The sequence below is a fragment of the Streptomyces sp. NPDC057424 genome (genome assembly GCF_042803315.1).
GTDB lineage: Bacteria > Actinomycetota > Actinomycetes > Streptomycetales > Streptomycetaceae > Streptomyces.
Window position 1 is genome coordinate 1 of record NZ_JBHVCP010000002.1, and the last position, 56,971, is coordinate 56,971.

Here is a 56,971-nt window from a genome sequence, read left to right on the forward strand (position 1 = left end):
GGGGCCTCGCTCGTTGCGCTTCACGGACCGTCACCCGATCGGTGGCCCGCTCGAAAAAGCTCATTCAGCCTTATACGATCCCGAGCCGGTCCCGGGCCCCCTCGAACACCGCCGTGCCCTCCGCCTCTTCGGCTGTGCCCCTGGGCATGTCGACGCACAGTTCGTACATGCGGGCGTCCTTGGTGCGGACGACCAGCCGCATGAGCCGCCTGGGGGTCTCGCCCCGGCGGTACGTGGTGTCGGCGAGGACGGCTTCATGGCCCTGGACGCTGGTGCGGGTGTACCGGGTTTCTCCCCCGGCGACCGGCGCCTTCCGGGCCTGGTCCGTCGGGGAGGCCGGGGCCGTGTCCCAGGAGAGGAGACGGACCTGGATGGTGCTGGTCCGCTCGTCGCCGTAGAGCACCGTCCGGGGCTGGCCGGTCGCGCTGCCGGTCCGGTCGAGCACGCGGTAGTGAGGCGGCAGGTGGAGAACGGCCGCCATGTCCGGCTCGGGGTGCGGGCTCCAGGCGTCGGTCACACCGGCGGCCTGTCCCGCGCTCTCCGCGCTGCTGGTGTCGGCGAGTTGGGTGACGGCCCCGATGCCACCGGCGAGCAGCGCGGAGAGGAGAGCGAGGGGGCCGGGGCGGAGGAGGCTTCGGCGTTTGGGGGGTGTGGGGTCTTCCACGGAGCCGCGCGGTGCGCCGGACGCAGCGCCGGACTGGGCGGCGGGAACGGGGCCGGGCGAGGCGACGGGCGTCGGGCCGGACTGGGCGCCGGACGCAGGGCCGGGCCCTGCGGCGGGCACGGGAGCGGACGCGGGGCCGGACGGTGCGGCAGGCACGGGAGCGGACCCGGCGGCGGCTACGGGAACGGACGCAGGGCCGGACGGTGCGGCAGGCACAGGGACCGACGCGGGGCCGGACGGTGCGGCAGGCACGGGGACCGACGCGAGGCCGGACGGTGCGGCGGGAGCGGACGCGGCGGCGGGCACCGGGGCGGGCTGTGGTGCGGTCCGGGCGGCGGGCCCGCGTGGGTGCCCGGTCGCCTGCGCCGCCGCCTCGGCCGGTGTCGCTCCCGCCACCGCCTCCAGCTCCTTCGCGACCTCCTCCGCGTCCGGCCGCTGTTCGGGGTCCGGCATCAGCAGCCGTGCGATCAGCGGCCCGAGGGGGCCGGCCCGCGTCGGTACGGGCGGCTCGGCAGCGAGGACCGCGGCGAGCGTGGCCTCCGGCGTGGTCCGCAGGAACGGGGGCGAGCCCTCGACGGCCGCGTACAGCAGGGCGCCCAGGGACCACAGGTCGGAGGCGGGCCCGGCGATGCGCCCGGACATCCGCTCGGGGGCGACGAACTCCAGCGAGCCGGCGGCCGACTCCCCACTCGCGGTGAGCAGGTCCTCGCCCTGCGCCTGGGCGATACCGAAGTCGGTGACGACGACGCGCCGGTGCGGGCCGAGCAGCACATGGGCGGGCTTCACGTCCCGGTGCACGATGCCCACGGAGTGCGCGGCACGCAGCGCACCGAGCACGGCGAGGCCGATCCGGGCGGCTTCGGGCACGTCGACCGGGCCGCGCAGCAGCGTCTCGCCCAGGGACTCGCCGGGCACCAGCTCCATGACGATCCACGGAAGTCCGTCCAGCGCCTCGGCCGCGTCGAGCTCGTCGGGACCTACGGGGCCCGGCCGTTCGTCCCGCGGCTCCGCCTCGACGACCACGTCGTGGATGGTGACGGCGGCAGGATGGTCGACGCGGGCGGCGGCCCGGGCCTCGCGGTGGAGCCGGTGGGCGGCCCGCCGGTAGCTCTCGTCGTCCGGGTCGCCCGGCAACCGGGGCTGTCTGACGGCGACTTCACGCTGCGCGAGCTCGTCGTGGGCCCGCCAGACGGTGCCCGTCCCGCCGGAGCCGATGCGCTCGATCAGCCGGTACCGCCCGCCGACCAGCCGGTCCTGGGCGTCGGTCGTCCCGCCCCCGTCGTTGCTCATGCCTCATCAGTACCCCGCGGGGCGCCGCCTTGTCGACGCGGGTCGTGTTCCGGGGTGGTGGACCGGCGGGATCAGGTCTTGGCGATGTCCAGGTTCGCGATCGCCGCGCTCGCCACCTCGCGTCCGCGGTCGGTGAAGTCGCCCTTGCCCGGGTAGCTGACGGTGAGTTTGTACATGTCGCCGCCGGGAGTCCGGTAGTAGAAGATCCGGATCTCACGAGGGAGCGGATTCTCTCGGTCGTCGGTCTCGTACTCGACCCTGTTCTCGGCGGCCTTCCCGTCCCTGTAGGAGGTCACCTTGGGATCCGTCTCCTTCGGCCCGTCCGACATGTCCAGTTGGTAGTTGCCGCGCTCCTTGAACCGGGTGTCGTCGTCGTACATCTCGGCGGCCGCGGAGCCCGCGATGCTGCCGCCGGTGTCCTCCGCCTTCTTCTCCAGGGCCAGGTTGATCCAGATACCGCCGCTCCAGTCGGTGTACGTGACCCAGTGCCCCTCGTCGGACGTCCGGTCGGGCACGGTCCGCTGGTAGTCGGCGGGGACGGCGAGCGACGCGGCGAGGTCCTTCTCCTGCTTGATCTTCCAGCCCTCGGGCAGCGGCCCGGCGAACGGGTCCGCGATCACCAGGTACGCCGCCACCGCCGCCGTGACGACCGCCGCCCCGAGTCCGATCCACGCTGTGCGGCCGGGCCGGAGACCCCGGCCGCCGGCGCCCTGGCCGGTGACCTGCCCGACCTGCGTGGGCTGGGCAGCGGGCGGGTGCGCGGCCGCCTCCAGCAGGGCCCGCACCTGCGCGGCGCTCGGGCGGCGGGCAGGGTCCTTGTCCAGCAGGCCGTTGATGGCCTCGGCGAGCGGGCCCCGGGCGGATGCGGGCGGCGCGGGCGTGGCGTTGAGGACGGACTGGAGCGTGGCGGGGGTGTTGCTGCGGCGGAACGGCGAGACGCCCTCCGTTGCCGCGTACAGCACCACGCCGAGGGACCACAGGTCGCTGGCCGGGCCCGGGCGCTGCCCCAGCACGCGCTCGGGCGCGATGTACTCGGGCGAGCCGACGAAGCCGCCGGTGTCGGTCAGGTTCGTCTCGCCCTCGATCTGGGCGATGCCGAAGTCCGTGAGGACGACCCGGTCGTACCGGCCGAGCAGCACGTTGTCCGGTTTCACATCACGGTGCAGGATGCCCGCCGCGTGCGCCGCCTCCAGTGCTCCGAGGATCTCCAGGCCGATCCGGGCGGCCTCGCGCGCGGACAGGGTGCCCTCCTGCAGGGCGTCGCCCAGCGAGCGGCCCCGCACCAGCTCCATGACGATCCAGGGCTGGTCCTCCACGACCGCGACGTCGTGCACGTCGACCACCGCCGGATGGTCGAGCCGGGCCGCCGCACGGGCCTCGCGGCGCATCCGCTCGAAGGCGTTGGCGCGTTCGCGTTCGGGAAGATGCTCCGGGACGCGGGGTTCCTTGACGGCGACCTCCCGGTCCACCGTCTCGTCCTTGGCCCGCCAGACCGTGCCCATGCCACCGTGTCCGAGCTTGGCCAGAAGCCGGTAACGCCCGGCTATGAGCCGCCCGGCACCGGGATCCTCGGACGCCTGGGCCGACTGGGACGGCACGACCCGGGTGGGTGACGCGGCCGGCGTCGCGTACGGGTTGCCCGGTATCGGCGCCTGCCGGTTCGGTGGTTGCAGTGCAAAACTCGTCGGCTCGTCGGCCCCGGATCGGGCTCCCCCGTTGCTGCTCATGGGTTCATCCATATCGCGCCAACCGCTCGCGGATCCACACAGGACGCGAGCCGGTCACAGACCCGTGACTTCAGGCCGGTGGTGTTCTCCTGCTTTGTGACGGTACGGGCTCCGGCCGTCAGGGGGCGGGCGCGGGTGCGCTCGGGGGGACCTGCCGGGTCGTCGGCGTCTTCGGCGGCGTCGTCGTCGCGGAGCTCGCCGGCGTGGGACCGCCGTCCCTGGTGCTCTCCTCCCTGAGCAGCGCCGCCGCGGACACTCCCGCCCCCGCCATCGCGGCGACCAGCAGCACCGCGATGAGCACGCGCCGCGCGGGCTGCCGGAGGAAGGGTTCCCCCGGTCGATCCCGGCCGGGCGGGTCCGCCGGCGGCACGGGCGATCGCGGATCGGCGGAGTCCTGCGGCCGTCGCCGCGGTACGTCCCCCACGGTCGGCGCGTAACCGGGCGGCGGCGACGGCGGTGTACGGCCCGTGTCGCGGAAGGCCCTGAGCATCTGCGCCGCCCGGTCCGCGTCCAGCCGCCGGTCCGGATCGCGTTCCAGCAGGCCGCGTACGACGGGCAGGAGCGGCCCGGCCTGCGCGGGTGGCTGGATATCGCCCACGACGACGGCGTGCAGGATGCCGCCCAGCGAGTCGCGATGGAACGGCGACTCCCCGCTGAGGGCCGCACACAGCAGCACGCCCAGCGACCACAGGTCGGATTCGGGCCCGGTCCTCACCCCGGACATCCGCTCGGGCGCGGTGTACTCGGGCGAGCCGACGAAGGAGCCGTTCTCGGTGAGCGTGGGGGCGCCCGCGACCTGGGCGATGCCGAAGTCGCTGAGGACGACCCGGTCGGTGCCGTTCTCCAGCAGCACGTTGTCCGGCTTGAGGTCACGGTGCAGCACACCGGCCGCGTGCGCGGCACCGAGGGCGCTGAGCAGGGCGATGCCGATGCGGGCCGCTTCGGCGGCGTCTACCGGGCCCCGGTGGGCGAGGCGGTCGGCGAGCGAGCCGCCCTCGATCAACTCCAGTACGATGTAGGGGCGTTCGCCGTCCTCGATGACATCGTGGACGACGATGATGTGCGGGTGGCTCAGCTGGGCCACGGCACGGGCCTCGCGCAGCGTACGGTCCCGCTGCCGACGCGCCTGAGCCGCGGAGAGCGTCTCGTCGTAGGGGAGCTCCTTGACGGCGACGCTCCGGCCGAGCAGCTGGTCCGTCGCCCGCCAGACCACGCTCATGCCACCGCGACCGAGTTTCTCCTCGAGCCGGTAACGGCCCGCGATGACACGCCTGTTGTGCCCCTCGGTCCCCATACGGCAATCATGCCCCAACGGACGGAACCACTCCGGGACGGCGAGGTGCGGGTGGCTGAAACAGACAGCCCCGTCAGCAGTGCCTCCGCCTCAGGAGGTCTTCTCCTGCCAGCCCTGCAGCAGCGAGGTGAACTGCTTGCGAGCCGTCGCCCAGTCCGCGGCGGGGGCCGACATGTAGAGCGCGTACTCGGTGCCGTCGCGGGCGACGTAGGTCTCCTCGATGGCCCGGCGCGGGCCGGGGAACTCCGTGTCCTTGGCCTGGGCGGTCCAGGTGTACTCCCACAGGGCGCCGTCCCGGTCACGGTAGACGTTGCGCTTCAGGGCGAGCCGCTTGTACGCGACCAGCCGCTGAAGCTGCTGCTCCAGGTCGAGCTGGTGCGCGTAGGGGTCGGCGAAGTCCGGTGACGTGTCGATGGCGATGCGCACGAAGTGCCGTCCGCCGTCCGGTGAGTAGTCGATCTGCTTGAGTTCGCCCTGGGGGCCGTAGGGCTTGCGTTTCCACCCCTTCGGCAGGTGGAGGCTGAACCCCGCGGGGTCGTCGTAACGGGTCCAGCTGGCCGGAACCGATCCCCCGGGCCGCTCCGTGCCCGTGGACGTCGAGGAGCCGGATCCGCCGGCCTGCGACGCCCGGCTCTCGTTCCACTGCTGGAGCGCCACGGCCGTGCCCCCGCCGATGATGGCCGCGAGCGCGACGACCAGGGCGAGGGTGCGCAGCCGGCGGCGCTTGCCCGAACCGGCCGGCTGCGGGCCCGTCGGCATCGGGCCGGCCGCGGTGGGGCCGTAGGGCGGCATGCCTGCTGTGGGCGTCCTGGAGGCCGCCGGGCTGCCGGCCAGCGGCGGGAGCGGTGTCCCGGTGTGCGACCCCGAGCCGGTGCCCATCGAACCGGTGCCGTACGCACCCCGCGTGGCCGTCCCCGTGCCCGTACCGCTGTGGGCGTCCCGGTACGGCGTCGTCCCCCCGTACCGCGTCGGCACATACGCCTGCGCCCCGTCCGGCCGCCGTCCCTCCGCGGCCTCGGCGAGCATCTGCTCGGCCTCGGACGCGTCGGGCCGGGTGCCCGGGTCCTTGCGCAGCAGGGCGGTGATGACGGGCGCGAGCGGACCGGCGTGCCGGAACTCGGCGGCCTCCTCCTCGACCACGGCCTGCATGGTGGTCAGCGGTGTGGTGCGGCGGAACGGCGACCGGCCCTCCACCGCCGTGTAGAGCGTCGCGCCGAGCGCCCACAGGTCGGAGGACGGGCCCGGGTCGTGGCCGCGCACGCGCTCGGGCGCCAGGTAGTCGACCGAGCCGACGACCTCTCCGGTGCGCGTGATGGTCGTGTCGCCCTCGATCTGCGCGATGCCGAAGTCCGTGAGCAGCACGCGTCCGTCCCGGGCGAGGAGGACGTTGCCCGGCTTGATGTCGCGGTGCAGGACCCCGGCGGTGTGCGCGGCGCGCAGGGCGCGCAGCACCCAGAGGCCGATGCGCGCCGCCTCGCGCGGCTCGACGCGCCCCTCCTCCTTGACCGCGTCGGCCAGGGAGCGGCCCTCGACCAGCTCCATCACGATCCACGGGCGGCCGTCGTGCTCCAGCACGTCGTGCACCGTGACGACCGCCGAGTGGTTGATCCGCGCGGCAGCCCTGGCCTCCGCCCGGGTGCGCGCCAGCAGGATCGCCTGCTCGCTCTCGGAGACGTAGAGGGCGGCCGTCAGCTCCTTGATGGCGACCGACCGGTGCAGTACCTCGTCATGTGCACGCCAGACCCGGCCCATGCCGCCACTGCCGATGGATTCGGCCAGCCGGTAGCGGCCCGCGACGAACAGGCCCTGCATCTGATTCACGTTGCCCCGCAATGGTCTTGACAGGGTCAGCGTAAGGAACCGCCCTCACCCAGGGAACAAGCGGGGTGGCACGGTGACCGCACTGTGACGGTTGGGGCCTGCCGGGACGGGAGGCGACCAGAGTGTGAACTGCGGCGTACAGGCGGCGCGCTATTCGTTCACCCCGTCACCTTGTACGTCGCCGCCGCCTGCTCGTACAGCCGCGTCACCTCGTCCCGTTCGGACTCCGGGCCGCGCACCTGGACCACGTGGTAGCGCCCGTCGACCAGCATCGCGAGGTTGCGGACGTACAGTTCGCCCCCGTCGCCGCCGGTCCAGGTGAACTGCCCCTCGGCCATGGTCCGACCGCCCACCTCGATCGTCTTCAGCCCGGTGGAGGTGGCCCAGCTGGAGTCGCGGTACGGCTGCAACTCGCGTTCCCTCTCCCGCTGGTAGGCCATCGGGTCGCTGCCGTACTCCGACGCGCTGTCCCGGCCCGCCACGACGATGAGCTCGAAGCCGCCCTTGGAGTAGACGACCTGGCCGCTGCCGCTTCGCGGGGTGCGCTCCCAGCCCTTGGCGACGGCGACCTGAAAGCCCGCCGAATCCTTGCGCAGGGTGAAGCCGTCGGCGACGTCCGGGCCGGTGGTCTGCGTCTCGGCGCCACCTGCCGACGACGAGGGGCTCCTGTCCGGCCCGGGCGACGTCTGGTCGGGCCGGGGCGCGCTGCTGGCGTCCGGCTCGGGCGCCTGGCTGACCTCACGGGCGGCGCCGGTGCGGTCCGAGCCGTCCGCGCCCTCGGCCCCCGACTTGGGCATGAAGAGCATGGCGTAGGCGATCGCCGCGGCCATGGCGAGCAGGACCAGCACGAGCAGGGTGCGGCCCAGGCGGTGCGGCGAACCGGTCTCCTTCTTGGCCCGCTTGTGCCGCCCGTGGTGCGCGGGCAGCCCGGCCCTCCGCCTGCGCACGAGCTCGCCCCGGCGCCGTACGACGGGCAGCCTGCGGGCGTCCACGGGCGGCGCCGCGACGACGTGTACCCCCGCCTCCGGCTCGGGCGCCGAGCGCACCAGCGAGCGCAGCCAGCCGCGCACTTCCTCGAAGTCGAGGCGCTCGGTGGGGTCCTGCCGGAGCAGCGACTCCACCACCGGCCGCAGCGGACCGCACTCCTCGGCGTACGCGGGCGGCTCCGCGCACACCATCTGCACCAGCTCGGCCGTCGACTCCTCCGGGTAGGGCGCATGCCCCTGCACGGCCCTGAAGAGGAGGGCGCCGAGCGCCCAGAGGTCGGTCGCGGGACCGATCGGCGCGGCCAACTGCCAGTTCTCGTGCACGGGTCCGGCCTGCTCCGGCGCCCAGCGCTCGGTCACGGGCCCGACCACGGCCATCCGCGCCTGCCGCGCCCGCTCGGCGGCCAGCGCCGTGGCCGGCCCGCGCCGGGGGGCGGGCGTGTCGGCGACCAGGTCGCCCCAGCGGGTGGGCTGGCCGTGGGCCGTGGTGTCCGGGGCCGGGGGAAGCGCCGCCTGTTCCTGGCGCGCCTCTCCGGTCGTGCCGCGGGGCGTCGCACCATGCCATGCCGTCGTCCGTGGACTGCCGCCCACACCATAGGGGTCGGCGATCCGCCCGGGCGGCACGGCGCCGGGGGCGGTGCCCTGCCCGGGGATGTACGGCGACTGTGCGGACCCGTTGCCGTAGGGCGCCGTCCCGCCGTCCGGGGCGGGGCGGGCTCCGGGCAGTGCCGCCCGCCCACCCTGCTGTGCCTCCTGCACCCGTGCGGCCGCCCGGGCGCCGGCCCGGTAGGCCGCGATCGCCCCGGCACGCGCCGCCCGCGGGTCCCCGCTCTCCTCCACCGGCCCGCGCGCCGGTACGACCGGGCCACCGCCCGCGGTCTCGCCCCCTGCGGAGGGCAGTCCCCTGGCTTCCCGGGCGTCTATGGCAGCGCGCCGCGCGGCCTCGGGATCACCCGCGCCGCCGGTGCCACCGGCCGGCCGGGTCCCCCCGGGACCGCCGGCGCCCTTGACCGGCCCTGCTCCGCCGCCCTCCGGCCCCGGCCGCTGCCCGGACTCCTCGAAGGCCGGTTCCGGCACCGGGTCGTACCCGCACAGCGCCTCCTCCGCCGCGCCCACCGCCAGCCCGGTCAGCATCACCCGGCCGTCGTCGCAGACGAGCACCGTCCGCGCGGTGACGTTCCGGTGCACCCAGCCGTGCGCATGCAGCACCCGGAGGGCCATCAGGACGTCGGAGGCCACCTCGGCCGCCCGGTACGGCGTCAGCGGCTTCTCGGCGAGCAGCGCCGCCAACGGGCGCGCGGCCACCAGCTCGCTGACGATCCACAGCGAACCGCCCTCGGCGAACACGTCGAAGACCTGGTCGAGTCGGGGGTGGTCGGGAATGGCCGCCGCGGCCTGCGCCGCCTCGACGGCGCGTCGCACGACCGGATCCGTGGGCCGCCGGGTGCCCCCGCGCGCGCCGGACCGCCGCGCACCACCGTCACGTGCCGTGAAACCGTCGGGCAGTCCCTCGGCGTCGAGGACCTCGGCCTCGACCACCTCGGGCAACGGCACCTGCCGGACCAGGACTTCCTGCCCGCTGTAGGTGTCGAAGGCCCGGGTCTCGGTGAGTTCGTACTCGTCGGACGGCGGCAGCGGCAGGCGGTAGCGGTCGGCGAGCACCCGGCCCGCGTAGTCGTCCACGTTGCCTCCCCCGGCAGCCCGGTCGGTCACATCCGTTCGCCCCACGGTCCGTTTCGGCTGCGCACGGTCCGCAAATATTTACGATACGTGCCGCGGGCAACCCGCAAGGCGGGGATGCCCAGATCTGACTCCCCAAAGCCGGGGCGCCTCATGCTCAGGACTTGGGTTCGAAGGTCTTCGTCAGCGTCCGCCACGTCGCCTTGCGCGACTCGCCGTCCCAGTCGGCCGCCTTCGCCGTGTACATCAGCGCGTACCCCTGCCGGTCGTCGACCACGAAACCCCGGTCGATGGTCCGGTACTCGGTGCCGCCGTCCGTGTAGGTGAACTCCCAGTCGGCCGTGTTCCAGCCGCGGTAGTCCACCTTCTCTATACGGATCTTCTTGTACTGCGCGCGCACCATGTAGCGCTCCTGGCTCTTCCAGTCCGCCACCGGGTCACCCTTGGGCGTGGACGTCCAGGCGACGAGCAGTTTCTGCCCGTCGGGCCCGGTGAAGCGGTCGCCCGCCGCACCCGTGGACCGGTACTTCCACCCCTTCGGCAGACCGATCGAGTACCCCTGGTTCCCCTGGTGAGTCGACTCCGCGGCGGTGCCCTTCCCGTCGGAGCCGCCCTCGTCCGTCGAACCGCTCGACTGGTCGTCCGGCGTGCTGTTCGCGTCGGGCCCGGACGACCCGGGCTGCTTCTCCGCGCCATCCGTGCGCGTGCCGTCGCTCTTGTCGCCCTTGGTGTCGGGGCTGCTCGGCGCGGTGGCGACGCTCTTCCCGCCGCCCTCGCCGGAGGCCCCCTCAGAGCCCTCGCCGTCACCGCTGAGCGCGATGGCGAGCACGGCGCCGATCACGGCGAGCACCACGACCACCGCGATGATCATCAGGGTCCGCCGCGGCACCACGTCGGTGAGCGGCGCCCGGGGCGCGGGCCTCGGCGGCAGGTCCGGCGGCGGCACGACGGGCCAGCCCGAACTCCGCCCCCCGGACGCCGTCTTCGCCTCCGGCCCGCTCCGCTCGCCGGCGTCGGCAGCCACCGCCGGGCCCGACTGGGCCCCGGACGCGTCCGCGGCCCCGGCCCGGCCCGCGCCGCTGTCCGGCTCCGGCCGGGCCGTGTCCGCCGACCCGGAAGAGCCCTTGCCGGCGCCGGACTTGGCAGCGGCGGCGGATCCCGCGGCAGCCGTTCCCGCAGCGGCCTTGCGCACGGAACGCAGCGCCCCGCGCAACCGCTCCCCGGCCTCCTCGCCGCGCTTGCTCCCGGACCCCGGTGAACTGCCCTTGTCCGAGGACCTGTCCGGCTGCGCCGGCAGCGGCACGGCCTTCGTCGCGTCCATCGGCTCCGGCTCGGCCGTCGCGGGCGCGTGCAGAACCGAGTCGAGCATCGCCCGGGCACCCGCGTCGTCGAGCCGCTGGGCCGGGTCCTTGGTGAGCAGCCCGTGGATGACGTCCTTCAGCGGGCCCGCGTTCTTCGGCTCCTCCAGCGGTTCGGTCATCACGGCCGTGAGGGTGGCTATGGCCGACCCCTTGTCGTACGGCGGGGCGCCCTCCACCGCCGCGTACAGCAGTCCGCCGAGCGACCACAGGTCGGCGGCCGGGCCCGGCTTGTGCCCGCGCGCCCGCTCCGGGGAGATGTAGGAGGGCGCGCCGACGAGCATGCCGGTCGAGGTGATGGACGGGTCGCCCTCGACCTGGGCGATGCCGAAGTCGGTGAGCACGACCCGGCCGTCCTCGGCGATCAGCACGTTCGACGGCTTCACGTCGCGGTGCAGGATGCCCTCGCGGTGGGCGGACCGCAGCACGTCGAGCACGGCGAGCCCGACCTCCGCGGCACGCTTCGGCTCGAGGAGGCCGTCCTCCCGGATGACCTCGGCGAGCGACTTGCCCTCGACGAGCTCCATCACGATCCAGGGCCGGTCGTCCTCCTGGACGACGTCGAAGACCGTCACGGCGCTTTTGTTGCGGATTCGCGCGATCGCCTTGGCCTCGCGCAGCGTCCGCGTGATCAGCCGCCGCTTCTCCTCCTCGTCGATGTTCGACGGGAACCGCAGTTCCTTGACGGCGACCGTCCGCCCGAGGGTCTCGTCCTCGGCCCGCCACACCGTGCCCATGCCGCCGCGGCCGAGCACTTTGCCCAGCCGGTAACGCTCCGCGAGGAGACGCTCCCTGTTGTCCTGACGAGTGTCTTGACGAGATGTGCCCGCCCGCTCCGCCTCCGACATGCGTCCCCTCATACAACCCGCCCTGACAGAGCCTCCATTGTCTCTCACCCGACAAGTGCCCGGCGCCCAGGGGCCCCCTGGCGAACGCCCGCGGGCCCGCCCTCCGGGAACCCGGGTGCGGTGTGCCCCACGCGGCCTTGCATGATGGGCTCTGACCTGGGAGGAGCCCGCATGCCGCCGTTTCGGACATTGCTGGCTCTGCCGGTGGCCGGCGCCCTCCTCGGTCTGCCGCCGGCCGACTCGTCCGCCCTGGCGATACCGCCCGCCGACGCGGTGCTGCCGCTGCTGGTGACCCGGGGCGGCGCCCCGGCCGCGGCCCTGCTGGCCCGGGAGGGCACCACCACCCGTTATGCCGGGGCCGGGCCGGAGATCGCCCGGTCGGACCATTTCCGCGCCGGCAGCATCACGAAGTCGTTCATCGCGACGGTCGTGCTGCAACTGGCCGCCGAGCACCGGCTGTCACTGTCCGACACGGTGGAGCAGCACCTGCCGGGCCTGGTCCGAGGAGCCGGCAACGACGGCCGCGCGCTGACCCTGCGCTCCCTGCTCACCCACACCAGCGGCCTGCCTGACTTCACCACGGACACCGGCGGGGCCGCACCCGTCACACCCCGTCAGGCCCTGAACATCGCTCTCACGCACCCTCCTGCCGAACGCGGCCGCTTCTCCTACTCGAACACCAACTACGTCCTGCTCGGCATGGTCATCGAGCAGGTCACCGGCGACTCGTACGCCACGGAGGCCGAGCGCCGCATCATCACTCCCCTGGGTCTGGCGGGCACCTCCTTCCCCGGATCCCGCTCCTCGCTGCCCTCTCCGCACGGCCGCGCCTACACCGCCGACGGAACCGACGTCACCGCACTCGACCCGCGGGTGGCCGGAGCCGCGGGAGAGCTGGTGACCACACTCGCGGACCTGGACCGCTTCTACGCGGCCCTGCTCGGCGGCCGGCTGCTGCCCCCGCACTGGCTGCGCGAGATGCTCGACACCCGTGCCGCACACGGCGCGTACGGCATGGGGCTGTTCCCCGAGAAACTTCCGTGCGGCACGACGGTGTGGGGGCACAACGGGCACATCTCCGGCAGCTACGTGCGCACCGCAGCCAGCGTCGACGGCCGGCGTGTCCTCACCTTCCGCGTGAACACGGACGCGATCACAGACCCCGGCCTCGAACCCGCGTTGCTCTCCGCCGAGTTCTGCCCCCGCACCACGTAGAACGACCCGGTTCCGAACGAAGATCCCGCTTCCCGACACTCGTTCGGGTGACATCGGGACCGGAGCCCGCGCCGGCCGAAGCCGAAGCCCCGGGCCAGACCCAGGATCAGGCCAGGCCCAGACCCAGGAGTGGGACCCAAGCCCGGCCCGGGACACGGCGTCTACAACGGCACGATGTCCGGCGCCCCCAGCCGCGCCGCGTCCGCCGTCAGGTCGTCCGGCTGCCGCTGCGACTCCCGCTCGGCCTCCACCCGCTTCTGGTAGTGCTCGACCTCGCGCTCGATCTGGTCCTTGTCCCAGCCGAGCACGGGCGCCATCAACTCGGCGGCATCGCGCGCGCTGCGGGCACCCCGGTCGAAGGTCTCGATCGAGATGCGCGTGCGCCGGGTCAGCACGTCGTCCAGATGCCGGGCCCCCTCGTGGGAGGCCGCGTACACGATCTCGGCGCGCAGATAGTCGTCGGCCGCCACCAGGGGCTCGCCCAGCGACGGGTCCGCGGCGATGAGCTCCAGAAGCTCCTCGGTCATCGCCCCGTAGCGGTTCAGCAGGTGCTCGACCCGCACCACATGGAGTCCGGTCCGGGCGGCGATCCGCGCCCGCGCGTTCCACAGCGCCCGGTAGCCCTCGGCTCCCAGCAGCGGCACGTCCTCGGTGACGCACTCGGCGACACGCATGTCGAGCCCGTGTACCGCCGCGTCCACCGCGTCCTTGGCCATGACCCGGTACGTCGTGTACTTGCCGCCCGCCACGACGACCAGCCCGGGCACCGGATGCGCCACGGTGTGCTCGCGCGACAGCTTGCTGGTCGCGTCGGACTCACCCGCGAGCAGCGGTCGCAGGCCCGCGTACACGCCCTGCACGTCGTCCCTCGTGAGCGGCACCGAGAGCACCGAGTTCACGTGTTCCAGCAGGTAGTCGATGTCCGCGCTGGACGCGGCCGGGTGGGCCTTGTCGAGGTCCCACTCGGTGTCCGTGGTGCCGACGATCCAGTGCCGGCCCCAGGGGATGACGAACAGCACCGACTTCTCGGTGCGCAGGATCAGCCCGGTCGTGGAGTGGATCCGGTCACGCGGCACGACCAGGTGGATGCCCTTGGACGCCCGGACGTGGAACTGGCCGCGTTCCCCGACCATCGCCTGGGTGTCGTCCGTCCACACGCCGGTCGCGTTGACGACCTGCTTGGCGCGGATCTCGTACTCGCCGCCCGCCTCGACGTCCTGCACCCGCGCGCCGACGACCCGCTCGCCCTCGCGCAGGAAGCCCGTCACCCGCGCACGGTTGGCGGCCTTCGCGCCGTATGCCACCGCCGTGCGCACCAGGTTCGTCACGTACCGGGCGTCGTCCATCTGCGCGTCGTAGTACTGCAACGCCCCGACCAGGGCGTCCTTCCTCAAGCAGGGGGCCACGCGCAGGGCGTGAGAGCGCGTCAGATGGCGGTGCATCGGCAGGCCCCGGCCGTGGCCGCGGGCCATGGACATGGCGTCGTACATGGCGACGCCCGAACCCGCGTACAGCCGCTCCCAGCCCTTGTGCTGCAACGGGTACAGGAACGGCACGGGCTTCACCAGATGCGGGGCGAGCCGCTCCAGCAGCAGGCCGCGCTCCTTCAGGGCCTCGCGGACGAGCGCGAAGTCGAGCATCTCCAGATAGCGCAGGCCGCCGTGGATGAGCTTGCTGGACCGGCTCGAGGTGCCGGAGGCCCAGTCCCGCGCCTCGACCAGGCCCGTGGACAGGCCTCGAGTCACGGCGTCGAGCGCGGTGCCCGCACCGACCACGCCCGCACCCACGACCAGCACGTCCAGCTCGCGCTCAGCCATGGATGCAAGTGACTCGGCGCGCTGCGCCGGTCCGAGTGTCGCTGTCCTCACCGCTGCCTCCCGCTCATCGGTCGCGCCGGCCGCACCCGTCGGGTGGGGCCCCGTCCGTATCCCCCTGCCCAGATTCTGACCGGGTTGCCCGACTTCAGCCACCACGGGCCCGCAGCCTGTGGACAACGCTCACGGAACACTCACCGAAACTCGGCCGGGCAATCCCGCATATCGGTCATATTTACTCCTAGTCTGACATTGCGCTCGCCCGTCCTGTCCACAGGGCTTGCGCGCCTGTCCCACTTCGGCTATCGGGAAGGACGGCCGCCATGCCCGCAGATCTCGCCGTCATCGGACTCGGACCGTACGGCCTGCCCCTGGCCCAGGCCGCCGTCGCCGCCGGCATCCCCACCATCGGCTACCGGACCGGACCCGAGGCGGGCTCGCTCAGCCCCGCGGAACTGCGCCGGATGCTCTCGGGGGGCTTCCGGCCGACCACCGACCCGGCCGAGCTCGGCCGGGTGCGCACCGCGGTCATCTGCGCGCCGACCCCACCAGGAGCGGACTGCGCGCTCGACCTGAGCCAGCTGCAGGCAGCCGCCCGCACCCTGGCCGCCCACCTGCGCCCCCACACCACAGTGATCCTCGAGTCACCTGTGTACCCGGGGACGACTGAGGAGTTCCTGCGCCCGCTCCTCGAAGAGGGCTCCGGTCTGCGCGCGGGCCGCGACTTCCACCTCGCGTACTCCCCCAGCCGCGTCGACCCCGGCAACCGCGACGTCACGCCCGCCACCACCCCCAAGGTCATCGGCGGCCTCACCCCGGCCTGCACCGAATCGGCCGCCGCGTTCTACGCCCGGCTGACCGACAAGGTGGTACGCGCGCGTGGACCCCGCGAGGCGGAGACCGTGCAGTTGCTGGAGACCAACTACCGGCACGTGAACATCGCCCTCGTCAACGAGATGGCCGTCCTCTGCAACGACCTGGGTGTCGACCTCTGGGACGTCATCCGCTGTGCGGAGACCAAGCCGTTCGGCTTCCAGGCCTTCCGCCCGGGGCCCGGTGTAGGCGGCCACTCCGTCCCCCAGGACATGACCACCGGCGGCGGCCGCGGGCTGCGCATGGTGGAACTGGCCCAGGAGGTCAACAGCCGCATGCCGGGCTACGTCGTCCAGCGCGCCGCCACGCTCCTCAACGAACACGGCAAGTCGGCCCGGGGCGCCCGCGTGCTCCTCCTCGGCGTCACCTACAAGCCCGACCTCGCCGACCTGCAGGGCACCCCCGCCCAGGAGATCGCCCTGCGCCTGATGGAACTGGGCGCCTCGGTCAGCTATCACGACCCCCACGTCCCCGCCTGGAGCGTCCTCGACCGCCCCATCCCCCGCGCCGACTCCCTCTACGAGGCAGCCGCCGACGCGGACCTGACCATCCTGCTCCAGCAGCACCGCACGTACGACCTCCAGGGTCTGTCGGTGAAGGCACAGCTGCTGCTGGACACGCGGGGAGCGGCGCCCACGGGGGCGGCGCACCGGTTGTGAGGGACCAGGCGCCTCCCGGCATGCGGAAGGGCCGGTCACCCCACCCGGGGTGACCGGCCCTTTCCAGGCCTGCCGGCTACCGCCGGTGCTGCGAGTCCGCCACCGTCACCTCGACGCGCTGGAACTCCTTGAGCTCGCTGTAGCCGGTCGTGGACATGGCGCGGCGCAGCGCACCGAAGAGGTTCATCGAGCCGTCCGGCGTGTGGGACGGGCCCGTGAGGATCTCCTCGAGGGTGCCGACCGTGCCGAGGGCGACCTTCTTGCCGCGCGGCAGTTCCTCGTTCACGGCCTCCATGCCCCAGTGGTGGCCCTGGCCCGGGCCGTCCGTCGCGCGGGCCAGCGGGGAGCCCATCATGACCGCGTCCGCGCCGCAGGCGATCGCCTTGGGCAGGTCGCCGGACCAGCCGACACCGCCGTCCGCGATCACGTGCACGTACCGGCCGCCCGACTCGTCCATGTAGTCACGGCGCGCGGCGGCCACGTCGGCGACGGCCGTCGCCATGGGGACCTGGATGCCGAGCACGTTGCGCGTGGTGTGGGCCGCGCCGCCGCCGAAGCCGACCAGCACACCGGCCGCGCCGGTACGCATCAGGTGCAGGGCCGCCGTGTACGTGGCGCAGCCGCCGACGATCACCGGGACGTCCAGCTCGTAGATGAACTGCTTCAGGTTCAGCGGCTCGTGCGCGCCGGAGACGTGCTCCGCCGAGACCGTCGTACCGCGGATGACGAAGATGTCCACGCCCGCGTCCACGACGGCCTTGGAGAACTGGGCGGTGCGCTGCGGGGAGAGCGCGGCGGCGGTGACGACGCCGGAGTCGCGCACCTCCTTGATGCGCTGCCCGATCAGCTCCTCCTTGATGGGAGCCGCGTAGATCTCCTGCAGACGGCGGGTCGCGGTCTCCGAGTCCAGCCCGGCGATCTCGTCGAGCAGCGGCTGCGGGTCCTCGTAGCGCGTCCACAAGCCCTCGAGGTTCAGCACGCCGAGGCCGCCGAGCTCGCCGATGCGGATCGCGGTGGCCGGGGAGACGACCGAGTCCATGGGGGCGGCCAGGAAGGGCAGCTCGAAGCGGTAGGCGTCGATCTGCCAGGCGATCGAGACCTCCTTCGGGTCCCGCGTACGGCGGCTGGGGACGACGGCGATGTCGTCGAAGGCGTACGCCCGGCGGCCGCGCTTGCCGCGCCCGATCTCGATCTCAGTCACGTCTGTGGCCTTTCCCTGATGCGTTGCAGCGTCTTCCAGTATCGCCGACGGGCACGACGAGGGCGGCCCCGGATGCTCCGGAGCCGCCCTCGGAAGGCCTGGCCGCTACTTGTTGCGGCTGTAGTTCGGCGCCTCGACCGTCATCTGGATGTCGTGCGGGTGGCTCTCCTTGAGTCCCGCGGAGGTGATCCGGACGAAGCGGCCCTTGGTCTCCATCTCGTCGATGGAGGCGGCTCCCACGTAGCCCATCGTCTGGCGCAGGCCGCCGACGAGCTGGTGCAGCACGTTGGCCAGCGGGCCGCGGTAGGGCACCTGGCCCTCGATGCCCTCGGGCACGAGCTTGTCGTCGGAGCCGACCTCGCCCTGGAAGTAGCGGTCCTTGGAGTACGACTTGGCCTGGCCGCGGGACTGCATCGCACCGAGCGAGCCCATGCCGCGGTACGACTTGAACTGCTTGCCGTTGATGAACTGCAGCTCGCCCGGGGACTCCTCACAACCGGCGAGGAGGCTGCCCAGCATCACCGTGTCGGCACCGGCGGCCAGGGCCTTGCCGATGTCGCCGGAGTACTGCAGGCCGCCGTCGCCGATCAGCGGGATACCCGCCGGACGGGCCGCGAGGGACGCCTCGTAGATGGCCGTGACCTGCGGGACACCGATACCGGCGACCACGCGGGTGGTGCAGATCGAGCCGGGGCCCACACCCACCTTGATGCCGTCGACACCGGCGTCGATCAGCGCCTGGGCGCCGTCACGGGTGGCGACGTTGCCGCCGATCACGTCGACGTCCACGCTCGACTTGATCTTCGCCATCCAGCTGAGCGCGTTGCTGTTGTGGCCGTGCGAGGTGTCGACGACCAGGAAGTCCACACCGGCGCCGGCGAGCGCCTGGGCGCGTTCCAGGGCCTCGGGGCTGGCGCCCACGGCCGCACCGACGAGCAGCCGGCCCTCGGCGTCCTTCGCCGCGTTGGGGTACTGCTCGGCCTTGACGAAGTCCTTGACCGTGATGAGGCCCTTGAGGACACCCGCGTCGTCGACCAGCGGAAGCTTCTCGATCTTGTGGCGGCGCAGCAGCTCCATGGCGTCGGCGCCGGAGATGCCGACCTTGCCGGTGACCAGCGGCATCGGCGTCATGACCTCGCGCACCTGACGCGTGCGGTCGGTCTCGAAGGCCATGTCGCGGTTGGTGACGATGCCGAGCAGCTTCTTGTTGCCGTCGGTCACGGGGACGCCGCTGATGCGGAACTTGGCGCACAGGGCGTCGGCCTCGCCCAGCGTCGCGTCGGGGTGCACCGTGATCGGGTCGGTGACCATGCCGGACTCGGAGCGCTTCACCAGGTCGACCTGGTTGACCTGGTCCTCGACGGAGAGGTTGCGGTGCAGCACGCCGACGCCGCCCTGGCGGGCCATCGCGATCGCCATGCGGGACTCGGTCACCTTGTCCATCGCCGCGGAGAGCAGCGGGATGTTGACCCGGACGTTGCGGGAGATGCGGGACGAGGTGTCGACCGCGTTGGGGAGCACCTCGGATGCACCCGGCAGCAGCAGCACGTCGTCGTAGGTCAGCCCGAGTGTCGCGAATTTACCGGGCACTCCGTCGACGTTTGCAGTCATGACACCTTCCCCAAATGGCCTTGATCGGTGCGGATGTCCATGCTAACGGGAAGCGTGGCTGTCTCATTCCACGGTTCCGCCTGGCTCCGGGCCTCGTATGTTCGTACGGAAGCGGCACACCGCCTGTTCAACTGAGCGGTTCCTCAGGCAGGGCTACTGCTCGGCCAGCGCCCGCAGCCGGCTCAGCGCCCTGTGCTGCGCCACCCGGACCGCGCCGGGTGACATTCCCAACATCTGGCCGGTCTCCTCGGCCGTGAGCCCCACCGCGATCCGCAGCAGCAGCAGCTCCCGCTGGTTCTCGGGGAGGTTGGCAAGGAGTTTCTTGGCCCATTCCGCGTCGCTGCTGAGCAGGGCGCGCTCCTCCGGGCCCAGGGAGTCGTCCGGGCGCTCGGGCATCTCGTCGGAGGGGACGGCCGTGGAGCCGGGGTGCCGCATCGCCGCGCGCTGCAGGTCGGCGACCTTGTGCGCGGCGATGGCGAAGACGAACGCTTCGAAAGGGCGCCCGGTGTCCCGATAGCGGGGCAGCGCGAGAAGAACCGCCACGCAGACCTCCTGCGCGAGGTCCTCCACGAAGTGCCGTGCGTCGCCCGGGAGACGGGACAGACGGGTGCGGCAGTAGCGCAGGGCCAAGGGGTGGACATGGGCGAGCAGGTCGTGCGTCGCCTGCTCGTCCCCGTCGACGGCGCGGTGGACGAGCGCACCGATCGCGCCCTGGGCAGGGGCCGCCTCGTCGTCGCGCATCGGTCCATGGTGCCTTGCGGCCGCCGGGTCCGCGGCACCGCGCCCGTTGTTGTGCACCGAAGCGTTATGAGCAGGTGCGCCGGCACTCATCCCCTGCGCCCTCCCCTTCCGCTCGACCGACTCGTCCCCGAGGAACTCCACACCCTCAAGGATGCGGCATCCGCGGCGAAACGAGCAGCGGGCACCCTGCGGGCCCCCGGTCCACCCGCGTCCACCTGGCGTTCCGTGCTCTCGCCACCACAGCTGGGCCCTGCCGTTCGGATCATCCCGGGGACGCAGGTGCTCGCCTGCGCCTTCCCGGGCTCCCGGCCTCGCCCGGGCAGGGGCGGCTCCCCTGGGATGCTCGCGCCGGGCGCCGGCTCCGGTCCACGCGGGTGCGGCTCGCGCGGGGACGTCCGCATGCCCCCGCCCTCCGGCCGGGGCCGGAGGGCGGGCGACGAAGCCGACCCGATCCGAAGGACGGGCGTGATCCGAACGACGGGCCCTAGGGGGTGTCCGCAAAGTCGCGTCGTCCGCCGTGAGGGCGGGCCCTGCGGCGTCCCGTGCATGCTCTCGGCGTACCGGGTGGATGCCCGCGTACTGGTCGTACTCGGGTGTCCGTCCGGTGCGGCGAGAGGGTGTGCCGGACGTCGCGGGGCGGGCGGGGCTTTGCGGACACTCCCTAGCGCACCAGACCCCACCGGAAGCCGAGCGCCACCGCGTGGGCCCGGTCCGAGGCGCCGAGCTTCTTGAACAGGCGCCGCGCGTGCGTCTTGACGGTGTCCTCGGAGAGGAACAGCTCGCGGCCGATCTCCGCGTTCGAGCGGCCGTGGCTCATGCCTTCGAGGACCTGGATCTCACGCGCCGTGAGCGTGGGAGCGGCGCCCATCTCGGCCGAGCGCAGCCGTCGCGGGGCGAGCCGCCAGGTCGGGTCGGCCAGGGCCTGGGTCACCGTCGCGCGCAGTTCCGCGCGGGAGGCGTCCTTGTGCAGATAGCCGCGGGCACCGGCGGCGACCGCGAGGGCCACGCCGTCCAGGTCCTCGGCGACGGTGAGCATGATGATGCGCGCACCGGGGTCGGCGGACAGCAGCCGCCGGACCGTCTCGACGCCGCCCAGTCCGGGCATGCGTACGTCCATCAGAATCAGGTCCGAGCGGTCGGCCCCCCAGCGGCGGAGGACTTCCTCGCCGTTGGCCGCCGTCGTCACGCGCTCTACGCCGGGCACGGTCGCGACCGCACGACGGAGCGCCTCTCGGGCAAGCGGGGAGTCGTCGCAGACGAGGACGGATGTCATGACCGCCCTCCGCAGCTGATGCGCGTCACCTTGAGCCTCCAGGCTGGTACGAAATCGTCACCTGTGCGGTCGACCGTCTCGGACGCCCGCCCGAGCGCTTGTTCCTTCAACCGCCTCGCACTCTCAACGACGGTCACTCGAAAGAGTTACGGGGGCGGCTGCCATCTTCGGCACTCTACGTGAGGGGGCGGACACGGTGCAGACATGCACAACAGACCCTCGAACTTTCATCACAACCTATGCCCCATTCAGACCCATTTCTTCCTCTTTGCCAGTGTCTGGAGCTAGATTCGCAATGAGTCATATTTTCATCTCCTTAGATCGTAGTTGTACGGTCGTAGACACCGGATCCGCCCAGAACGGCTACAAGGGGTCACGTAATGGCAGATTTCTCCCGCCTTCCCGGACCGAACGCGGACCTGTGGGACTGGCAGCTGCTGGCTGCCTGTCGCGGGGTGGACAGCTCGCTCTTCTTCCATCCGGAGGGTGAGCGCGGTGCGGCGAGGAGCGCTCGCGAGAACTCGGCCAAAGAGGTCTGCATGAGGTGCCCGGTACGCGCCGAGTGCGCCGCCCACGCCCTGGCGGTACGCGAGCCGTACGGCGTGTGGGGCGGGCTGACCGAGGACGAGCGCGAAGAGCTGATGGGGCGCGCGCGCAACCGGCTGGTGTCGGCGTCGGCATCGGGCGGGCACACCGCCTCGAACACCTGAAGGAACGTTTCTGCGAACGGGCACGCGCACGCGTGCCGTTGCTTTTTCGACGCGGGTGGGCCTCGCTAGCGGCGGGCGGCCCGGGCCAGCTGGCCGAGCGTCGCCGCCACGGCCGGGACCTGCGCGAGGTCGGGCAGGGTGAGCGCGACGATCTCCCGCCGCACCGCCGGCTCGAGCCGCACGGTGCGCACTCCCCGGGGCCGCACCGACTCGACGGCCAGCTGGGGCAGCACGGCCACGCCCAGTCCGGCGCCGACCAGACCGACGACGGCCGGATAGTCGTCGGTGGCGAAGTCGATGCGCGGCGTGAAGCCGGCCGCCGCGCACACCTCGACCAGCTGTCCGCGGCAGCGCGGGCAGCCCGCGATCCACGGCTCCTCGGTGAGCTCGCCGATCGCGACGGACTCCGCGCCCGCGAGCCGGTGCCGCTCCGGCACGAGCGCGACGAGCCGGTCCGACAGCAGCGGCCGTACGACGAGGTCGTCCCACTCCTCCGCACCCGCCGCCCCCTCGTAGCGGAAGGCGAGCGCCACGTCGCAGTCGCCCTCGCGCAGCAGGCCGACGGAAGCGGGCGGCTCGGCCTCCTCCAGGGAGACACGGGTGCCGGGGTGCGCCTCGCGCAGCGCGGCGAGGGCCGCGGGGACGAGGGTGGAGCTGCCGCTGGGGAAGGAGACGAGCCGGACCCGGCCCGCGCGCAGCCCGGCGATGGCGGCGACCTCCTCCTCCGCGGCGGTGAGCCCGGCGAGGATCCCGGCGGCGTGCCGTACCAGGGCCTCGCCGGCCTGGGTCAGGCGCATCTCCCGTCCGGTGCGGATCAGCAGGGGCGTGCCGACGGAGGTCTCCAGGGCCTTCATCTGCTGACTGACGGCGGGCTGGGTGCAGCCCAGCTCGCGGCCCGCGGCGGAGAAGGAACCGGTGGTCGCGACGGCGCGCAGGACGCGGAGATGACGAGCTTCGATCACCCTTCGAGGATAAGTGACCCTTTGACGCCGATCCCAATATTGCGTCGACGCTTTGGGGATCGCTCGCCTACCGTGCGGGCATGAGGCTTCTGTCAGTGAATCTGGGCCGTGCCGAGGCTGTGCCGTACACGGACAACCCGGAGGGCGTGACCGGGATCGACAAGCGGCCGGTGGACGGGCCGGTGCGGGTGTCCGCGCCCGGGCCGAAGGGCATCGGCGGGAGCGGCCTGGCCGGGGACGCGGTGTGCAAGCTGGAGCACCACGGCGGCAACGACCAGGCGGTGTACGCCATGGCCCGTGAGGACATGGACGAGTGGGAGCGCGAGCTGGGCCGGCCGCTGGCCGACGGGGCGTTCGGCGAGAACCTCACGACCCGCGGTCTGGACGTGTCCGGCGCCCTGATCGGCGAGCGCTGGCGCGTGGGGCCCGAGGTGGTGCTGGAGGTCACCTCCGGGCGGATCCCGTGCCGGACGTTCCAGGGCCATCTGGACGAGAAGGGCTGGGTGAAGCGGTTCACGCAGCGGGGCGCGCCGGGGGCGTATCTGCGGGTGATCGAGCCCGGCGAGATCCGCGCGGGCGACGCCGTCGAGATCGTGCACCGGCCCGGCCACGACGTGACCGTGGCCCTGCAGTTCCGGGCGGTGACGACCGAGCGGACACTGCTGCCGCGGCTGCTGGCGGCGGGCGAGGCGCTGCACCCGGAATTGCTGAGGACGGCACGGGAATACAAGGACAAGTACGGCGCCTGACTGCCGTTCACCACGCCTGTCTCCACCGACCCTTCACCACGGACGGCCCCACGGGGAAGCGGATGCACGCAGTCCAGGTCACTAACCTTCTGCCATGACAACGGCTCTGATTACGGGATCGACAGCAGGCATCGGAGCCGCGTTCGCGCGGCGACTGGCGGCCGACGGGCACAACCTGGTGCTGGTGGCCCGCGACACCACGCGGCTTCGGGAACAGGCGACCGAGCTGCACGACCGGCACGGCATCGAGGCGGAGGTGCTGACGGCCGACCTGGCCGAGGACAAGGGCATCGAGGCGGTGGCAGGACGTCTCGGCGACCGCAAGAACCCCGTCGACCTGCTGATCAACAACGCCGGGTTCGGCAACAAGGGCCGCTACCTCGACGTCTCCATGGACGACGAGCTGCGGATGCTGAAGGTGCACTGCGAGGCGGTGCTGCGGCTGACGTCGGCGGCGACCGGGGCCATGCGGGAACGCGGCCGCGGCGGCGTCGTGAACGTCGCGTCGGTGGCCGCCTTCGTGCCCCGGGGCACCTACGGCGCCTCCAAGGCCTGGGTCGTGCAGTTCACGCAGGGCGCGGCGCGCGACCTGGCGGGCAGCGGCGTACGGCTGATGGCGCTCTGCCCCGGGTTCGTGCGCACCGAGTTCCACGACCGGGCCGGGATGGGCACCGACAACATCCCGGGCTGGATGTGGCTCGACGCGGACAAGCTGGTGGCGGCGGCGCTGCACGATCTGGCACGTGGCAAGACACTGTCCATTCCGGACCCGCGGTACAAGGCGCTGATGGGGGCGGTGAAGCTGGTGCCACGGGGGATGCTCGGGGCGGTGTCGTCCAGGACGGGCCGGAAGTACGGGCCGCAGTAGGGGCACGCGGCCGGTCCGGCCGGCTGCTCCTGCCGGGAGGCACCCGGGCCTCCCGCTTGGGACAATGAAGCTGTCCGACCGGACCCAGGGGGGCCGGAGGCGAGGCCATGACCTTCGTACAGCTCATCGAATGCAGGACCAGTCGGCTCGACGAGATGAACCAGCTGATGGACCGGTGGGTCGAGCAGACCAAGGGGAAGCGGACCGCGACGCACAGTGTGGTGGCGAAGGACCGGGCCGACGCCTCGCACATCGTGGAGATCGTGGAGTTCCCGTCGTACGAGGAGGCGATGCGGAACTCCGGGCTGCCGGAGACCGACCGGATCTTCCGGGACATGGTGGCGCTCTGCGACGAGACGCCGACCTTCACGGACCTGGACGTGGTGCGGGACGAGCAGCTGTACGCGGCCACCGCGCGCAGGTTCTTCGAGCTCGCGCCCGGCCAGGGTGACGCGCCGCCCTTCAACGACGTGTTCATCGAGGACTACCACGACCACGATCCCGCCAATGTGCAGGACCTCATCGGGCTGGACGCGGTCCGGCGCGAGGTGGAGGTGTGGCGCGGCGGATTCGACTTCTCGTTCACGATCGATGACCAGATGGCACAGGGCGACCGGGTCTGCACCCGGTGGACCTTCCACGGCAGACACAAGGGCGACTTCCTCGGGATCCCGCCGACCGGGCAGGACGTCACCATGACCGGGACGACCGTCCACCGCTGCACGCCGGACGGGAAGATCGCCGAGGGCTGGTGGCAGTACGACCGGCTGGGGCTGATGCAGCAGCTCGGGGCGCTGGAGCCTACGGAGCTCTGACCCCTGCGGCGCTCCTCGGTCAGCCGATACGGCTGGCGATGGGCGCATACCAGGGACTCGGTGTGTGGTGTCCACTTCCAGGCCGTGGTGCACCCCTGTACAAAGTCGGCGCCGACCGGACGACCGCCTTGGTCTTGCGCATCTTGCCGACTTCCGCGATGCCCAGGGCGCACGCGGTCAGCCCGAAGCAGTGGCCACTCGCCCTGCTCACCCTCACCCTGTCCATTCTCTCCTGAGTGCCACACGGACCTGATGGTGTCGGTGTCGTACGCGTCACGCCCGGCGAGACGGTCACCGAGGCGCGGCCCCCAGCTCACGAGGGGGGCGCCTCCGCCAGCAGGGCGCTTCGCCCTGGTGCTGCTCTCCCCAGGGTTCTCGATGCCGCGCACCGCCCTCATTGACCGCTTACCGTCAACCAGCTTGCCGATGAGCTTCGGCATGACCAGCACGTGCAGGCCGTTGCCGCGCTCTACGCCGCCGATCACCTCGGCAAACGTGATGATGCCTCTCTCGCCACCGTGCTCGCCGCCGTCATCGAGGCCGAGCACGTGCCCTACCTCGCCGCCCTCCGCTACAAGGACTCCGGGCTGCGCAAGCGGGCGAAGTGGGAGCAGGTCTGGGAGCAGCAGCGGGAGGAGGACCGGACCGGGAAGCGGCTCGACATCAAGGTGCCGCCGAAGTACACCGGTGCGGACTTCCTCAAACACTCCTACTGGTCGAACCGCGGCAAGCTCGACGTGCCCAACGAGCGGTTCATCTCCTACCCCGGCGCCTCCCCAGAAGCCGACGGTTCCCTGCTGCTCGGCTGGGCCGGCTGGAACCACCGCGACCAGGCCGACGCCCTCGTCGGACTAATCCGCAGCCGCGTCGAGACCGGCGGCTGGACACGACGGCTACAAGACCACCTACGAGTACGACGACGACGGCAACCTGACCGCCCAGGTCACCCCGAAGGTGAGCGCACCACCTACGGCTACGACGGCGACGGGCTGCGCACCAGCATGGTCGATGCGCGCGGCAACATCACCGGCGCCGACCCGGCCCAGTACACCTGGACCTTCGGCTACGACAAGGCCGGCAACCCCACCACGGTCACCGACCCCCTCGGCAACCAACAGAGCGCCGGCTACGACCCCGCGGGCAATGTCACCTCAGTCACCGACGCCCGCGACAAGGCGACGCTGTACGACTACGACGAACTCAACCGCCCGGTGGAGATCACGGCGCCCGACGGCGGCATCACCAACCTTGGCTACAACACTGCTGGATACCTCACCACCCGCACCGACGCCAACACCCACACCACCACCTACGGCCGTGACGCCGAGGGCCGCCTCACCTCACTGACCAACCCGCTCGCCAAGACCGTCACCTACGGCTACGACCCGGACGGCAACCGCCACCAGGTCACCAACGCGCGCGGGCAGATCATCACGACCACCTTCGATCCGCGCGGCCTGCCCACCGCCGTCGCCTACTCCGACGGCACACCGGGCGTCGGCGTCACCTACGACGACGCCTCCCGCCCCACCGGCGTCACCGACGCCACCGGCACCCGCACGCTGACCTACAACAACGACGACCAGCTCGCGACGATCACCGCGCCGGGCGCGTCCAAGCCCTTCAAGTACCTGTACAACACCGACGGCACCCTCAGGTACCGCTACGACCCGCAGGGCGACTCGACCTACTACACCTACGACAAGAACAACCGGGTCAAGTCCCAGCGGTCCAACTACCAGACCGTCACATACACCTACGACGCGGCCGGCCACCTCACCGGCGCCGCCCTGCCCACCACCACCGCCCGCAGCGAGACCCGCACCTTCGACGCTGCCGGACGCCTCGCCACCGCCACCACACCCACGGGCACCCACACCTACAGCTACGACGCCAACGGCCGCGTCACCGCCGACCAGCAGGAGACGGGCTACCCGACCCGCTACGCCTACGACGACACCGGCCGCCTGACCCGCACCTGCACCGACACCTCCGACACCTCCTGCCTGACCGGCTCCAGCGGCACCACCCACAGCTACGACCAGGTCGGTAACATCACCGAGTCCGTCACCGACGGCACCACCACGACGTACGACTACGACGCCGCCGACCAGCTGAAGCAGGCCGTCACCGGCACGGCCACCACCGCCTACGGATACGACGCCGACGGCAACCAGACCACCGACGGCACCGACACCTACACCTACGACCCCGTCGGCCGGATCAAGACCGCCACCCTCGGCAGCGGCACCTACGGCTTCCTCTACGACGCCGATGGCAACCGCACCGTCACCACCACCAACGGCGCCACGGCCCGCACCACCTACTGGGACATCAACAACCCGCTGCCGCAGATCGCCGCCGAGACCAACGCCTCCGGCACCGTGCTCGGCCAGTACCAGCACGACCCGGCCGGCCTGCCCCAGTCCATGCAGGTCGACGGAAGCGACTACTTCCTCACCCACACCCGCCAGGGCTCCACCGACGGCGTCTACGACAGCACCGGCACCCCGACGCAGACCTACAGCTACACCCCCTGGGGTCAGACCACCGCCGCCGGCGACGGTCAGGCCAGCCCCTTCACTTACACCGGCCAGTACGCCGACCCGGTCCTGCCCGACCGCATGCTGCTGCGGGCCCGCTCCTACGACACCACCCAGCAACGCTTCACCAGCGTCGACCCCCTGCTGGCCGCGGCCGACAACCCCAACCAGTCCCCCTACAACTACGCCGACAACGACCCCACCAACCTCGCCGACCCCACCGGGCAATGCCCGATGTGCATCGGCGGAATCATCGGCGGCGTCATCGGCGGCACCGCCTACGCCTTCACCCATGAAGGCGACTGGAACTGGGGCGACTTCGCCGCCGCGACCGGACAAGGCGTGGTCGTCGGTGCCATCGGCGGCTTCCTCGCCCCCGCCGGCACCGCACTCGCCACCCAGCTCGGCCTCCAGGGCGGCCGCGCCCTCGCCGTCGCCACCGTCACCGACGCCGCCATCGGCACGGGCCTCACCTGGGCCATCAACACCGCCCAATGCCAGCCCACCACACCCACCGACCTCATCGTCGGAGCCCTCACCGGAGGCATCGGTAACTTCATCAAGCCAGCCTGGAGCGCCCTCAAGGGAATCCGCGTCTTCCCGCCCAGGGTCAAGGTCTATGCAGGCAATCCGCCCATCAGCCTCTTCCGGTCCCCTCTCAAGGGCAACCGTGCGACCGAAGCACGGGGGCTGAATGCGGGCAATCACCCGTCATATCAATCCTCAGACGGGCGCATACACGAGGGAACCGCCTATCTTGGTGAGAGTGACTTGGTGGCAGAGCGCTACGCCGCGCAGGGAATATATGAAGACGGCTACCATGAGTTCGTCATGAAGCCCGGCTTCTTGAAGGAATTTCACCCTGACCGATACCGTCGCACGCATGACAACAGGCCAGGGCAATTCCAGTGGATTATTCCTGCGTCGGAGATTCCGCGATTCAACGAGCAGATCGATGACGTGATCTGGTGGAATTATCAGCCGGGAATTGATGCGTGGACGGATGATGGAAGGTTGCGCTGATGGGTAACAGGCGGCAGGAATGGGAGTCGCGAGAACTTCGGCCGCGCGAGCTGGTTCGATGTATTGTCACTGGGCACCGCGGTAGGTTCGGAATTGATGTGGATATCATCTCTCCTGATATCCCGGAGTGCCAGGCGTTTATCGACCTCGTGCTGCTCGCGGAACCGGGAGAGCGGATCGATCCGGTGGATTTCCCTCCTGTGGGCAGCACGATCGAGGCCGTGACGGTCGACATCATGCCTGATGGTGAACTGCGCCTTGATGCTACGCCTTCCGCAGTCCGCAGTTGTAAATAGGATGGGCGGCGGTTTTAGGTGAAGCACTACTCGTCCTCCACGTGATCCACGTTGAGGAACCTTCACCCTGAGAGGGTGTCACGGCATGGAGTCGTGTCCGGGACCAAGGATGCACTGATGAAATCAAAAGCGAGTGTGAAGTGATGTCACAAAGAGTCAAGAGAGCCGCTGTAATTGCGCTCGCGGTGGCGGCGTTCGCCGCGTCTGCCCCTGCGTTCGCGTTCAATGCGTCGACCGACGGGGCGTATGCCTGGACGTCAAGTGGCGACCATTACGCGAATATCAAGGACACGGCGAAGAACGGTCACCCGGTCAAGGCCCAGTACTACCGCCTGTACAGCTCCGGAACGCTCCGAACTTTGTGGGAGAAAAGGGGCTATGGGCACAGCAATACCAGCGACTATGGGTCGTACGTGCTCAAGATAAAAGCGTGCGAGTACATCAACAGTTGGCCTGACGAGTGCAGCGCCTGGGACAATGACTGACGCTGGCGAACCAAATGGCGGATAGTCAACTCCGGGGCGGGAAAAAGTCTAGGAAGGGGAGGGTTTCATGGAATTGAAGAAGATTGCCTCCAGGGCTCTCCCGTTGGCCCCAGCCGAGTGAGGCCGTGCTGTCTCCGGCTCTGCTGAAGGCAGGCGAGCGGGAAGGCATTCGGACTCGATACGGCAAACTCTCCGGCACAATCGGCGTGGATGGGCTGGAGGCGCCGGAGGAACGCTTCGCCTACATCCGGCCCCGTGTGCAGCTGCTGGACAAGCAGGACATGCACCCGGTCGCGGCCTTCGGACTGCCGCGGGACGGCATTGCCTCGCTGGGCGAAAGCATGTCGATCCCCGGCATCTCGGTCTTCGCCGCAGGGCTGGCCGGGTTCACTCTGCTGCCCGCCGTCGCCCTTGCTGTGGCCGCGGTGCGCATTGGTTCGGCGGCCCGGGAGAAGCGGCTGGCACTTTTCGAAGCTCTGGGCGCTGGGGCGGGCTCGCGCATGGTGTTCACCGTGGGTGAGGTAGCGGTTCCCGCGTTGCTCGGTCTCGCCGCAGCGGCAGCCGTCATCAGTCCCGCCCTCGTCACCGACGTACCGTTTCCCTGGGTCGATTTCACCCTCAGCGTCCAGGACGCCCGACGTGCTGTGCCATGGCTGGCGGCTGCAGGCGTCGCTGCGTTCGCAGCGCTGGCGATGGCGGCCGTGCTGTTCCACCCCCACCGCCCGGCAGAGAGCTCCACGCGCCCGGTGTCCCGCTTCCAGCGCCAACGGGCCTGGCTGCCCTGGCTCTTCCCGTTCGCCATGCTCTTCGCGGTGCGCGGATCAGAACTCGCCGGCGACGACCTGCGCCTGCCCGTCTACGCACTGGGTGTCGCGGGGGTCCTGGCGACGCTTCCTTCGGTCATTGCCGCTCTGACCGGCTGGTCCGGTGGGTGGATCGCGCGCGCGGGCCACAGGCTGGGGCGCCCGGGAATGCTGGTGGCGGGACGCAGGATGGCCGCTCAGACCCGGGTCATCGCGCGCTTCGTCGCCGCCGTGATCGTCATGATCGGACTCGTGGCCCAGGCCCAGCTCTGGACCGGCTTGCTGGGCGAGAACGCGGCAAACGCCATGGCCACCCGGGATCGCATCGGCACCTCACTTCTGACCATCTCCCCCTACTCCGAAGACCGGGAGCAGATGCAGGAATTCACGGCGGCCCTTCCCGCCGACGTCCACCTGCTGCTTGCACAACAGACCGCGCCGAGCGGAAACAACGGTGAGACCCTCACGCTCACCGGTTCCTGCGCGGCTCTCAAGGCCGTCGAACTGCCTTGCTCCGGGGCCGAGGCCGCCACGGACGGGAAGCCTCGCGATGCGCGCATCACGGAAGTGCTCCGATGGACAGGGGGCGGGACAAACGGCCAAGTCATCGCGCAGCAAGGCCGGGTGGACGGCGCCAGGGCGACGGCCGACGAGTCACTGACCCTGCTCGCCGTATCCCGACCGGGAGACAACATGTCGGTGCCCATGCTGAAAGAGACGGCGCGCGCACACCTGGGAATGCGGGCAAGCGCGGAGCCCTTGGGAAACAGCTGGCTCATGGGCGCCACAGATCTTGCGGTGTCCGGTTCATGGGTCCGCTTGCTCGGGCTGATGGGTGCCTGTCTGACCGTACTGGCCATCGGCTTCACCGCGCTTGGCGAATTCCTGCGCTTCGGCCGGGAGGTGGCACCGCTGTCGGTACTCACCGGCGGCAACGGGATCTTCGGTTCCATCGTCAGCTGGTCCCTGCTGGCGCCCACCCTGGCGGCGGCGGCACTGGGAAGCGTTCTCTCCCTCTGGCTGACCGCCCCCATCACCGTCGGCGGCAGGCAACCCGTACCGGACAGTCTCTACGTCGTACTCGCGGTCGGCGCGAGCGCATGTGCGGTGTTGCTCTGCCTATGGGGCTGGCGATCCGCGACCCGAGCAGCCGCTTCCTGGCGGCCGGTCGGCGACTGAGTGAACAAGTCCCCGAGGTCGTAGACCTCCAGCTCGTGCCCGTTCCGGAGGAGGGCGCGGCACGAACCGTCCCCACGGCTCTCCCGTGCGAAGCTGTTGACCAGTGCGCCGCCACCCGGCAGCCTCACCGAGTCGCGCAGTCGTGCGGTGATCGACATGGACCGAAGGCAGCGGGCCCTACTGACAGGGCGATCGCCCTCACCCGAAAGGTTTCTTCACTCAACGCGTCCATTCACGCACGCAGCGTGCGGTAGCGTCGCCTCGACATCACGTCTTCCGCGTGCCACGCCGGGCACGGAACGAAGACGGCCCCCGCGACGGTTGCAGCCGTCCGCGAGGGCCTGAACCACCAGTGGAAGTAAGGGCTCCCACCGTGATTTACCGGCACCATATCGCGCCCCCACGCGCCTTCACGCAGTTCTCCCACGACCTCATCCGGCACCCCCGGCTGTCCTCCGACGCCGTGCGGCTGCTGACCTGGCAGCTCTCCCTCCCCGAGGGGGCGCGCGAGTCGTTGTCGCGCACCGCCGAGCGCGCCCGCATCGGGGCGTGCGCCTTCACGCGGGCCAAGCGGCAGCTCAAGGAGGAGGGCTTTGTGCACGAGCGGCGGGTCCAGGGGGCTGGCGGTCACTGGGTGACCCAACAGCTGGTGTCCAATGTGCCGTTGAGCGGGGACGAGGCCGCCAAGGTCCTCGCCCGGATGCCCGTGGGCACGTCGTCCACCTCCGTGTCACCGCAGGTCGCTCCGAGTCCCCGCATTCCGGCGGCCGGTGCTCCGACCCCTCGGCCCACCGACGGTCATCCAAGGAAAGACCCCGGGAAAGACACCTCCCACCGTCCCACCGAGCCGGAACGGAAGCCGGATCCGGACCCCGCCCCGGAGCCAGCCGAAATCCCCGAAGCCGCCCGCGCCCTCGTCACCGCCCTCCCCCACCTCTCCCCCGACCTCCGCCGCATCCCCCAGGGCATGCACGACGAACTGGCCCGGCTCATCTCCCGCTGGCTCACGGCCGGTCACACCCCCACCGCCATCCGCACGCACATCCTGCGCGGCCTCCCCGACGACGGCAGCCCCGTCCACCGCCCCGGCGGCCTCCTGCGCTACCTGCTCCGCGACGTGCCGCCCGCGTCCACCCCGACCGGCAGCGTTCCCACCTCCGAACAGCCCGCCTCCACACGCCCGTCCAGCCGCCTCGCCGCCCTCCGTGAATGCGAGGGCGACCACGTGCAGGCGACGCTCTTCCGGCCGACCGGCGACGAAACCCTCTGCAGACGCTGCCTCACCTCACCACCCACAGGTCAACGGGTCTGACGGAGCCGGGAACAGGCCCGGACGGCTACCGGAAGGTCGTCGCAGAATCTGCGGCCCGTCCCTGTCCGGTTGCTACGCGGAGTCACGTAGTTCAAGCCGCCCACACCACTTCCCCGGCTGCTGTAGGTTCCCGACCATGTCCGCGAGCAAAGAGATCGAGAACCCGGAGTCGCGCTTCTCCGCAGTGCTGGCCAGTGCCGCCAGGCTTCCGGGTGTGCGTATCCACAGGGAGGAATACCTCCGAAAGGCGCTGGCCCGATACTGCTCCGAGGACGAGATCCGGAGGGCGATCGAGGAGACCCCCGCAGCGGCAGGCATCTCTCTCGATGTTCTGGACAAAGCGGCCAACGACTCCATCAACTACGAAGCCGCCAAGGCCAGTGCCCTCTCCGCGGCTGCCGGGATACCCGGCTTCATCGCCCTTCCCGCCACTGTGCCCGCCGATACGGCCCAGTACTTCGGCCACATGCTGCGCATCGCGCAGAAGCTCGCCTATCTCTACAGCTGGCCCGATCTGTTCTCCGGCGACAGCGATGACATCGATGACGCGACCAAGGGAGTGCTCACGCTCTTCTTCGGTGTCATGTTCGGCACCCAGTCGGCGAACGTCGCCGTGGGGAAGGTCGCGGGCATGATGTCGAAGGAGGTCGCCAAGAAGCTGCCCCAGAAGGCACTCACCCAGGGCGTCATCTACCCCATCGTGAAGAAAGTCGCGGGCTACCTCGGCGTTCAGATGACGAAGCAGACCTTCGCGAAGTCCGTCTCCAAGGCCATCCCCGTCGTCGGGGCCGTCGTCTCCGGCGGACTCACTCTCGCCACCTACCTGCCCATGGCCAAGAGGCTGAAGAAGCACCTCTCCAGCCTGGAACTGACGAAGCCGGCGCACCGGGTCGTCGACGAGGAGATCGTGGACCGGGAGGTCGTAGACGGGGAAGTCGTGGAAGTGCACGAGTCCTCCGCCACGATCCCTGAGCAGCATGACGCGGACGACACCGCCGTCAAGTTGGAGAAACCGCACTCGTCCTAGCCCACCCGAAGAAGAACCACCGGCCCGGAGTGCCTGGCCGCGCATCCGCCTTTGTCAGTGCCGCCTGGCAGGATGCGCGCCATGGCATCGAGAGGCGACAGTGACGAGGCGTACGTGGTCGGCCTGTGCAACCGGGTCCTTGGTGAAGAGGCCCTGACCCAGCACAAGTTCGACTGGCTGCTGGGCGACCCGGGGGCCGGCAGGTCAGGTTGCCGGTCGACGCGTACTGGCCCGGTCACCAACTCGTGGTCGAGTACCGGGAGCGCCAGCACGACCAGCCGGTGCCGCACTTCGACAAGCCGGACCGGCTCACCGTGAGCGGTGTCCACCGGGGCGAGCAGCGGGCGTTGTACGACGCCCGTCGTGAGACCGCGATCCCCGCCCACGGGCTGCGGCTGGTCGTGGTCCGGTCCGCCGACCTCGACGCGGACGGACGCGGCAGACTGCGGCGCAGCGAGAAGGCCGACCTGGCGGCGCTGCGGAAGATCCTGGCCCGGGACAGCGACGAGGACCGGGTCACCGACGTCTTCCGGGCCTGGCTGCTCGGCGAAGGGTGGACACCGGTCGAGCCCACGGACCGCTGGACCGACCTCGAAGCGGTCCGCGGCGAGGAGCGGCTGATCTGCGAGGCCAAGGGCCACACAAGCGAGAAGGGCATCGACGCCGACATCGCCTACGGGCAGCTGCTGCGCCGCATGACGAGCCGGGAGGCCCGCACACGGTACGCACTCGTCGTACCGTCCTCGTCCGTGAAGGCCGTCGAGCGGGTTCCGGCACACGTCCGCGAGCTGCTGCGGATCGACGTGTACGAGGTCACGGACGACAACGGAGTGTGCCGACTGCCCGCGTGAGCGGCAAACGCCCCGACAAGCCCGACACCGTCGCCCGCCACCCCGACAGACAACCGCCGTGGGGGCGTCGTACCTGGTGAGCAGGGCTGCTGCCACGGGATCTTCGGGACATGACCACTTCCCCCAGCCAGGCGCGGCGGTCCGCGCTGCCGCTTCCGCTCGCCGACCAGACGGTGTTCTCGTTCCGCTTCACCGCCTCGCCCCGCGGCGCCCGGCTCGCCCGTCGGCTCGCTTCCTGCCAGATGGACGCCTGGGGCTGGCCGTACGGCACCCCGGCGCACGACTCCGCGGAGCTGATCGTGGCCGAGCTGGCCGCCAACGCCGTGACCCACGGGCGGGTGCCCGGCCGGGACGCCAAGCTGCGGCTCAGCCGGGAGGACGGCGGATTCGTACGCATCGAGGTGAGCGACGCGCGGGGGGAACGGCTGCCCGAGGCGCGGGACGCCGGGAGCGGTGAGGACGGCGGGCGGGGGCTCCTCCTCGTCACCGCCCTGGCCGAGAAGTGGGGAACGGCCCCACGTCCAGGCGCCCCCGGCAAGACCGTCTGGGCGGTGGTACCGGCCGTGCCGGTCCACGGGTGAGCCGGGGAAGGACCCGGTCCCGTCAGTAGTGGTAGCGGGCCTTGATGATCACGACTTCCTTTTCGGTGGCCCGGTAGACGAGGCGGTGCTCGTCGTCGATCCGGCGTGACCAGTAGCCCGACAGGTCGCCCTTCAACGGCTCCGGTTTGCCGATCCCCGTGAAAGGGTCCCGCTGGATCTCGGCGATCAGGCGGACGAGCTTGCGGAAGAGCTTCCTGTCGGCGGCCTGCCAGTACAGCAGGTCCTCCCAGCCGGTGGGACGGAACCGTACGTCCCTCACTCGCCATCCTCCGCCAGGGCCTCCAGCTCCGCCATGCTCCGGGTGATCACCGGGGTGTCGGCGGCCTTGTCCGCGGCGACGGCCGCCATGAGGTGGGCGGCATTGGCCGGCGAACGCAGCAGGTAGACGGTCTCCTGCCAGGAACGGAAGTCGTCGGCCGACATCAGTATGGCGTTGCCGCCCCTGGAGGTGATCTCCACGGGCTCATGGTCATCGTTGACCTGCTGGATCAGCGGGAAAAGCCGGGCCCGGGCCTCGCTGGCAGTGATGGACATGCCCCTCCTCCAGGAACTGGTACGGAAAAGCCGTACCAGTCGGATGGTACAGGGACCCGGTACGAGTCGCCGGCCTCGCGCTTCCCCGACCGGGATTCCCGCCCCGGCTGGCAGGATAAGGAGAGCCGTAAGGGGCCCTGGTTTCACCGTGCGGGCCCGGAACGAGGCCCGGCCGTGGGGGTGGCCGGGCGTGTGCTGTGGGGAGTGGGAGCGGCTGATGGCCAGGGGCGCGGGCGAGACGGTCGCACTGAGGGACGTACTCGACATCAAGGAAGCTCGCGGCGGCCCGGGAGATGTATCCGGACGTGGTGCATCCGGCCGGCACCGTCATCACCCGCCGGGGCGACAGCGACGTGCGCTGGTGGACCTGGGCCGGGCACCGGGCGAACGCGACCCTGGCCGTGTCGCTTCCCTCGGTCGTCCTGCGGCACCGGCTCCTCGACGACCGCTTCGTCCGGCTGCGCGACGACGTCACCCCGCAGTCGTGGCGAACGGCGGTGGCGGACGCCGCTACGGGCCTGACGCTGCCGGACGTGGACCCGCACGCCGTGCGCGGTCTGAAGTTCGCGGAGGCACTGCCCGTGCGGCTCGCGGAGGCCACGCTCGCCGCGCGGCTGGGGGACGCTGAGGGGGCACGGGCGGCCTTCGCGGAGCCGGTCCGGTTCCTGCTGAGCCGGGACGGCTGACGAGGCCGCCGAGGCGCCTGCCCTCCGTCCTCCCTGCCGGCACCCATCGGCCGTCAACGCGCACTTTGCTTCAAACGGGCCTTTATATGGCATAAACCGTCGAAGGGGCAGGCTATGAGAAGACCGGGTGTTGTGGCCGCCTGTGTGGCAGCGGTCATGGTGGGCGGACTCGTCGTCGCGGGTTGTGCAGCCGGGGACGACAGCTCCGCTCCGGTCCCGGACAAGGGCACCCCGACCGCGGAGAAGACCGAAGGGCAGGGCGAGGAGCCGCAGGGCGGACGGTCGGAGGCCGCGGGCAGCGAACGTGACGACCTCGCCAGCTTCGAGATCGACGACCGCTCGCAGGCCGGGTTCGAGGACATCTGGGTCACCTGGACGATCAGGAACCGGAGTTCGCAGAAGTCGGACTACACCTGGGAGTGGGAAGCCGTGGCCCCGGACGGCAAACGGCTCTACAACTCCACCGAGATCACCACCGATGTACAGCCGGGGCAGACGGCCACGGGCGAGTCCCCCACCACGCTCAAGACTCCGAACCTGAAGATCAACGTCACGGAGTTCGACCGCACCAAGTCCTGGTGAGCCGCCGGGCGAAGGTCTCAGGACGCGGAAGGGTACACGGCCGCCGGACGGGCCTAGTCGCCACCACCACCGCCTCCTCCGTCCCCACCGCCGCCGTCGCTGCCGCCTCCACCCCCGTCGCCGCCGTCCCCGCCGTCGCTGCCCCAGCCGTCGCCGCCGCCGGGTTCGTTGTCGTCGCGGTCCCTGCCGAGGTTGCTGAACCAGGGGCGCTCCCAGGTGTCGTCACCCGTGTCCCGGCGGGAGCTCACGGCGCGGAACCTGGCCAGGCCCGTCGTGTCGCCGAGGCCGAAGGACACCGCGACCGCGTGGGCCATGACGGCGTCCAGGGGGTCGGGGCTCTCGTGGCGCACGTCGGCCAGCGGCAGAAGCACCGAGCCGGGCGGGGGGCCGGGCCACCGTGAGGGGCGGGTCAGCAGCGCGACCCGCTGGTCGTCGCGCAGCAGCCACGAACTCTCGGCGTGCTCGCGGCGCAGGGTCCAGAGCCGGTCCGGCAGGCGGATCTCGACCTTGCTCTTGGACTTGCGCACCTTCTTGCGCAGTTCGAGCCGTGCGGTGATGTCACCGACGGTCATGGCCAGGCCGCCCGCCCGGTCGGCGGTGTCGGGGCGGTAGCCGTACGGTGCCCTGAGCCGTACGGCGGGAGCGTGCGGGCCCCAGACGTCCACGCGGACCGAGCGCCGGTCCACGGCGACGGTCACCCGTCCGGCGGGGCCGGGCGCGTGGCGGCGAGCGATCCACAGCGGTACGCCCTCCGCGTGCGCGCGTTCGGCGAGGTCGGCCACGTGGTCCGGCCCACCGCACCTGCGCACCGCCAGTTCGCCCAGCGCGTGGGCGAGGTCGGCGGCCTGACGGGCCTTCAGGGGGGTGGTGGTGCCGGTCACGCGGGTGACCGGGACGACGCCCGGGCCCTGAGGCAGCGTCCCCAGGGGGCGTTCGGCGCCCCCGCCGCCGAGCCAGCAGCCCCGCAGGAACGCTTCCGCCATGGCGGCGAGGTTCAGCTCGTCCAGCGGGGTCGTCCTGCCGCCCCTGCGCAGTCCGTCCTCGGTGAGCCGCACCGTCCGCGCCAGCGGGTTGCGGGACCGTTCCCCGTAGAGCACCTGGTTCATCCCTGCCCCCTTGTGATCCGCCTGCTCTGCGGATAGACCGTCAGCGGCCCCGGCGCGGTTCCCTGACCGGCGCAGGCCCGGCATACGGCGAAGGCCCGGCAGCCCCGTCTCCGGGGTGCCGGGCCTTCGCTCGGGCTCGGGCGGGCTGACGTCGTCAGCCCTCAGCCGTCATGCGTCAGTGCGCGTGGCCGTGGCTGTGACCACCAGCGGCCGGCTCCTCCTCTTCCTTCTTCTCGACGACCAGGGTCTCGGTCGTGAGGAGGAGGGAGGCGATGGAGGCGGCGTTCTCCAGGGCGGAGCGGGTGACCTTGACCGGGTCGATGACGCCGGCCTTCACCAGGTCGCCGTACTCGCCGGTGGCGGCGTTGAAGCCCTGGCCCTTGTCGAGCTCGGCGACCTTGGAGGTGATGACGTAACCCTCCAGGCCGGCGTTCTCGGCGATCCAGCGCAGCGGCTCGACGGCGGCCTTGCGGACGACCGCGACACCCGTGGCCTCGTCGCCGGTCTTGCCGAGGTTGCCCTCGAGGACCTTGACGGCGTGGACCAGCGCGGAGCCGCCACCGGAGACGATGCCCTCCTCGACCGCGGCGCGGGTCGCGGAGATGGCGTCCTCCAGACGGTGCTTGCGCTCCTTGAGCTCGACCTCGGTGGCGGCACCCACGCGGATGACGCACACGCCGCCGGCCAGCTTCGCGAGGCGCTCCTGGAGCTTCTCGCGGTCCCAGTCGGAGTCGGTGGACTCGATCTCGGCCTTGATCTGGGCGACGCGGCCCTGCACGTCGTCCTTGTTGCCGGCGCCGTCGACGACCGTGGTGTCGTCCTTGGTGACGGTGACGCGGCGGGCGGAGCCGAGCACGTCCAGGCCGACCTGGTCGAGCTTGAGGCCGACCTCCTCGGAGACGACCGTGGCGCCGGTGAGGACCGCCAGGTCCTGCAGCATCGCCTTACGGCGGTCGCCGAAGCCGGGGGCCTTCACGGCGACGGCGTTGAAGGTGCCGCGGATCTTGTTCACGACGAGAGTGGAGAGGGCCTCGCCCTCGACGTCCTCGGCGATGATCAGCAGCGGCTTGGAGGCGTTGGACTGGATGACCTTCTCCAGCAGCGGCAGGAGGTCCGCGATGGCGGAGATCTTGCCCTGCGTGATGAGGATGTACGGGTCGTCCAGGACGGCTTCCATGCGCTCCTGGTCCGTCACGAAGTACGGCGACAGGTAGCCCTTGTCGAAGGCCATGCCCTCGGTGAAGTCCAGCTCCAGACCGAAGGTGTTGGACTCCTCGACGGTGATGACACCGTCCTTGCCGACCTTGTCCATCGCCTCGGCGATGAGCTCGCCGACCTGCTGGTCCTGGGCGGACAGACCGGCGACGGCGGCGATGTCGGACTTCTCGTCGATGGGCCGGGCGGTCGCGAGGAGTTCCTCGGAGACAGCGGCGACGGCGGCGTCGATGCCCTTCTTCAGGGCGGCCGGGGAAGCACCGGCGGCGACGTTCTTGAGGCCCTCGCGCACGAGCGCCTGGGCGAGCACGGTCGCGGTGGTCGTACCGTCACCCGCGATGTCGTTGGTCTTGGTCGCCACCTCCTTGACCAGCTGGGCACCGAGGTTCTCGTACGGGTCCTCGACCTCGACCTCGCGGGCGATGGTCACACCGTCGTTGGTGATGGTGGGAGCGCCGAACTTCTTGTCGATGACGACGTTGCGGCCCTTGGGGCCGATCGTCACCTTGACCGTGTCGGCAAGCTTGTTGACGCCGCGCTCGAGGGCGCGACGGGCGTCCTCGTCGAACTTCAGGATCTTCGCCATGGGAGCGTGAGCCCTCTTCCGGAATCTGGGGTAACGGCAACTGCGCCCCGGGCGCCCGGCTTCTTGTCGCTCGCAGGGGGCCAGGGGCGCAGTTCAAAGCAATGTGCTGGGGTGAATTACTTCTCGACGATCGCGAGCACGTCGCGGGCCGAGAGGACGAGGTACTCCTCGCCGTTGTACTTCACCTCGGTGCCGCCGTACTTGCTGTAGAGCACGACGTCGCCGACGGAGACGTCGAGCGGAAGACGGTTGCCGTCCTCGAAGCGACCCGGGCCCACGGCCAGGACGACGCCCTCCTGGGGCTTCTCCTTGGCAGTGTCCGGGATGACCAGGCCAGAGGCGGTGGTCTGCTCGGCGTCGAGCGGCTGGACCACAATGCGGTCCTCGAGCGGCTTGATGGCAACCTTGGAGCTGGTGGTCGTCACGATCCGACCTCCCCCTTCGGAGATCTCACGGGGTTAACTGTCTGAGGTGGCGACCAGGTGGATCCGTCGTCGCGGGTGCCGGACCTGCCCGTCGCTGTGTTGGCACTCTCCAGGGGGGAGTGCCAGACCCGAGACTATGACTGTGATTAGCACTCGGTCAAGCGGACTGCTAATTGCGGTCCGCGCGTCGGCCGGCTGGTCTCTACAGGTGGTCCTCCAGCCGCCCCACCCGCAGCCCCCGCTCCCCGAGCTCCCGCAGCAGGCGCTCGGTCCGTTCCGTCAGGGTCAGGGCCCCGGTCCCGCCGGACGGCACCGAGACGATGTCGCCGGCCCGCAGGCCGGGCCTGCCCCGGGTGTACGACAGTGCGCCGTCGGCGTTCAGGGAGGCGCGCCAGAGGACCACCGCCGTGATGCCGCAGTCGGCGGCGGCGCGCAGGGTCGTCGTGTCGTAGGTGCCGTAGGGCGGGCGGAAGAGGCGGGGGTGGATGCCGAAGCGGGAGCGGAGCTTGTGCTGCTGGCCGCAGATCTCGGCGCGCTGGCCGGCGTAGGGCAGGCCGCGCAGGGCGGGGTGGTCGAGGGTGTGGTTCTGGATGGACGCGCCGACCGCGCGCAGCCGGGCGAAGTGTCCGTAGCCGGGTCCCACGACGCTGTCCGTGAGGAACATGGTGACCGGGAGCCGCCGTTCGCGTACGAGGCCGACGAAGCGGGGGTCGCGTTCGGCGCCGTCGTCGTAGGTGAGGAAGACGACCGGATCGCGGGTGGGAACGTGGTCCACGACGGGCGGCAGCCGGCGGGTGTCACTCACCGCGCGTGCCGGGTCCTGCGCCCGGCCGTCGGCTCTGCCCGGCTGCTCCCCCGCGGTCCCGGCGCAGCCGGTCAGCAGGGCAGCGCACAGCACGGCGGCGGCCGGCCGCCTCACAGGTAGTCCTCCAGCCGCCCCACCGCGTACCCCTGGGCCGTGACCTTGTTCAGGAAGCGGCGGACCATGTCGGTCATCGTGCCCTTCCACTGGTCGCGGCCCCGGAAGTGCGTGAGCACGATGTCGCCCGGTCGCAGCTTCCGGTTTGCCTCGCGGTACTCCCAGCGGTCGGCGAAGACCTCCTCGTTCCACAGGGGTACGTACGCGATGCCGCAGGCCTTGGCGGCGCGCAGGGTAGCCCGGTCGTAGCTGCCGAAGGGCGGGCGGAAGAGGGCGGGGCGTTTGCCGAACCGCTTCTCCATGTAGCGCTGCATGCCGCAGATCTCGCGCTTCTGCGCGCGGTACGACAGGCCGCGCAGGTTGGGGTGGTGGAGGGTGTGGTTGTTCAGGACCACCCCCCTGGACTGCATCGTGCGGAAGTAGCGGGTGTCGTCCTTGACCAGGTAGCCGCTGAGGAAGGCGGTGTACGGGACGTCCAGGTCGCTCATCATCCGCAGGAACGCCCGGTCCTTCTCGGCGCCGTCGTCGATGGTGAGGAAGACGACCTTGTTCCGGGTGGGGACCGTGGTGAAGACGGGCGGGAGGTTCAGCCGCCGGTGGCCGTCCACCTCGAAGCCCTTGCGGGTCCTGATCCTCGGCTTCTCCGCGGGAGCAGGCGGGGCGGTCAGGGGGACCTTGCGCAGGTCCCAGCGGTGCGCGGCGGCGGTCCGGGCGGCGTGCGCGGCGCGCAGCCTGGTGGCGTAGGAGTCGAGCGCGCGGGCCGGGGGCGCGTCGAGGGGCTGCTGGCCGCCGGCCGGGGCGACCAGGTCACTGCCGTCGTCCTGCGCGCAGCCTGAGGCGATGACGGCGAGTCCGAGCACGGCGAGGACGATCCGCACACCCGTGGACGCCCGCCCCGACGCCCGGCTTTTGTCATTTTGTACGACTGCTCGCATGGTGCCGGATCCTCGCAGGCACCTCCCGCCGGGCCCGGCCCGACACCTCGGCCGGTGCCGCACGATCCACCGACTGGCCCACACACCTCCCGCCCGCCGCCGTGGCCGACAATGATCCGGTGAACGACCTCGCCCCCCTCCTCACGCCCGAAGGCCGCGCCCTCCTCGACGAGGTGCGGGACACCGACCCGGCGCAGGAACTGGCCGTCGCGACCCGGCTGCGCCGCGAACACCCCGCCGAGCTGGTGTCGGCGGCGCTGGGCCAGGCGCGGCTGCGGCAGCGGGCGGTGGTGAAGTTCGGGGCCGAGGACGCGGGCCGGATGTTCTTCACGCCGAACGGGGTCGAGCAGTCGACCCGGGCGAGCGTGGCGGCCTACCGGGCCCGGCGCATGGCCGGCCTGGGCATCACCTCGGTCGCCGACCTGTGCTGCGGCATCGGCGGTGACGCGATCGCGCTGGCCCGCGCCGGGATCCGGGTGCTGGCCGTGGACCGGGACCCGCAGACGGCCGCGGCCGCGCGGGCGAACGCCGACGCGCTGGGCCTGGCCGGCGTCGTCGAGGTGCGCGAGGCGGACGTCACGGACGTGGACACGGCCGGTTTCGACGCCGTGTTCGTCGACCCCGCCCGGCGCGGCGGCCGGGGCCGGATCTTCGACCCCGAGGCCTACTCACCGCCCCTGTCCTGGGCGGTGTCCGCCGCCCGGCGGGCCCCTCGTGCCGCCGCGCTGAAGATCGCCCCCGGCATCCCGCACGAGGCGGTCCCCGAGGACGCCGAGGCCGAGTGGATCTCCGACGGCGGGGACGTCAAGGAGGCGGTGCTGTGGTTCGGCACCGAACCGGGGGCGGTCCGGGCGACCCTCCTGCCGGGCCCCCGCACCCTGCTCTCCCGCGGCCTGCCCGACCCGGAGGTCCGCCCGCCCGGCCGCTACCTCTACGAGCCCGACGGCGCCGTCATCCGCGCCCACCTGGTCGCCGAGGTGGCCGACGAGGTCGACGGCGGGCTGCTCGACGCGACCATCGCGTACGTCACGGCCGACGCCCTGCGCCCGACCCCGTACGCCACCGCCTACGAGATCACCGACCACCTGCCCTTCAACGTCAAGAAGCTGAAGGCGCTGCTGCGGGAGCGGCGGGTCGGCACGCTGACCGTGAAGAAGCGGGGCTCTGCGGTCGAGCCGGAGGAACTCCGCAGGAAGGTCAAGCCGCAGGGCCCGCACGCGGCCACGGTGTTCCTGACCCGGGTCGCGGGAGCACCGGCGATGCTCATCGGGCACCCGGTCCGGGCGTAGCCGTCAGGACTGCTCCGCCGCCCGCCCCAGCAACAGCTCACGTTCCCGCCCGTTCCGGGTCAGCGACGCCGCCCGTTCGAACTCCGCCCGGGCCTGAGCCGTACGGCCGAGGCGGGCGAGGAGGTCGCCGCGGACGCCAGGTGGGCAGCGAGGCCGGGCTGGGCTGCGGGGTCACAACCCACCATCAGACACCTGTCGGGGCGCCCGGCCAAGCAGGGTCGGTCAGTTCTCGGCGATCTGCCGGGCCTGGTGGCACTGGCTGATCGATTGACTTGCTCCTCGCCCTGAAGTGAACGGCGAGGATTGTGGTCTTCCCTTACTGGTTTCCGTGCCGCTACGCGGCACGGTTCCCGGCGGGGAATCCGTGGCTTCCTGTTTCTTCGCGCTGGGCCGGGATTGCTCCCGGTCTTACCGGCACTCCGCAGGCTGGTACCGCCAGTCCGGCGGCCGTCCTCACGTTGATCACGGCGTTGGTGTCCCGGTCGTGGACGGTGCCGCGGGCGGTACAGGTCCACTCCCGGACGTTCAGGGGTTTGGGTCCATCCACGGTGCCGCAGGTGGAGCAGGTCTGGGAGGTCGGTTCGAACCGGCCGATCTTCACCAGGGTGCGGCCGTACCGTTCCGCCTTGTACTCCAGCATGCTCACGAACGACGACCAGCCCGCGTCATGAAGGGACTTGGCCGGCTTCGTGCGGGCCGGTCCCGCCACCGACAGGCCCTCCACGGCGATCCCTTGGTTCTCGGAGATCAGCTTCGTGGAGAGCTGGTGGTGGAACTCACGGCGTGCGTCGGCGACTGTGGCGTGGACACGGGCGACCTTCAGGCGGGCCTTGGCCCGGTTCTTTGATCCCTTCTGCTTGCGGGACAGCTCCTTTTTGGGTCTTCTTCCGTTTCCTCTCCGCGCGCCGCAGGAAGCGCGGGGAGTCGATCTTCGTGCCGTCGGAGAGGACGGCGAAGTGGGTGAGGCCGAGGTCGATGCCGATGGTGCGGTCGGTCTCGGGCATCCGCGCCTGGTCGACGGCGGGGGCGGTGTCGATGACGAAGGGGCGAAGAATCTGCCGGCCGCGTCCTTGATGACAGTGACGGAGGTGGGGGTGGCGGGCAGCGTGCGGGACCATTTCACCTTCACCGCGCCGATCTTCGGCAGGTCCAACCGCCCTTGGCCGGTGATGCTCCGGCGGGCGTTGGCGGTGAACCGGATCGACTGCCGGGCGTCCTTACGGGACTTGAAGCGGGGCGGCCCGGTCCTGGGTCCTTGCGGGTGCCCTTGAGGGAGGCGAAGAAGTTGCGATACGCGATCTCGGCGTCCCGCAGGGACTGCTGGAGCACCACCGCGGAGACCTCGCCCAGCCAGGACCGTTCGGCCGTCCGTTTCGCCTCAGTGATCAGCTTCCGGGACAGCTGACCGGCCGCCGGAAACGACTGCCCGGCCTTCCGGGCGTCCTCGCGGGCACGGACCGCGTCGTTGAACACGACGCGGGCGCACCCGAACGCCCTGGCCAGCCCGGCCTGCTGAGCGGCGTCGGGGTACAACCTCAAGGCGTACCGCGGCTGTATGACGATCACACCAGGCACGTCGAACCCACGTCGTCATTGGGAACATGCGAACGATCCATCACCTTGCATCGATCGGAGGGTGACGGATCGACACGCTCGCGGAATTTCTTCGAAGAAGCTCCCCGGGACTCGTTTGCGCAGGTCAGCGCAGCGACTCCCACAGCTCCCCCGCCTCCGGCTCGTCCGCCACCACCCGGTTGGGATCCGACGGCGCCCGCACCACGGGCATCATCACCGTCCGTACGCCGCTCGTCGAGAGGCCCTTCAGGCTCTGTCCGAGCCGGGTCAGTTCGGTGAGGGAGTCCAGACCCGTGTCGGTGGTGAGGCCGGCGGTGACGGTGTCCGCGACGCGGTACAGCTCGGCCGGGTCGGTGAGCAGGTCCTGGGAGGCGACCTGCTCCAGCAGGGCCTTCACCAGCTTCTGCTGGAGGCCGATACGGCCCAGGTCGCTGCCGTCGCCTATGCCGTGCCGGGTGCGGGCGAAGGCGAGGGCCCGGGTGCCGTCCAGGTGGTGGGTGCCCGCCTTCAGCCGCAGATGGCTGTCCTCGTCGGCGATGTCCTCGTCCGTGGTGACGGTGACGCCGCCGAGCGCGTCGACGAGCTTGGCGAAGCCCGCGAAGTCGATCTCGAGGTAGTGGTCCATGCGGACGTTCGTCAGCGCCTCGACCGTCTTCACCGCGCAGACCGGACCGCCCACCTCGTACGCGCTGTTGAACATGGAGTGGTGGGCGACCGCCGTCGACCCGCCGGACGGGCGCGGGCAGGCCGGGCGGGTGACCAGGGTGTCGCGCGGGATGCTCACCACCGTCGCGCTGGTCCGCCCGGCGTCGAGGTGGACGACCATCGCCGTGTCGGAGCGGGCGCCGGAGCTGTCGCCGCCGCCGAGCCTGCGGTTCTCCTCGCCGCTGCGCGAGTCCGAGCCGAGGACCAGGATGTTGAGGGCCTCGCTCGGCAGGGCCGGGGCCGAGGGCGACGGTGTGGTCACCGGCTTCGGCGGCCGGTCGTCGCCCAGCGCGTTGTCGATGTCGACGCCGGTGATGTTGTCGTTGAGATGCCAGTAGGCCCAGCCCGCCGCTGCGGCGCCCAGCACCAGCGTCCCCGCCAGGGTGACGCCGGCGATCTTCAGCGCTCTCGGCCGCCGGCCCACTTCACTGCCCTCGTCCCCGTGGTGTCCCGTCACGGACAGGAACATAAGTCCGATTATTACGGGCAGGGAGCTCAGGGCGCCTTTTCTTCGGAATTTCTCAGATTTCCGGACCCGGACTCACCCAGCGTCACCACCGGCACCGGATTGCCCCCGCTCCACGCGGCGTTGAACCCGAACGTCACCGAACCACCGTCCGGTACGGAGCCGTTGGGAAACGTTCGCGCACCTGACCGTCGCGCCCGACCGCGTGCAACTCGCGTTCCAGGCCCGGGAGATCCGCTGCCCGGCCCCGAACGTCCGGTTCGCCTTCTCCTGCGTCACCGGCAGTTGCATCCGGAGTCCGGCTCGGTGATGGCCACGTCGACGCCCAGGCCGGCGAAGCGCTGGATGTCGGACGATCGCGCCGAGCCGACCCCCGGGCCGGGTGCCGCTGGTGGGCGCCCATGGCCCTGCCCGACCTCAGGGATCCCGCGGTGGGCACATCCGAAAGTTTCGGTGGCGCAACCGATTGGCTTCGGGGCAGAGTGGAGGCGTCCGGAACACCCGTCAACACAGCACCTACCCTTGCGCGGGCCCCGCCGTGCTGCTGCGCACCACCAGACTCGTCGCCAGCTCCACCCGGGTCGCCGCCTCGGTCCCCTCGTCCCGCCCGAGGTCGAGGACCAGCTTGGCCGCCGCCTCGGCCATCTCGGTCAGCGGCTGCCGTACGGTCGTCAGCGGCGGCCCGACCCAGGGCGCCACCGGCAGGTCGTCGAAGCCGACCACGCTCAGGTCCTCGGGGATGCGCAGCCCCAGCTCGCGCGCCGCCTCGTACAGCCCGAGCGCCTGCAGGTCGTTCCCGGCGAAGACGGCGGTCGGCCGGTCCGGGCGGCGCAGCAGCTCCAGGCCCCGCCGGTAGCCGGCCTCGTGATGGAAGTCGCCGGTCGCGATCAGGGCGGGATCCACCGGCAGCCCGGCCGTCTCCAGCGCGGCCCGGTAGCCGTCGATCCGGGCCCGGCTGCACATCATCTGCGAGGGCCCGCTGATCGCGCCGATCCTGCGGTGCCCCAGCTCGACCAGATGCCGGGTGGCGGCGAGGCCGCCCTGCCAGTTGGTCGCGCCGATCGACGGCACGTCCGCGCCGGGGTCTCCGGCCGGGTCCATCACCACGAACGGGATGGAGCGGCTGGTCAGCAGCGCCCGCTGCGACTCGTCGAGCCCGGACAGGACCAGGATCACGCCGTGCGGCCGGCGCGCGGCGACCTGGTCGGCCCAGGTCCGTCCGGGGGTGAGCCGCCCCGCGCTCTCGGACAGCACGACACTGAGCCCGGCGTCCCGGGCCACGTTCTCCACACCCCGGATGACCTCCATCGCCCAGGCGCTCTCCAGCTCGTGGAAGACCAGGTCGATCAGGGGCGAACGGGTCGCCTCGGCACGGCGGCGCCGGTAGCCGTGGGCGCGCAACAGGCCCTCGACACGGGACCGGGTGGCCGGGGCGACGTCGGCCCGGCCGTTGAGGACCTTCGAAACAGTCGGCGCCGACACGCCCGCCTCACGGGCGATCTCGGCGAGCGTCGCGCTCTGCGTGGTGCGCCCCTGTGTCCGGGTCTGCGTCCGGCTTTCAACGGGCTCCGGGGATGTCATGGCGGCGATCGTAACCCTGCGGGCCCCCTTGACGAAGTCCTCGCACCGCCATAGGTTCCCGGAACATTCGAAGTTAGTTACGAAACATTCGTGACATCGTTCGTGAGAGGGCCGTCCGTCCACCCGACAGGAGCTTCATGACCACCGCGCCCTGGCGTGACCCCGCGCTGCCCGCCGCCGCCCGCGTCGACGACCTGCTCTCCCGGATGACCCTGGAGGAGAAGACCGCCCAGTTGTACGGCGTGTGGGTGGGCGCCGCGACGGACGGCGACGGAGTCGCTCCACACCAGCACGAGATGACCGTCGAGTCCTCCGGCGACGCATGGGCGGAGCTGATCAGCCACGGCCTGGGCCAGCTCACCCGCTCCTTCGGCACCGCCCCCGTGGACCCGGCGCTCGGCGCGCAGGCCCTGGCGCGCGCGCAGCGCCGCATCGCCGAGGCCGGCCGTTTCGGTATCCCGGCGATCGCGCACGAGGAGTGCCTGGCCGGCTTCACCGCCTGGCAGGCCACGGCTTACCCGGTCCCGCTGGCCTGGGGGGCGACCTGGGACCCGCCGCTGGTCGAGGAGATGGCCCGCCGCATCGGCGACGACCTGCGCTCGGCCGGCGTCCACCAGGGCCTCGCGCCCGTGCTGGACGTCGTACGCGATCCACGCTGGGGCCGCGTGGAGGAGACGATCGGCGAGGACCCGTACCTGGTCGGCACGGTCGGCACGGCCTATGTGCGGGGCCTGGAGTCGGCCGGCGTCATCGCCACGCTCAAGCACTTCGCCGGGTACGCCGCCTCGGCCGGCGCCCGCAACCTCGCCCCGGTGCGGGCCGGCGTCCGCGAGTTCGCCGACGTCACCCTGCCGCCCTTCGAGATGGCCCTGCGCGAGGGCGGCGCCCGCTCGGTGATGGCCGCCTACACCGAGACGGACGGTGTCCCGGCCTCCGCGGACCCCGGGCTGCTGACCCGTCTCCTGCGCGAGGAGTGGGGCTTCACCGGCACGGTCGTCGCCGACTACTTCGGCATCGGCTTCCTCCAGACCCTCCACCGGGTCGCCGGCACCCCGGCCGAAGCGGCCCACGCGGCCCTCGACGCCGGGATCGACGTCGAGCTGCCCACCGTCAAGTGCTACGGCCGGCCGCTGCTGGAGGCGGTCCGGGCAGGCGAGGTCCCCGAGGAGCTCGTGGACCGGGCGGCCCGCCGCGTCCTGCTCCAGAAGTGCGAACTGGGCCTGCTGGACGAGGACTGGACCCCCGGTCCCGCCACCGCGATCAACCTCGATTCCACGGGCAACCGCCTCCTGGCCCGCCGCCTGGCGGAGGAGTCGGTGGTCTTGCTCGACAACCCCGACGGCGTGCTGCCGCTGGCCCCCGGCACCCGCATCGCGGTGGTCGGCCCCCGGGCGGCCGACGCCCTGGCCATGCTGGGCTGCTACTCCTTCCCGTCCCACGTCCTCACCCACCACCCCGAGGTGCCGGCCGGCATCGAGATCCCGACCGTCCTGGACGCCCTGCGCACCGAACTCCCCGACGCCAAGGTGACGTTCGCGCGAGGTTGCGACGTGACGGACCCGGACACCGCGGGCTTCGAGGAGGCCATCGCCCGCACCGCGGACGCGGACGTGTGCGTGGCGGTCCTCGGTGACCGGGCGGGCCTGTTCGGACGCGGCACCTCGGGCGAGGGCTGCGACGCGACGGACCTCGGCCTGCCGGGCGCCCAGGGCGAGCTGCTGGACGCGCTGGTCGCCACCGGCGTGCCCGTGGTGCTGGTGCTGCTGACCGGCCGCCCCTACGCCCTGGGCCGCTGGCACGGCCGTCTCGGTGCGGTCGTGCAGGCGTTCTTCCCGGGCGAGGAGGGCGGCCCTGCGGTCGCGGGCGTCCTGTCGGGCCGCGTGAATCCCTCGGGCCGCCTGCCCGTGAGCGTCCCGCAGGCTCCTGGCGGGCAGCCCTGGACCTACCTCCAGCCGCCCCTGGGCCTCGCGGGCGAGGTCAGCAACCTCGATCCGACCCCGCTGTACGCCTTCGGCCACGGCCGCGCGTACACGGCGTTCGCCTGGGAGGACTGCACCGCGACCGAACCGGCCGAGCTCGGCACGGACGGGTCCCACGACGTGTCGGTGACCGTCCGGAACACGGGCGAGCGCGCGGGCGCGGAGGTCGTGCAGCTGTACCTGCACGACCCGGTGGCCTCGGTGACCCGCCCCGACGTCCGGCTGATCGGCTACCAGCGGGTGGAGCTGGCCCCGGGCGAGGCGGCCCGGGTCACGTTCCGCTTCCACACGGACCTGTCGGCCTTCACCGACCGTTCGGGCCGCAGGGTGGTCGAGCCGGGCGCCCTGGAACTACGGCTGGCGGCGTCCAGCACGGACGTACGCCACACGGCGCACCTCACGCTCACGGGTCCGGTCCGCGAGGCCGGAACGGACCGGCGGCTGCGCTGCGATACGGAGGTGTCCCCGGCCCTCGGGTGAGGGGACCGGTCAGTCGACCGCCACCGACTCGAAGCGCCAGCGATGCACCGCCCGGGTGATCAAGTCCCCGTCCGGCTCGGGCAGTTCGGGCAGATCGGCGTCGAGGGGGGCGTCCCACCAGGTGAGGACGAGGACCCGGTCCTGGGGAGCGCGCAAGGTCTCCCGGCGCAGCGGCGCGCGGGGCAGCTGCTGGGCGCGGGCCCAGGCGAGCAGGTCCTCCCCGCGCCCGGGCACGGCCCGGGCCTCCCACATCAACGCGACCGTCACGAGTAGAGGTTCTCCTTGCTGACCTCGTGCACATGGTCGTGGTCGCCCGGGACGTGAGGCTCCGTCACCGGCAGCGAGGAGTCGGCCGACAGGTCCCAGCTCGACGCGGCCCGGCCCCGGGCGACCATCTCGGCGCCGAGGGCGGCGACCATCGCGCCGTTGTCCGTGCACAGCTTGGGCCGCGGCACGCGCAGCCGGATCCCGGCGGCCTCGCAGCGCTCCTGGGCGAGGGCGCGCAGCCGCGAGTTGGCCGCCACGCCGCCGCCGATCATCAGGTGGTCGACGCCCTCGTCCTTGCAGGCCCGGACGGCCTTGCGGGTCAGCACGTCCACGACCGCCTCCTGGAAGGAGGCCGCCACGTCCCGCACCGGCACCTCCTCCCCCGCCGCCCGCCTGGCCTCGATCCAGCGCGCCACGGCGGTCTTCAGACCCGAGAAGGAGAAGTCGTAGACCGGGTCGCGCGGGCCCGTCAGGCCCCGGGGGAAGGTGATGGCGTTCGGGTCGCCCTCCTTCGCGTACCGGTCGATGACCGGGCCGCCCGGGAAGCCGAGGTTCAGCACGCGGGCGATCTTGTCGAAGGCCTCACCGGCCGCGTCGTCGATGGTGGCGCCCATCGGCCGGACGTCGGAGGTGATGTCCGAGGACAGCAGCAGCGAGGAGTGTCCGCCGGAGACCAGCAGGGCCATGGTCGGCTCGGGCAGCGCGCCGTGCTCCAGCTGGTCCACGCAGATGTGCGAGGCGAGGTGGTTGACGCCGTAGAGGGGCTTGCCGAGCGCGTACGCGTAGGCCTTCGCCGCGGAGACGCCGACCAGCAGGGCACCGGCGAGACCGGGACCGGCGGTGACGGCGACGCCGTCGAGGTCGCGGGCGGTGACGCCCGCCTCCTTCAGCGCGCGGTCGATGGTGGGGACCATCGCCTCCAGGTGGGCGCGGCTCGCGACCTCCGGGACGACGCCGCCGAAGCGGGCGTGCTCGTCGACGCTGGAGGCGACGGCGTCGGCCAGCAGGGTGGTGCCCCGGACGATGCCGACTCCGGTCTCGTCGCAGGAGGTCTCGATTCCCAGTACGAGGGGTTCGTCAGCCATTGATCTCGGTTCCTTGTACGGAGTTCTCGGGGGCGGTCAGGCGCATCACCAGGGCGTCCACGTTCCCCGGCTGGTAGTAGCCGCGCCGGAAACCGATGGGCTCGAAGCCGAAGCGCTCGTACAGCTTCTGTGCGCGGACGTTGTCGACCCGGCACTCCAGCATCACCTCGGCGCACTCGAAGGCACCGGCCGCCCGCAGCAGTTCGGCCAGCAGCCGTCCGCCGAGGCCGGTGCCCCACAGGTCGCGGGAGACGGCGATGGTCTGGACGTCGGCCTGCTCCCCGGTGGCGACCAGACCGGCGTACCCGACGATCCGGGAGCCGGCCTCGGCGACCACGTACCGCCGGTTGGCCTCGGGCCCCCGCGCATGAGCCAGTTCGGACCAGAACATGCCCCGGGACCAGGCGTCCTCGGGGAACAGGGCCCGCTCCAGCTCCAGTACGGCGTCGATGTCCCACCAGCGCATCTCACGCAGCGCACACGTCTCGGGTTCGGTCACTTGGGGGTGACCACCTTGTAGTTCTTGGGGACCTGGGCGTCGGGGCGGCGCAGGTACAGGGGCCGGGGCGCGGGGAGTTCCTCTCCGGCCGCCAGCTTCTCCGCGGCCAGCCGGGCGAGGGCGGCGGCGGACACGTGCTCCGGCTCGTGCGCCTTGGGGAAGGTCTCCGGGTACAGCAGCGCGCCGGCGCCGACCGCGGGCAGGCCCTGGACCTGCCCGGCGATGTCGGCGGGCCGGTCGACGGCCGGGTCGGTGACCCGGGTGCGGGAGTCGGCGTAGCGGGCCCAGTACACCTCCTTGCGGCGGGCGTCGGTCGCGACGACGAACGGGCCCTCCAGGTCGGCGGCGTAGGCGAGGCCGTCCAGCGTGCACACGCCGTGCACGGGGACACCGAGCGCGAGCCCGAAGGTGTCCGCGGTCATCAGGCCGACGCGCAGCCCGGTGTACGGTCCCGGACCGGTCCCGGCGACGATCCCGGTGACGGCGTCGAGCCGCAGACCGGCCTCGGCGAGCACCCGGTCGATCGCCGGCAGCAGCAGTTCCCCGTGCCGCCGCGCGTCGACCTGACTCGACGAGGCGATGACATCGCGTCCGTCGTGCAGCGCGACGGTGACAGCGGGCGTGGCGGTATCCAGAGCGAGCAAGAGCACGCAAACAGCCTACGGCTCCCCGGGGCCCGGCACGGTCGCGCCTGCCGGGTCGTCACGTGCTGCTACCGTCACCTACCGTCACGACAGGGATGTACGACGTGAGGTGGAAGCCGGTGGCAGCTAGCAGCTCGGGAATCGTGGCCGGGCTCACCGCCGCGGCCCTCGCGACGGTCGGCTACCTCGCCCACCAGGCGGCCCAGACCCTCCCGGCCGGCCTGGGCCGTGCGGCGCACGCGGGCGCCGCGCCGGCGGCCGGTACGTCGAAGGCACCCCAGGTCAGGAAGGACCCCACCGCGCTGCCCGGCGACTCCGGCAAGGGTGCCCGGGTGGTGTACTCGCTGCGCGGCGACCGGGTGTGGCTGGTCGCCGGGGACGAGGCGGTCAGCCGCACGTTCAAGGTCGACCCGAGCGCGGTGGACCCGGCTCCGGGCCGCTACTCGGTGACGTCCCGCTCGAACGCGGTCACCGGCTCCGACGGCGTCCCGGTCGAGCACGTGGTGCGCTTCGCCAGCGTGGACGGCGTGGTCATCGGCTTCAGCGCGGCCGTGGACGGCTCGACCGCCCCCGCCCTCGACCCGAAGGTCCGCACGGGCGGCATCCGCGAGTCCCGCGCGGACGGCGACGCGATGTGGACGTTCGCGACGATCGGCCGCACGGTCGTGGTCGTCCGCTAGGGCCTGCCGTTTGGATCAGACCGCGGACGCGGGGTCGAGAAGCACCGTCGCTTCCCTGCGACCTGATCCAAACGACAGGCCCTAGTTCTAGGCCGCTTCGCGGTGCCCCGGGGCCCGTTCGGAGAGCTCCGGCTCGGGAGGGCGCGGGGGCGTGGAGATCAGCGCGGCCGCCTCACCGGCCGCCAGCAGGTCGTGCATGGACACCCCGGCGACCGCGAACCTCTGCGGCTGCCCCTTGCTCTCTGTAGCCGACATGGACGCCTCCCGAAGGGCCGGGGCAACGAAGTTAGGTACACCTAACTAAGGACTGGACACCCATGTCACCACGCACAAGACGCCGAACGCAACATCTTGCCGACGTCTTGTCGGAACGTCCATCAAATGACCGCACACCAGGACTCACGCGGCGAGGACGCTCAGGTCCGCCGCGGCCCAGCGTTCCCCCACACCGGTGACCGTCATCTGCCGTACCTCGTCGGTCGTGTCGCCCACCGCCCGGTGGATCACGACCTGGAGCCGGTCCTCGGTCAGCTCCTCGACCTTGCCCTCGCCCCACTCCACGACGACCACGGACTCGGGCAGCGAGACGTCGAGGTCGAGGTCCTCCATCTCGTCGAGACCGCCGGAGAGCCGGTAGGCGTCGACATGGACCAGCGGCGGCCCGTCGCCCAGCGAGGGATGCACACGGGCGATCACGAACGTCGGCGAGGTGACGGCCCCGCGCACGCCGAGCCCCTCGCCCAGCCCACGGGTCAGCGTCGTCTTGCCCGCGCCGAGCTCCCCGCTGAGCATCACCAGGTCACCCGCGCGCAGCAGTTTCGCGAGCCGGCGGCCCAGCTCCCGCATCTGCTCGGGGGACGTGACGACGATCTGGACGGATCCGGGCTCAGCCGGGCTGTGCGGTGCTGGTGCTTCCATAGCCCTTCACGGTAGCCCCTGCGGGCACGGCACCCGTGCGGGTGAGCAGGTCGGCGAGGCGGTCGGTGACCACTTCCGGGTGTTCCAGCATCACCAGGTGCCCCGCGTCCGGCACCAGCACCAGCTCGGCGTCCGGCAGCAGGTCGGCGATGGCCTCGCTGTGCTCACTCGGCGTGACCAGATCCTGCACCCCGGCCAGGACGAGCACCGGCAGGTCCGCGAAGTGGACGAGCGCCTCGGTCTTGTCGTGGTCGTTGAACGCCGGGTAGTACTCGGCGACCACGTCGATCGGCGTGCTCTCGATCATCCGCTCGGCGAACCGGGCGATGGCGGGGTCGACGTCCCGGGAGGCGAACGAGTACCGCTTGATGATCCCGGCGAACAGGTCCGCGGTCGCCCGGCGCCCCTTCTCCACCAGCTCGGCCCGCTGCCCCAGCACCTTCAGCACCCCGGGCAGCACCCGCCGCACCACGTTGACCCCGGCGACGGGAAGGCCGTAGTTGACCTCGCCGAGCCGCCCCGACGACGTCCCCACGAAGGCGACCCCGACGACCCGCTCCCGGATGAGCTCGGGGTACTGGTCGGCCAGCGCCATCACCGTCATGCCGCCCATGGAGTGCCCGGCCAGCACGATCGGCCCCTCGGGGACGGTCGCGTCGATCACGGCCTTCAGGTCCCGGCCCAGCTGCTCGATGCTGACCGGCTCGTCGTCCCGCCCCTGGGCTACACCCCGCCCGGACCGGCCGTGGCTGCGCTGGTCCCAGTGCACGGTGCGTACGACGCCCCGCAGGGCCGCCCGCTGGAAGTGCCAGGAGTCCTGGCTGAGGCAGTAGCCGTGGCTGAAGACGACGGTGACGGGAGCGGGTGCCTTGCGGCCGAAGAGCCGCCGGCGGCGCGGGCCGATGGCGGCGGGGGCGGCCTCCGGGTCGAGGTCGTCGACCTCGTAGTACAGCTCCGTGCCGTCGTCGGCGAACGCCTTGCCGGGCATGCCGCGCAGCGAGCCGTACGGCCCCGCCGAGTCCAGGGCGAGCCGGGCCTTCTGGCGCATGCCGCGGCCGACCGTCATCCGCTCCAGGGCGACACCGGCGGCCGCGCCCGCGGCCACCACGCCCACCGCCACGCCGGCGATACCGGTCGCCCGGCGCCAGCCGCCCGCCGCCCCCGCGGCGGAGGCCGCGACGGCCGCGGAGGCGACGTCCGCGACGACCTCCGCACTGCTCTCGCTCACGTACCGCTCCTCTTCGCCGGGGTGATGGCCGGGTGACTCACCGGGTCGGGTGAACCGGTGGGCCGGATGGTCCTGCTGTGCCAGGGTGCCTGGTGTTCCTCGTGTGACGGGTTCCCTGTGCGAGTTACCCGTCCCGTTCCTCATTCACATAGACGCGAGGAACACGCGTTCCGATCCGGGTCACGATCTCGTAGGCGATGGTTCCGGCCGCCTGGGCCCAGTCCTCCGCGGTGGGCTCACCGCGGTCCCCGGGCCCGAAGAGGACCGCCTCGGCCCCCGCCGCGGGCGCGTCGCCCCCCAGGTCCACCACGAACTGGTCCATGGCGACCCGCCCGGCGATCGTGCGCCACTTGCCCTCGACCAGGACCGGCCCGGCCGAGGAGGCGTGCCGCGGGATGCCGTCCGCGTAGCCCAGCGGCACCAGGCCGAGGGTGGTCTCGCCGGGGGTCACGTACCGGTGGCCGTAGCTGACGCCGTGCCCGCCGGGCACGTGCTTGACCAGGGCCAGCGAGGCGGACAGCGTCATCACCGGGCGCAGCCCGAAGTCGGCCGGGGTGCCCAGCTCCGGGCTGGGCGAGATGCCGTAGGTGGCGATGCCGGTGCGGACCAGGTCGAAGTGGCTCTCCGGGAGGGTGAGCGTGGCCGGCGAGTTGGCGATGTGCCGGACCTCGGGCCGTACGCCCTGTCCCTCGGCGTACGCGACCATCTCCCGGAACACGCCGAGCTGGGCGGCGATGGAGGGATGCCCGGGCTCGTCGGCACAGGCGAAGTGCGACCAGAGCCCCGTGACGCGCAGCAGCCCCTCGGCCTCGGCCCGCAAGGCCTCATCGACGAGCGCGGCCCAGTCGCCTCCCGGCTGGCACCCGTTGCGTCCGAGCCCGGTGTCGGCCTTGAGCTGCACGCGAGCGGGCCGGTCGGCTCCCCGGGCCGCCTCGCGGACCTCCTCAAGGGCCCACATCCCGCTGACGGACACGTCCAGCTCGGCCTCGATCGCCTCGCGCCACGGTCCCCCGGGCGTCCACAGCCAGCACATGATGCGGCCCGGCAGCCCGGCGGCCCGCAGGGCGAGGGCCTCCTCGGGTGTGGCCGTGCCCAGCCAGCCGGCCCCCGCGGCGACGGCCGCGCGAGCGCACGGCACAGCCCCGTGACCGTACGCCTCGGACTTCACCACGGCCATCACGGCCGCGCCCGGCGCATGGGCGCGCAGGGCCCGCACATTGGCCCGCAGGGCGGCCAGGTCGATCTCGGCACGGGCCCGCAGGGGCGCGGTCCGCGGGGCTGTTCTCTCGCTCATCGCGCCCAGTGTC

General features: G+C 71.7%; 48 protein-coding genes and 3 pseudogenes. 20 read left to right on the plus strand and 31 right to left on the minus strand.

Annotation, left to right across the window (positions count from 1 at the left end; translation table 11 throughout):
- Positions 1–70 precede the first annotated feature (70 nt).
- The 6 genes from ACFU3E_RS02105 to ACFU3E_RS02130 form a co-directional block, all read right to left on the minus strand.
- Complete coding sequence (locus tag ACFU3E_RS02105) at positions 71–1,954, minus strand: protein kinase (RefSeq protein WP_384150635.1); 1,884 nt, start codon at positions 1,952–1,954, stop codon at positions 71–73.
- 71 nt (positions 1,955–2,025) lie between these two features.
- Positions 2,026–3,681, minus strand: a complete 1,656-nt coding sequence (locus ACFU3E_RS02110; RefSeq protein WP_384150638.1) for a serine/threonine-protein kinase — start codon at positions 3,679–3,681, stop codon at positions 2,026–2,028.
- A 118-nt stretch (positions 3,682–3,799) separates the two neighbouring features.
- Positions 3,800–4,975, minus strand: coding sequence for a serine/threonine-protein kinase (locus tag ACFU3E_RS02115; RefSeq protein ID WP_384150642.1), 1,176 nt, complete (start codon positions 4,973–4,975; stop codon positions 3,800–3,802).
- Positions 4,976–5,065: 90 nt separating this feature from the next.
- A complete protein-coding gene (locus tag ACFU3E_RS02120) occupies positions 5,066–6,787 on the minus strand; it encodes a serine/threonine-protein kinase (protein ID WP_384150645.1) in 1,722 nt (573 codons plus the stop codon).
- 167 nt (positions 6,788–6,954) lie between these two features.
- Positions 6,955–9,465: a protein kinase gene (locus ACFU3E_RS02125; RefSeq protein ID WP_384150648.1), complete on the minus strand. Its 2,511-nt coding sequence runs from the start codon at positions 9,463–9,465 to the stop codon at positions 6,955–6,957.
- A 154-nt stretch (positions 9,466–9,619) separates the two neighbouring features.
- Positions 9,620–11,668, minus strand: coding sequence for a serine/threonine-protein kinase (locus tag ACFU3E_RS02130; protein ID WP_384150651.1), 2,049 nt, complete (start codon positions 11,666–11,668; stop codon positions 9,620–9,622).
- 171 nt (positions 11,669–11,839) lie between these two features.
- Here ACFU3E_RS02130 and ACFU3E_RS02135 point away from each other — a divergent pair, with 171 nt between their 5' ends.
- Positions 11,840–12,883, plus strand: a complete 1,044-nt coding sequence (locus ACFU3E_RS02135) for a serine hydrolase domain-containing protein (RefSeq protein ID WP_384150654.1) — start codon at positions 11,840–11,842, stop codon at positions 12,881–12,883.
- 161 nt (positions 12,884–13,044) lie between these two features.
- Here the strand turns inward: ACFU3E_RS02135 and ACFU3E_RS02140 are convergent, their stop codons facing one another.
- Positions 13,045–14,751, minus strand: a complete 1,707-nt coding sequence (locus ACFU3E_RS02140; protein WP_384150658.1) for a glycerol-3-phosphate dehydrogenase/oxidase — start codon at positions 14,749–14,751, stop codon at positions 13,045–13,047.
- Positions 14,752–15,020: 269 nt separating this feature from the next.
- On the opposite strand from ACFU3E_RS02140, the gene ACFU3E_RS02145 reads away from it, so the two are divergent.
- Positions 15,021–16,229, plus strand: a complete 1,209-nt coding sequence (locus ACFU3E_RS02145; RefSeq protein ID WP_384150661.1) for a nucleotide sugar dehydrogenase — start codon at positions 15,021–15,023, stop codon at positions 16,227–16,229.
- 76 nt (positions 16,230–16,305) lie between these two features.
- Here ACFU3E_RS02145 and ACFU3E_RS02150 read toward each other — a convergent pair whose 3' ends face one another.
- The 4 genes from ACFU3E_RS02150 to ACFU3E_RS02165 all read right to left on the minus strand — a co-directional run bounded on the left by ACFU3E_RS02150 (position 16,306) and on the right by ACFU3E_RS02165 (position 21,055).
- The gene (locus ACFU3E_RS02150) at positions 16,306–17,430 is read right to left on the minus strand and encodes a GuaB3 family IMP dehydrogenase-related protein (RefSeq protein WP_248505688.1); all 1,125 of its coding nucleotides are present in this window, start codon (positions 17,428–17,430) and stop codon (positions 16,306–16,308) included.
- Between the two features lie 105 nt (positions 17,431–17,535).
- Positions 17,536–19,041, minus strand: a complete 1,506-nt coding sequence (gene guaB / locus ACFU3E_RS02155; RefSeq protein WP_384150664.1) for an IMP dehydrogenase — start codon at positions 19,039–19,041, stop codon at positions 17,536–17,538.
- A 153-nt stretch (positions 19,042–19,194) separates the two neighbouring features.
- Positions 19,195–19,782, minus strand: a complete 588-nt coding sequence (locus ACFU3E_RS02160; protein ID WP_030854669.1) for a sigma-70 family RNA polymerase sigma factor — start codon at positions 19,780–19,782, stop codon at positions 19,195–19,197.
- A 661-nt stretch (positions 19,783–20,443) separates the two neighbouring features.
- The gene (locus ACFU3E_RS02165) at positions 20,444–21,055 is read right to left on the minus strand and encodes a response regulator transcription factor (RefSeq protein WP_003948568.1); all 612 of its coding nucleotides are present in this window, start codon (positions 21,053–21,055) and stop codon (positions 20,444–20,446) included.
- A gap of 380 nt (positions 21,056–21,435) precedes the next feature.
- Here ACFU3E_RS02165 and ACFU3E_RS02170 point away from each other — a divergent pair, with 380 nt between their 5' ends.
- Positions 21,436–21,765: a WhiB family transcriptional regulator gene (locus ACFU3E_RS02170; RefSeq protein WP_104777852.1), complete on the plus strand. Its 330-nt coding sequence runs from the start codon at positions 21,436–21,438 to the stop codon at positions 21,763–21,765.
- A 65-nt stretch (positions 21,766–21,830) separates the two neighbouring features.
- Here the strand turns inward: ACFU3E_RS02170 and ACFU3E_RS02175 are convergent, their stop codons facing one another.
- Positions 21,831–22,727, minus strand: a complete 897-nt coding sequence (locus ACFU3E_RS02175; RefSeq protein WP_384150668.1) for a LysR family transcriptional regulator — start codon at positions 22,725–22,727, stop codon at positions 21,831–21,833.
- An 80-nt stretch (positions 22,728–22,807) separates the two neighbouring features.
- Here ACFU3E_RS02175 and ACFU3E_RS02180 point away from each other — a divergent pair, with 80 nt between their 5' ends.
- The 12 genes and pseudogenes from ACFU3E_RS02180 to ACFU3E_RS02235 all read left to right on the plus strand — a co-directional run bounded on the left by ACFU3E_RS02180 (position 22,808) and on the right by ACFU3E_RS02235 (position 35,259).
- Positions 22,808–23,476 (plus strand): MOSC domain-containing protein, encoded by a 669-nt coding sequence (locus tag ACFU3E_RS02180; protein WP_384150671.1) that lies wholly within the window; start codon positions 22,808–22,810, stop codon positions 23,474–23,476.
- 94 nt (positions 23,477–23,570) lie between these two features.
- On the plus strand, positions 23,571–24,344 hold the full coding sequence (locus tag ACFU3E_RS02185; protein WP_384150674.1) for an SDR family NAD(P)-dependent oxidoreductase: 774 nt from the start codon (positions 23,571–23,573) through the stop codon (positions 24,342–24,344).
- Between the two features lie 107 nt (positions 24,345–24,451).
- Entirely contained in the window at positions 24,452–25,159 is a 708-nt protein-coding gene (locus tag ACFU3E_RS02190; RefSeq protein WP_384150677.1) for an ester cyclase, read from the plus strand.
- 416 nt (positions 25,160–25,575) lie between these two features.
- Positions 25,576–26,175: pseudogene (locus ACFU3E_RS02195) on the plus strand (DUF7008 domain-containing protein); the annotation flags it as partial.
- Positions 26,161–28,725: an RHS repeat-associated core domain-containing protein gene (locus ACFU3E_RS02200; protein ID WP_384151584.1), complete on the plus strand. Its 2,565-nt coding sequence runs from the start codon at positions 26,161–26,163 to the stop codon at positions 28,723–28,725. The pseudogene ACFU3E_RS02195 and the gene ACFU3E_RS02200, both read left to right, overlap by 15 nt.
- 98 nt (positions 28,726–28,823) lie before the next feature.
- The gene (locus ACFU3E_RS02205; RefSeq protein WP_384150680.1) at positions 28,824–29,021 is read left to right on the plus strand and encodes a hypothetical protein; all 198 of its coding nucleotides are present in this window, start codon (positions 28,824–28,826) and stop codon (positions 29,019–29,021) included.
- Positions 29,022–29,206: 185 nt separating this feature from the next.
- Positions 29,207–29,506 carry a hypothetical protein gene (locus ACFU3E_RS02210; RefSeq protein WP_384150683.1) on the plus strand — a complete coding sequence of 100 codons (300 nt, stop codon included), beginning with the start codon at positions 29,207–29,209 and terminating at the stop codon, positions 29,504–29,506.
- 125 nt (positions 29,507–29,631) lie between these two features.
- Positions 29,632–31,488 (plus strand): hypothetical protein, encoded by a 1,857-nt coding sequence (locus ACFU3E_RS02215; protein ID WP_384150686.1) that lies wholly within the window; start codon positions 29,632–29,634, stop codon positions 31,486–31,488.
- 373 nt (positions 31,489–31,861) lie between these two features.
- Complete coding sequence (locus ACFU3E_RS02220) at positions 31,862–32,800, plus strand: hypothetical protein (RefSeq protein ID WP_384150689.1); 939 nt, start codon at positions 31,862–31,864, stop codon at positions 32,798–32,800.
- 136 nt (positions 32,801–32,936) lie between these two features.
- Positions 32,937–33,827, plus strand: a complete 891-nt coding sequence (locus ACFU3E_RS02225) for a hypothetical protein (RefSeq protein WP_384150692.1) — start codon at positions 32,937–32,939, stop codon at positions 33,825–33,827.
- 209 nt (positions 33,828–34,036) lie between these two features.
- Complete coding sequence (locus ACFU3E_RS02230) at positions 34,037–34,678, plus strand: hypothetical protein (RefSeq protein WP_384150695.1); 642 nt, start codon at positions 34,037–34,039, stop codon at positions 34,676–34,678.
- A gap of 110 nt (positions 34,679–34,788) precedes the next feature.
- Complete coding sequence (locus tag ACFU3E_RS02235; RefSeq protein ID WP_384150698.1) at positions 34,789–35,259, plus strand: ATP-binding protein; 471 nt, start codon at positions 34,789–34,791, stop codon at positions 35,257–35,259.
- Positions 35,260–35,281: 22 nt separating this feature from the next.
- On the opposite strand, the gene ACFU3E_RS02240 is transcribed toward ACFU3E_RS02235, so the two are convergent.
- Together ACFU3E_RS02240 and ACFU3E_RS02245 are read right to left on the minus strand one after the other, a co-directional pair.
- Complete coding sequence (locus ACFU3E_RS02240; RefSeq protein ID WP_221756440.1) at positions 35,282–35,539, minus strand: Txe/YoeB family addiction module toxin; 258 nt, start codon at positions 35,537–35,539, stop codon at positions 35,282–35,284.
- Entirely contained in the window at positions 35,536–35,814 is a 279-nt protein-coding gene (locus tag ACFU3E_RS02245; RefSeq protein WP_037939490.1) for a type II toxin-antitoxin system Phd/YefM family antitoxin, read from the minus strand. Before ACFU3E_RS02245 ends, ACFU3E_RS02240 begins: the two co-directional genes overlap by 4 nt.
- Before the next feature lie 305 nt (positions 35,815–36,119).
- Between ACFU3E_RS02245 and ACFU3E_RS02250 the strand changes: the two genes are divergently transcribed.
- Both ACFU3E_RS02250 and ACFU3E_RS02255 read left to right on the plus strand, forming a co-directional pair.
- Positions 36,120–36,500 carry a hypothetical protein gene (locus ACFU3E_RS02250; RefSeq protein ID WP_384150701.1) on the plus strand — a complete coding sequence of 127 codons (381 nt, stop codon included), beginning with the start codon at positions 36,120–36,122 and terminating at the stop codon, positions 36,498–36,500.
- Between the two features lie 114 nt (positions 36,501–36,614).
- On the plus strand, positions 36,615–37,082 hold the full coding sequence (locus tag ACFU3E_RS02255) for a hypothetical protein (protein WP_384150704.1): 468 nt from the start codon (positions 36,615–36,617) through the stop codon (positions 37,080–37,082).
- Between the two features lie 53 nt (positions 37,083–37,135).
- On the opposite strand, the gene ACFU3E_RS02260 is transcribed toward ACFU3E_RS02255, so the two are convergent.
- The 5 genes from ACFU3E_RS02260 to ACFU3E_RS02280 form a co-directional block, all read right to left on the minus strand.
- On the minus strand, positions 37,136–38,188 hold the full coding sequence (locus tag ACFU3E_RS02260) for a hypothetical protein (RefSeq protein WP_384150707.1): 1,053 nt from the start codon (positions 38,186–38,188) through the stop codon (positions 37,136–37,138).
- Between the two features lie 175 nt (positions 38,189–38,363).
- Positions 38,364–39,989, minus strand: a complete 1,626-nt coding sequence (groL, locus tag ACFU3E_RS02265; RefSeq protein ID WP_384150710.1) for a chaperonin GroEL — start codon at positions 39,987–39,989, stop codon at positions 38,364–38,366.
- Positions 39,990–40,105: 116 nt separating this feature from the next.
- Entirely contained in the window at positions 40,106–40,414 is a 309-nt protein-coding gene (groES, locus tag ACFU3E_RS02270) for a co-chaperone GroES (protein ID WP_003974211.1), read from the minus strand.
- Positions 40,415–40,616: 202 nt separating this feature from the next.
- A complete protein-coding gene (locus ACFU3E_RS02275) occupies positions 40,617–41,333 on the minus strand; it encodes a polysaccharide deacetylase family protein (RefSeq protein ID WP_384150714.1) in 717 nt (238 codons plus the stop codon).
- Positions 41,330–42,268 carry a polysaccharide deacetylase family protein gene (locus ACFU3E_RS02280; RefSeq protein ID WP_384150717.1) on the minus strand — a complete coding sequence of 313 codons (939 nt, stop codon included), beginning with the start codon at positions 42,266–42,268 and terminating at the stop codon, positions 41,330–41,332. Before ACFU3E_RS02280 ends, ACFU3E_RS02275 begins: the two co-directional genes overlap by 4 nt.
- Before the next feature lie 119 nt (positions 42,269–42,387).
- Between ACFU3E_RS02280 and ACFU3E_RS02285 the strand changes: the two genes are divergently transcribed.
- On the plus strand, positions 42,388–43,557 hold the full coding sequence (locus tag ACFU3E_RS02285) for a methyltransferase domain-containing protein (protein ID WP_384150720.1): 1,170 nt from the start codon (positions 42,388–42,390) through the stop codon (positions 43,555–43,557).
- A gap of 334 nt (positions 43,558–43,891) precedes the next feature.
- Here the strand turns inward: ACFU3E_RS02285 and ACFU3E_RS02290 are convergent.
- From ACFU3E_RS02290 to ACFU3E_RS02305, 4 genes and pseudogenes are all read right to left on the minus strand, one after another.
- Positions 43,892–45,114, minus strand: a pseudogene (locus ACFU3E_RS02290) (RNA-guided endonuclease InsQ/TnpB family protein).
- A 142-nt stretch (positions 45,115–45,256) separates the two neighbouring features.
- Positions 45,257–46,306: an LCP family protein gene (locus ACFU3E_RS02295; RefSeq protein ID WP_384150723.1), complete on the minus strand. Its 1,050-nt coding sequence runs from the start codon at positions 46,304–46,306 to the stop codon at positions 45,257–45,259.
- A 26-nt stretch (positions 46,307–46,332) separates the two neighbouring features.
- A pseudogene (locus ACFU3E_RS02300) lies at positions 46,333–46,570 on the minus strand (cellulose binding domain-containing protein); the annotation flags it as partial.
- A gap of 249 nt (positions 46,571–46,819) precedes the next feature.
- Positions 46,820–47,884 (minus strand): LacI family DNA-binding transcriptional regulator, encoded by a 1,065-nt coding sequence (locus ACFU3E_RS02305; RefSeq protein ID WP_384150726.1) that lies wholly within the window; start codon positions 47,882–47,884, stop codon positions 46,820–46,822.
- A 137-nt stretch (positions 47,885–48,021) separates the two neighbouring features.
- On the opposite strand from ACFU3E_RS02305, the gene ACFU3E_RS02310 reads away from it, so the two are divergent.
- Positions 48,022–50,343, plus strand: coding sequence for a glycoside hydrolase family 3 N-terminal domain-containing protein (locus tag ACFU3E_RS02310; protein ID WP_384150730.1), 2,322 nt, complete (start codon positions 48,022–48,024; stop codon positions 50,341–50,343).
- Positions 50,344–50,352: 9 nt separating this feature from the next.
- On the opposite strand, the gene ACFU3E_RS02315 is transcribed toward ACFU3E_RS02310, so the two are convergent.
- From ACFU3E_RS02315 to tsaB, 4 genes are read right to left on the minus strand one after another with little or no spacing between them, the layout of a single operon-like run.
- Entirely contained in the window at positions 50,353–50,610 is a 258-nt protein-coding gene (locus ACFU3E_RS02315) for a hypothetical protein (protein ID WP_384150732.1), read from the minus strand.
- Complete coding sequence (tsaD, locus tag ACFU3E_RS02320; protein ID WP_384150736.1) at positions 50,607–51,695, minus strand: tRNA (adenosine(37)-N6)-threonylcarbamoyltransferase complex transferase subunit TsaD; 1,089 nt, start codon at positions 51,693–51,695, stop codon at positions 50,607–50,609. The genes ACFU3E_RS02315 and tsaD overlap by 4 nt, the downstream gene beginning before the upstream one ends.
- Positions 51,688–52,161, minus strand: a complete 474-nt coding sequence (gene rimI, locus ACFU3E_RS02325; RefSeq protein ID WP_384151587.1) for a ribosomal protein S18-alanine N-acetyltransferase — start codon at positions 52,159–52,161, stop codon at positions 51,688–51,690. The genes tsaD and rimI overlap by 8 nt, the downstream gene beginning before the upstream one ends.
- A 29-nt stretch (positions 52,162–52,190) precedes the next feature.
- Entirely contained in the window at positions 52,191–52,844 is a 654-nt protein-coding gene (gene tsaB / locus ACFU3E_RS02330) for a tRNA (adenosine(37)-N6)-threonylcarbamoyltransferase complex dimerization subunit type 1 TsaB (RefSeq protein WP_384150739.1), read from the minus strand.
- A 113-nt stretch (positions 52,845–52,957) separates the two neighbouring features.
- Here tsaB and ACFU3E_RS02335 point away from each other — a divergent pair, with 113 nt between their 5' ends.
- On the plus strand, positions 52,958–53,518 hold the full coding sequence (locus tag ACFU3E_RS02335; protein ID WP_384150742.1) for a hypothetical protein: 561 nt from the start codon (positions 52,958–52,960) through the stop codon (positions 53,516–53,518).
- A gap of 87 nt (positions 53,519–53,605) precedes the next feature.
- Here the strand turns inward: ACFU3E_RS02335 and ACFU3E_RS02340 are convergent, their stop codons facing one another.
- From ACFU3E_RS02340 to alr, 4 genes are all read right to left on the minus strand, one after another.
- Positions 53,606–53,773: a hypothetical protein gene (locus tag ACFU3E_RS02340; protein ID WP_384150745.1), complete on the minus strand. Its 168-nt coding sequence runs from the start codon at positions 53,771–53,773 to the stop codon at positions 53,606–53,608.
- Between the two features lie 144 nt (positions 53,774–53,917).
- Positions 53,918–54,436, minus strand: a complete 519-nt coding sequence (gene tsaE / locus ACFU3E_RS02345) for a tRNA (adenosine(37)-N6)-threonylcarbamoyltransferase complex ATPase subunit type 1 TsaE (protein ID WP_384150748.1) — start codon at positions 54,434–54,436, stop codon at positions 53,918–53,920.
- Positions 54,405–55,664 (minus strand): alpha/beta fold hydrolase, encoded by a 1,260-nt coding sequence (locus tag ACFU3E_RS02350; protein ID WP_384150751.1) that lies wholly within the window; start codon positions 55,662–55,664, stop codon positions 54,405–54,407. Before ACFU3E_RS02350 ends, tsaE begins: the two co-directional genes overlap by 32 nt.
- A 124-nt stretch (positions 55,665–55,788) precedes the next feature.
- Positions 55,789–56,958 carry an alanine racemase gene (gene alr, locus ACFU3E_RS02355; protein ID WP_384150754.1) on the minus strand — a complete coding sequence of 390 codons (1,170 nt, stop codon included), beginning with the start codon at positions 56,956–56,958 and terminating at the stop codon, positions 55,789–55,791.
- Positions 56,959–56,971 lie beyond the last annotated feature (13 nt).

Bases quoted from the DNA above. Each gene is read 5' to 3' on its own strand.
- ACFU3E_RS02260 (WP_384150707.1), bottom strand. From the start codon at position 38,188: ATGAACCAGGTGCTCTACGGGGAACGGTCCCGCAACCCGCTGGCGCGG.
- guaB (WP_384150664.1), bottom strand. From the start codon at position 19,041: ATGACTGCAAACGTCGACGGAGTGCCCGGTAAATTCGCGACACTCGGG.
- ACFU3E_RS02160 (WP_030854669.1), bottom strand. From the start codon at position 19,782: ATGCGCGACGACGAGGCGGCCCCTGCCCAGGGCGCGATCGGTGCGCTC.
- ACFU3E_RS02225 (WP_384150692.1), top strand. From the start codon at position 32,937: ATGTCCGCGAGCAAAGAGATCGAGAACCCGGAGTCGCGCTTCTCCGCA.
- ACFU3E_RS02245 (WP_037939490.1), bottom strand. From the start codon at position 35,814: ATGTCCATCACTGCCAGCGAGGCCCGGGCCCGGCTTTTCCCGCTGATC.
- ACFU3E_RS02135 (WP_384150654.1), top strand. From the start codon at position 11,840: ATGCCGCCGTTTCGGACATTGCTGGCTCTGCCGGTGGCCGGCGCCCTC.
- ACFU3E_RS02340 (WP_384150745.1), bottom strand. From the start codon at position 53,773: ATGTCGGCTACAGAGAGCAAGGGGCAGCCGCAGAGGTTCGCGGTCGCC.
- tsaE (WP_384150748.1), bottom strand. From the start codon at position 54,436: ATGGAAGCACCAGCACCGCACAGCCCGGCTGAGCCCGGATCCGTCCAG.
- ACFU3E_RS02115 (WP_384150642.1), bottom strand. From the start codon at position 4,975: ATGGGGACCGAGGGGCACAACAGGCGTGTCATCGCGGGCCGTTACCGG.
- ACFU3E_RS02280 (WP_384150717.1), bottom strand. From the start codon at position 42,268: ATGCGAGCAGTCGTACAAAATGACAAAAGCCGGGCGTCGGGGCGGGCG.
- ACFU3E_RS02120 (WP_384150645.1), bottom strand. From the start codon at position 6,787: ATGCAGGGCCTGTTCGTCGCGGGCCGCTACCGGCTGGCCGAATCCATC.
- ACFU3E_RS02255 (WP_384150704.1), top strand. From the start codon at position 36,615: ATGAGAAGACCGGGTGTTGTGGCCGCCTGTGTGGCAGCGGTCATGGTG.
- ACFU3E_RS02145 (WP_384150661.1), top strand. From the start codon at position 15,021: ATGCCCGCAGATCTCGCCGTCATCGGACTCGGACCGTACGGCCTGCCC.
- alr (WP_384150754.1), bottom strand. From the start codon at position 56,958: ATGAGCGAGAGAACAGCCCCGCGGACCGCGCCCCTGCGGGCCCGTGCC.
- ACFU3E_RS02305 (WP_384150726.1), bottom strand. From the start codon at position 47,884: ATGACATCCCCGGAGCCCGTTGAAAGCCGGACGCAGACCCGGACACAG.
- ACFU3E_RS02295 (WP_384150723.1), bottom strand. From the start codon at position 46,306: ATGTTCCTGTCCGTGACGGGACACCACGGGGACGAGGGCAGTGAAGTG.
- ACFU3E_RS02235 (WP_384150698.1), top strand. From the start codon at position 34,789: ATGACCACTTCCCCCAGCCAGGCGCGGCGGTCCGCGCTGCCGCTTCCG.
- ACFU3E_RS02180 (WP_384150671.1), top strand. From the start codon at position 22,808: ATGAGGCTTCTGTCAGTGAATCTGGGCCGTGCCGAGGCTGTGCCGTAC.
- ACFU3E_RS02190 (WP_384150677.1), top strand. From the start codon at position 24,452: ATGACCTTCGTACAGCTCATCGAATGCAGGACCAGTCGGCTCGACGAG.
- ACFU3E_RS02170 (WP_104777852.1), top strand. From the start codon at position 21,436: ATGGCAGATTTCTCCCGCCTTCCCGGACCGAACGCGGACCTGTGGGAC.
- groL (WP_384150710.1), bottom strand. From the start codon at position 39,989: ATGGCGAAGATCCTGAAGTTCGACGAGGACGCCCGTCGCGCCCTCGAG.
- rimI (WP_384151587.1), bottom strand. From the start codon at position 52,161: ATGCGCTGGTGGGACATCGACGCCGTACTGGAGCTGGAGCGGGCCCTG.
- ACFU3E_RS02165 (WP_003948568.1), bottom strand. From the start codon at position 21,055: ATGACATCCGTCCTCGTCTGCGACGACTCCCCGCTTGCCCGAGAGGCG.
- ACFU3E_RS02105 (WP_384150635.1), bottom strand. From the start codon at position 1,954: ATGAGCAACGACGGGGGCGGGACGACCGACGCCCAGGACCGGCTGGTC.
- tsaD (WP_384150736.1), bottom strand. From the start codon at position 51,695: ATGGCTGACGAACCCCTCGTACTGGGAATCGAGACCTCCTGCGACGAG.
- ACFU3E_RS02110 (WP_384150638.1), bottom strand. From the start codon at position 3,681: ATGAGCAGCAACGGGGGAGCCCGATCCGGGGCCGACGAGCCGACGAGT.
- ACFU3E_RS02130 (WP_384150651.1), bottom strand. From the start codon at position 11,668: ATGTCGGAGGCGGAGCGGGCGGGCACATCTCGTCAAGACACTCGTCAG.
- ACFU3E_RS02185 (WP_384150674.1), top strand. From the start codon at position 23,571: ATGACAACGGCTCTGATTACGGGATCGACAGCAGGCATCGGAGCCGCG.
- ACFU3E_RS02200 (WP_384151584.1), top strand. From the start codon at position 26,161: ATGGTCGATGCGCGCGGCAACATCACCGGCGCCGACCCGGCCCAGTAC.
- ACFU3E_RS02310 (WP_384150730.1), top strand. From the start codon at position 48,022: ATGACCACCGCGCCCTGGCGTGACCCCGCGCTGCCCGCCGCCGCCCGC.